General features: G+C 66.5%; 58 protein-coding genes, 1 tRNA gene and 3 pseudogenes (1 of these 62 cut by a window edge). 35 read left to right on the top strand and 27 right to left on the bottom strand.

Annotated features, from left to right (window positions below; all coding sequences use genetic code 11):
- The 8 genes from sdhA to JNJ68_RS00280 all read right to left on the bottom strand — a co-directional run.
- Window positions 1–1581 carry the 5' portion of a succinate dehydrogenase flavoprotein subunit gene (gene sdhA, locus JNJ68_RS00315; protein ID WP_294977621.1) on the bottom strand. Its footprint begins 222 nt before the window's first position, so only the first 1581 of its 1803 coding nucleotides appear in the window; its start codon is at window positions 1579–1581; the stop codon falls past the left edge of the window.
- Window positions 1582–1591: 10 nt separating this feature from the next.
- Entirely contained in the window at window positions 1592–1963 is a 372-nt protein-coding gene (locus tag JNJ68_RS00310; protein ID WP_294977619.1) for a succinate dehydrogenase, hydrophobic membrane anchor protein, read from the bottom strand.
- A 7-nt stretch (window positions 1964–1970) separates the two neighbouring features.
- Window positions 1971–2357: a succinate dehydrogenase, cytochrome b556 subunit gene (gene sdhC / locus JNJ68_RS00305; protein ID WP_294977617.1), complete on the bottom strand. Its 387-nt coding sequence runs from the start codon at window positions 2355–2357 to the stop codon at window positions 1971–1973.
- A gap of 190 nt (window positions 2358–2547) precedes the next feature.
- Window positions 2548–3189 (bottom strand): hypothetical protein, encoded by a 642-nt coding sequence (locus JNJ68_RS00300; protein ID WP_294977615.1) that lies wholly within the window; start codon window positions 3187–3189, stop codon window positions 2548–2550.
- A gap of 71 nt (window positions 3190–3260) precedes the next feature.
- Complete coding sequence (locus JNJ68_RS00295; protein WP_294977613.1) at window positions 3261–4283, bottom strand: MaoC family dehydratase; 1023 nt, start codon at window positions 4281–4283, stop codon at window positions 3261–3263.
- A complete protein-coding gene (locus JNJ68_RS00290; protein WP_294977612.1) occupies window positions 4280–4483 on the bottom strand; it encodes a DUF1737 domain-containing protein in 204 nt (67 codons plus the stop codon). The genes JNJ68_RS00295 and JNJ68_RS00290 overlap by 4 nt, the downstream gene beginning before the upstream one ends.
- Window positions 4484–4580: 97 nt before the next feature.
- Window positions 4581–5150, bottom strand: coding sequence for an NnrU family protein (locus tag JNJ68_RS00285; RefSeq protein WP_294977611.1), 570 nt, complete (start codon window positions 5148–5150; stop codon window positions 4581–4583).
- 39 nt (window positions 5151–5189) lie between these two features.
- The gene (locus JNJ68_RS00280; RefSeq protein WP_294977610.1) at window positions 5190–6050 is read right to left on the bottom strand and encodes a CoA ester lyase; all 861 of its coding nucleotides are present in this window, start codon (window positions 6048–6050) and stop codon (window positions 5190–5192) included.
- A 180-nt stretch (window positions 6051–6230) separates the two neighbouring features.
- On the opposite strand from JNJ68_RS00280, the gene JNJ68_RS00275 reads away from it, so the two are divergent.
- Complete coding sequence (locus JNJ68_RS00275) at window positions 6231–6542, top strand: hypothetical protein (protein ID WP_294977608.1); 312 nt, start codon at window positions 6231–6233, stop codon at window positions 6540–6542.
- Here the strand turns inward: JNJ68_RS00275 and JNJ68_RS00270 are convergent.
- Together JNJ68_RS00270 and JNJ68_RS00265 are read right to left on the bottom strand one after the other, a co-directional pair.
- Window positions 6494–6748 (bottom strand): Ada metal-binding domain-containing protein, encoded by a 255-nt coding sequence (locus tag JNJ68_RS00270; protein WP_363165097.1) that lies wholly within the window; start codon window positions 6746–6748, stop codon window positions 6494–6496. The genes JNJ68_RS00275 and JNJ68_RS00270 overlap by 49 nt on opposite strands.
- A 152-nt stretch (window positions 6749–6900) precedes the next feature.
- Window positions 6901–7650, bottom strand: a complete 750-nt coding sequence (locus tag JNJ68_RS00265) for a sulfite exporter TauE/SafE family protein (protein WP_294977606.1) — start codon at window positions 7648–7650, stop codon at window positions 6901–6903.
- Between the two features lie 154 nt (window positions 7651–7804).
- On the opposite strand from JNJ68_RS00265, the gene mdh reads away from it, so the two are divergent.
- From mdh to JNJ68_RS00225, 7 genes and pseudogenes are all read left to right on the top strand, one after another.
- Window positions 7805–8767 (top strand): malate dehydrogenase, encoded by a 963-nt coding sequence (mdh, locus tag JNJ68_RS00260; protein ID WP_294977605.1) that lies wholly within the window; start codon window positions 7805–7807, stop codon window positions 8765–8767.
- A 290-nt stretch (window positions 8768–9057) separates the two neighbouring features.
- A complete protein-coding gene (locus JNJ68_RS00255; RefSeq protein WP_294977603.1) occupies window positions 9058–9294 on the top strand; it encodes a modification methylase in 237 nt (78 codons plus the stop codon).
- Between the two features lie 34 nt (window positions 9295–9328).
- Window positions 9329–9736, top strand: a complete 408-nt coding sequence (locus JNJ68_RS00250; protein ID WP_294977601.1) for a type II toxin-antitoxin system PemK/MazF family toxin — start codon at window positions 9329–9331, stop codon at window positions 9734–9736.
- A gap of 199 nt (window positions 9737–9935) precedes the next feature.
- Window positions 9936–10655, top strand: a pseudogene (locus JNJ68_RS00240) (DNA methyltransferase); the annotation flags it as partial.
- A gap of 356 nt (window positions 10656–11011) precedes the next feature.
- The gene (locus JNJ68_RS00235) at window positions 11012–11176 is read left to right on the top strand and encodes a hypothetical protein (RefSeq protein ID WP_294977600.1); all 165 of its coding nucleotides are present in this window, start codon (window positions 11012–11014) and stop codon (window positions 11174–11176) included.
- Between the two features lie 107 nt (window positions 11177–11283).
- The gene (locus JNJ68_RS00230) at window positions 11284–11820 is read left to right on the top strand and encodes a class I SAM-dependent methyltransferase (RefSeq protein WP_294977599.1); all 537 of its coding nucleotides are present in this window, start codon (window positions 11284–11286) and stop codon (window positions 11818–11820) included.
- Window positions 11821–11887: 67 nt separating this feature from the next.
- Complete coding sequence (locus tag JNJ68_RS00225) at window positions 11888–13069, top strand: hypothetical protein (protein WP_294977597.1); 1182 nt, start codon at window positions 11888–11890, stop codon at window positions 13067–13069.
- A gap of 82 nt (window positions 13070–13151) precedes the next feature.
- On the opposite strand, the gene JNJ68_RS00220 is transcribed toward JNJ68_RS00225, so the two are convergent.
- Complete coding sequence (locus tag JNJ68_RS00220; protein WP_294977595.1) at window positions 13152–14477, bottom strand: aminotransferase class III-fold pyridoxal phosphate-dependent enzyme; 1326 nt, start codon at window positions 14475–14477, stop codon at window positions 13152–13154.
- A 269-nt stretch (window positions 14478–14746) separates the two neighbouring features.
- Here JNJ68_RS00220 and sucC point away from each other — a divergent pair, with 269 nt between their 5' ends.
- The 13 genes and pseudogenes from sucC to lpdA all read left to right on the top strand — a co-directional run bounded on the left by sucC (window position 14747) and on the right by lpdA (window position 27508).
- Window positions 14747–15940 (top strand): ADP-forming succinate--CoA ligase subunit beta, encoded by a 1194-nt coding sequence (gene sucC, locus JNJ68_RS00215; RefSeq protein ID WP_294977593.1) that lies wholly within the window; start codon window positions 14747–14749, stop codon window positions 15938–15940.
- Window positions 15937–16512, top strand: a complete 576-nt coding sequence (locus JNJ68_RS00210) for a hypothetical protein (protein WP_294977592.1) — start codon at window positions 15937–15939, stop codon at window positions 16510–16512. Before sucC ends, JNJ68_RS00210 begins: the two co-directional genes overlap by 4 nt.
- A 52-nt stretch (window positions 16513–16564) precedes the next feature.
- Window positions 16565–17449 (top strand): succinate--CoA ligase subunit alpha, encoded by an 885-nt coding sequence (sucD, locus tag JNJ68_RS00205; protein ID WP_294977590.1) that lies wholly within the window; start codon window positions 16565–16567, stop codon window positions 17447–17449.
- 3 nt (window positions 17450–17452) lie between these two features.
- Window positions 17453–17818, top strand: a complete 366-nt coding sequence (locus JNJ68_RS00200) for a hypothetical protein (protein WP_294977588.1) — start codon at window positions 17453–17455, stop codon at window positions 17816–17818.
- Between the two features lie 38 nt (window positions 17819–17856).
- Window positions 17857–18939 carry a glycosyltransferase family 2 protein gene (locus JNJ68_RS00195; RefSeq protein WP_294977587.1) on the top strand — a complete coding sequence of 361 codons (1083 nt, stop codon included), beginning with the start codon at window positions 17857–17859 and terminating at the stop codon, window positions 18937–18939.
- 49 nt (window positions 18940–18988) lie between these two features.
- Window positions 18989–21958, top strand: coding sequence for a 2-oxoglutarate dehydrogenase E1 component (locus JNJ68_RS00190; RefSeq protein ID WP_294977586.1), 2970 nt, complete (start codon window positions 18989–18991; stop codon window positions 21956–21958).
- Between the two features lie 12 nt (window positions 21959–21970).
- Window positions 21971–23245: pseudogene (odhB, locus tag JNJ68_RS00185) on the top strand (2-oxoglutarate dehydrogenase complex dihydrolipoyllysine-residue succinyltransferase); the annotation flags it as partial.
- Window positions 23246–23323: 78 nt separating this feature from the next.
- Window positions 23324–23731: a hypothetical protein gene (locus tag JNJ68_RS00180; RefSeq protein WP_294977584.1), complete on the top strand. Its 408-nt coding sequence runs from the start codon at window positions 23324–23326 to the stop codon at window positions 23729–23731.
- 187 nt (window positions 23732–23918) lie between these two features.
- The gene (locus JNJ68_RS00175; protein WP_294977582.1) at window positions 23919–24158 is read left to right on the top strand and encodes a hypothetical protein; all 240 of its coding nucleotides are present in this window, start codon (window positions 23919–23921) and stop codon (window positions 24156–24158) included.
- A 113-nt stretch (window positions 24159–24271) separates the two neighbouring features.
- On the top strand, window positions 24272–24706 hold the full coding sequence (locus tag JNJ68_RS00170) for a hypothetical protein (protein WP_294977580.1): 435 nt from the start codon (window positions 24272–24274) through the stop codon (window positions 24704–24706).
- On the top strand, window positions 24703–25644 hold the full coding sequence (locus JNJ68_RS00165; protein WP_294977579.1) for a glycosyltransferase family 2 protein: 942 nt from the start codon (window positions 24703–24705) through the stop codon (window positions 25642–25644). Before JNJ68_RS00170 ends, JNJ68_RS00165 begins: the two co-directional genes overlap by 4 nt.
- Entirely contained in the window at window positions 25641–26036 is a 396-nt protein-coding gene (locus JNJ68_RS00160) for an MAPEG family protein (RefSeq protein WP_294977577.1), read from the top strand. Before JNJ68_RS00165 ends, JNJ68_RS00160 begins: the two co-directional genes overlap by 4 nt.
- 83 nt (window positions 26037–26119) lie before the next feature.
- Entirely contained in the window at window positions 26120–27508 is a 1389-nt protein-coding gene (lpdA, locus tag JNJ68_RS00155) for a dihydrolipoyl dehydrogenase (protein WP_294977576.1), read from the top strand.
- 79 nt (window positions 27509–27587) lie between these two features.
- Here the strand turns inward: lpdA and JNJ68_RS00150 are convergent, their stop codons facing one another.
- From JNJ68_RS00150 to JNJ68_RS00140, 3 genes are all read right to left on the bottom strand, one after another.
- A complete protein-coding gene (locus JNJ68_RS00150) occupies window positions 27588–28310 on the bottom strand; it encodes a serine/threonine protein phosphatase (RefSeq protein ID WP_294977574.1) in 723 nt (240 codons plus the stop codon).
- Between the two features lie 195 nt (window positions 28311–28505).
- Window positions 28506–29444: a hydroxymethylbilane synthase gene (hemC, locus tag JNJ68_RS00145; protein ID WP_294977572.1), complete on the bottom strand. Its 939-nt coding sequence runs from the start codon at window positions 29442–29444 to the stop codon at window positions 28506–28508.
- A gap of 66 nt (window positions 29445–29510) precedes the next feature.
- Window positions 29511–30230, bottom strand: coding sequence for a transporter substrate-binding domain-containing protein (locus JNJ68_RS00140; RefSeq protein ID WP_294977571.1), 720 nt, complete (start codon window positions 30228–30230; stop codon window positions 29511–29513).
- Between the two features lie 105 nt (window positions 30231–30335).
- Between JNJ68_RS00140 and hemE the strand changes: the two genes are divergently transcribed.
- The 4 genes from hemE (at window position 30336) to JNJ68_RS00120 (ending at window position 33906) form a co-directional block, all read left to right on the top strand.
- Complete coding sequence (gene hemE / locus JNJ68_RS00135) at window positions 30336–31364, top strand: uroporphyrinogen decarboxylase (RefSeq protein WP_294977570.1); 1029 nt, start codon at window positions 30336–30338, stop codon at window positions 31362–31364.
- 169 nt (window positions 31365–31533) lie between these two features.
- Window positions 31534–32232 (top strand): DUF484 family protein, encoded by a 699-nt coding sequence (locus tag JNJ68_RS00130; RefSeq protein ID WP_294977568.1) that lies wholly within the window; start codon window positions 31534–31536, stop codon window positions 32230–32232.
- Window positions 32220–33152 carry a tyrosine recombinase XerC gene (locus tag JNJ68_RS00125; protein ID WP_294977566.1) on the top strand — a complete coding sequence of 311 codons (933 nt, stop codon included), beginning with the start codon at window positions 32220–32222 and terminating at the stop codon, window positions 33150–33152. The genes JNJ68_RS00130 and JNJ68_RS00125 overlap by 13 nt, the downstream gene beginning before the upstream one ends.
- A gap of 49 nt (window positions 33153–33201) precedes the next feature.
- Window positions 33202–33906 (top strand): CDP-alcohol phosphatidyltransferase family protein, encoded by a 705-nt coding sequence (locus JNJ68_RS00120; RefSeq protein WP_294977564.1) that lies wholly within the window; start codon window positions 33202–33204, stop codon window positions 33904–33906.
- Between the two features lie 55 nt (window positions 33907–33961).
- Here the strand turns inward: JNJ68_RS00120 and JNJ68_RS00115 are convergent, their stop codons facing one another.
- From JNJ68_RS00115 to JNJ68_RS00100, 4 genes are all read right to left on the bottom strand, one after another.
- Window positions 33962–34798, bottom strand: coding sequence for a DMT family transporter (locus JNJ68_RS00115; RefSeq protein WP_294977562.1), 837 nt, complete (start codon window positions 34796–34798; stop codon window positions 33962–33964).
- A 96-nt stretch (window positions 34799–34894) separates the two neighbouring features.
- Entirely contained in the window at window positions 34895–35389 is a 495-nt protein-coding gene (locus tag JNJ68_RS00110) for an ABZJ_00895 family protein (protein ID WP_294977561.1), read from the bottom strand.
- 73 nt (window positions 35390–35462) lie between these two features.
- Complete coding sequence (locus JNJ68_RS00105; RefSeq protein WP_294977797.1) at window positions 35463–35906, bottom strand: methylated-DNA--[protein]-cysteine S-methyltransferase; 444 nt, start codon at window positions 35904–35906, stop codon at window positions 35463–35465.
- On the bottom strand, window positions 35906–36781 hold the full coding sequence (locus tag JNJ68_RS00100) for a LysR family transcriptional regulator (RefSeq protein ID WP_294977559.1): 876 nt from the start codon (window positions 36779–36781) through the stop codon (window positions 35906–35908). The genes JNJ68_RS00105 and JNJ68_RS00100 overlap by 1 nt, the downstream gene beginning before the upstream one ends.
- A gap of 99 nt (window positions 36782–36880) precedes the next feature.
- Here JNJ68_RS00100 and JNJ68_RS00095 point away from each other — a divergent pair, with 99 nt between their 5' ends.
- Window positions 36881–37096 (top strand): DUF1127 domain-containing protein, encoded by a 216-nt coding sequence (locus JNJ68_RS00095; RefSeq protein WP_294977557.1) that lies wholly within the window; start codon window positions 36881–36883, stop codon window positions 37094–37096.
- 42 nt (window positions 37097–37138) lie between these two features.
- Here JNJ68_RS00095 and ileS read toward each other — a convergent pair whose 3' ends face one another.
- From ileS to argB, 4 genes are all read right to left on the bottom strand, one after another.
- Window positions 37139–40099 (bottom strand): isoleucine--tRNA ligase, encoded by a 2961-nt coding sequence (gene ileS / locus JNJ68_RS00090; RefSeq protein ID WP_294977555.1) that lies wholly within the window; start codon window positions 40097–40099, stop codon window positions 37139–37141.
- A gap of 355 nt (window positions 40100–40454) precedes the next feature.
- Window positions 40455–40958: a histidine phosphatase family protein gene (locus JNJ68_RS00085; RefSeq protein ID WP_294977554.1), complete on the bottom strand. Its 504-nt coding sequence runs from the start codon at window positions 40956–40958 to the stop codon at window positions 40455–40457.
- On the bottom strand, window positions 40955–41626 hold the full coding sequence (locus JNJ68_RS00080; RefSeq protein ID WP_294977553.1) for a ferredoxin: 672 nt from the start codon (window positions 41624–41626) through the stop codon (window positions 40955–40957). Before JNJ68_RS00080 ends, JNJ68_RS00085 begins: the two co-directional genes overlap by 4 nt.
- Before the next feature lie 126 nt (window positions 41627–41752).
- Window positions 41753–42652, bottom strand: a complete 900-nt coding sequence (argB, locus tag JNJ68_RS00075; protein ID WP_294977551.1) for an acetylglutamate kinase — start codon at window positions 42650–42652, stop codon at window positions 41753–41755.
- A gap of 103 nt (window positions 42653–42755) precedes the next feature.
- Between argB and JNJ68_RS00070 the strand changes: the two genes are divergently transcribed.
- Window positions 42756–43487 (top strand): SDR family oxidoreductase, encoded by a 732-nt coding sequence (locus JNJ68_RS00070; RefSeq protein WP_294977550.1) that lies wholly within the window; start codon window positions 42756–42758, stop codon window positions 43485–43487.
- Here the strand turns inward: JNJ68_RS00070 and JNJ68_RS00065 are convergent.
- A complete protein-coding gene (locus tag JNJ68_RS00065; protein ID WP_294977548.1) occupies window positions 43484–45151 on the bottom strand; it encodes a pentapeptide repeat-containing protein in 1668 nt (555 codons plus the stop codon). The genes JNJ68_RS00070 and JNJ68_RS00065 overlap by 4 nt on opposite strands.
- 99 nt (window positions 45152–45250) lie before the next feature.
- Here JNJ68_RS00065 and ttcA point away from each other — a divergent pair, with 99 nt between their 5' ends.
- The 5 genes from ttcA to yihA all read left to right on the top strand — a co-directional run bounded on the left by ttcA (window position 45251) and on the right by yihA (window position 51130).
- Entirely contained in the window at window positions 45251–46123 is an 873-nt protein-coding gene (gene ttcA / locus JNJ68_RS00060) for a tRNA 2-thiocytidine(32) synthetase TtcA (protein ID WP_294977547.1), read from the top strand.
- A 76-nt stretch (window positions 46124–46199) separates the two neighbouring features.
- The gene (locus JNJ68_RS00055) at window positions 46200–47681 is read left to right on the top strand and encodes a bifunctional diguanylate cyclase/phosphodiesterase (RefSeq protein WP_294977545.1); all 1482 of its coding nucleotides are present in this window, start codon (window positions 46200–46202) and stop codon (window positions 47679–47681) included.
- Between the two features lie 208 nt (window positions 47682–47889).
- Complete coding sequence (gene yidC, locus JNJ68_RS00050) at window positions 47890–49740, top strand: membrane protein insertase YidC (protein ID WP_294977543.1); 1851 nt, start codon at window positions 47890–47892, stop codon at window positions 49738–49740.
- The gene (locus JNJ68_RS00045; protein WP_294977541.1) at window positions 49737–50483 is read left to right on the top strand and encodes an MOSC domain-containing protein; all 747 of its coding nucleotides are present in this window, start codon (window positions 49737–49739) and stop codon (window positions 50481–50483) included. Before yidC ends, JNJ68_RS00045 begins: the two co-directional genes overlap by 4 nt.
- A complete protein-coding gene (gene yihA, locus JNJ68_RS00040) occupies window positions 50480–51130 on the top strand; it encodes a ribosome biogenesis GTP-binding protein YihA/YsxC (protein ID WP_294977540.1) in 651 nt (216 codons plus the stop codon). Before JNJ68_RS00045 ends, yihA begins: the two co-directional genes overlap by 4 nt.
- Window position 51131: 1 nt before the next feature.
- On the opposite strand, the gene yidD is transcribed toward yihA, so the two are convergent.
- Genes yidD through rpmH form a run of 3 tightly spaced genes read right to left on the bottom strand, consistent with a single transcriptional unit; the run spans window position 51132 to window position 51951 of the window.
- Window positions 51132–51380, bottom strand: coding sequence for a membrane protein insertion efficiency factor YidD (gene yidD / locus JNJ68_RS00035; protein WP_294977537.1), 249 nt, complete (start codon window positions 51378–51380; stop codon window positions 51132–51134).
- Complete coding sequence (gene rnpA, locus JNJ68_RS00030; protein ID WP_294977536.1) at window positions 51377–51784, bottom strand: ribonuclease P protein component; 408 nt, start codon at window positions 51782–51784, stop codon at window positions 51377–51379. The genes yidD and rnpA overlap by 4 nt, the downstream gene beginning before the upstream one ends.
- 32 nt (window positions 51785–51816) lie before the next feature.
- Window positions 51817–51951 carry a 50S ribosomal protein L34 gene (gene rpmH, locus JNJ68_RS00025; RefSeq protein ID WP_103259146.1) on the bottom strand — a complete coding sequence of 45 codons (135 nt, stop codon included), beginning with the start codon at window positions 51949–51951 and terminating at the stop codon, window positions 51817–51819.
- 359 nt (window positions 51952–52310) lie between these two features.
- Between rpmH and JNJ68_RS00020 the strand changes: the two genes are divergently transcribed.
- From JNJ68_RS00020 to JNJ68_RS00010, 3 genes and pseudogenes are all read left to right on the top strand, one after another.
- Window positions 52311–53651, top strand: a complete 1341-nt coding sequence (locus JNJ68_RS00020; RefSeq protein ID WP_294977796.1) for a HAMP domain-containing sensor histidine kinase — start codon at window positions 52311–52313, stop codon at window positions 53649–53651.
- A gap of 49 nt (window positions 53652–53700) precedes the next feature.
- Window positions 53701–53777 (top strand) — tRNA-Arg (locus JNJ68_RS00015).
- A 355-nt stretch (window positions 53778–54132) separates the two neighbouring features.
- Window positions 54133–54360, top strand: a pseudogene (locus tag JNJ68_RS00010) (integrase core domain-containing protein); the annotation flags it as partial.
- A gap of 13 nt (window positions 54361–54373) precedes the next feature.
- Here JNJ68_RS00010 and JNJ68_RS00005 read toward each other — a convergent pair.
- The coding region (locus JNJ68_RS00005) for an MOFRL family protein (RefSeq protein WP_294977794.1) at window positions 54374–54514 on the bottom strand (141 nt) is incomplete at its 5' end.

Here is a 54514-nt window from a genome sequence, read left to right as displayed (position 1 = left end):
CGCCAGCGCGTTCGGCATCAGGTTGGTCAGTTCCAGCGTCTCCATCAGGTCGCTGTTCCAGACCAGGCTCCGGTCCGTGACCTTCAGGTCGCCCATCTTGCCCGCGATCGCCGTCATCTTCTTCTCGCCCGCCGCCAGCGTCTCCTCGGCCCGGAACACCGCCGCATCGGCCTGCATGGTGCGCTGCATCTCCAGCCGCAACTCTGCCGTCGGAATCGTGCCGCTGGCGTTCCGCAGCGCATCGAACCGATCCAGCGCCTTGTCGACCTCGGCCTTGTTGGTCGCCGGAACCGGGGCCGCCCGATCCACCACCTGCCCGGCGCGGATCGCCGCCGCCCGGCCGAAGACCACCAGGTCGATGAGGGAATTCGATCCCAGCCGGTTCGCGCCATGTACCGAGGCGCAGCCCGACTCGCCCACCGCCATCAGGCCCGGAAACACGGCATCAGGGTTCGCATGGGTCGGGTTCAGCACCTCGCCCCAGAAATTCGTCGGCACCCCGCCCATGTTGTAGTGTACCGTCGGCAGCACCGGGATCGGCTCCTTGTGCAGGTCGACACCGGCGAAGATGCGGGCGCTTTCGGTGATCCCCGGCAGCCGCGCCTCCAGCGTTTCGCGCGGCAGGTGGTTCAGGTGCAGGTGGATGTGGTCCTTGTGCGCCCCCACCCCGCGCCCCTCGCGGATTTCCAGCGTCATGCAGCGGCTGACATAGTCGCGCGGCGCCAGGTCCTTGTAATGCGGCGCATAGCGCTCCATGAACCGCTCGCCCGCGCTGTTGGTCAGATAGCCCCCCTCGCCGCGCGCCCCTTCGGTGATCAGGCAGCCCGAGCCGTAGATGCCGGTCGGGTGGAACTGCACGAACTCCATGTCCTGCAGCGGCAGGCCCGCCCGGGCCACCATCCCGCCGCCGTCCCCGGTGCAAGTGTGCGCCGAGGTTGCGCTGAAATAGGCCCGCCCATAGCCCCCGGTCGCCAGCACCACCATCTTGGCGTTGAAGACATGGATCGTGCCGTCATCCAGCTTCCAGGTGACGACGCCCGTGCAGGCGCCGTCGGTGATGATCAGGTCCAGTGCGAAATATTCGATGTAGAATTCCGCGTTGTTCTTCAGGCTCTGCCCATAGAGCGTATGCAGGATCGCATGCCCCGTCCGGTCCGCCGCAGCGCAGGTGCGCTGCACCGGCGGGCCATTGCCGAATTCTGTCGTATGTCCGCCAAAGGGACGCTGATAGATCTTGCCCTCTTCCGTGCGGGAAAACGGCACCCCGTAATGCTCCAGCTCGTAGACCGCCTTGGGGGCCTCCCGCGCGAGGTATTCCATCGCATCGGTGTCGCCCAGCCAGTCGCTGCCCTTCACCGTGTCGTACATATGCCACTGCCAGTGGTCCGGCCCCATGTTGCCAAGCGACGCGGCAATCCCGCCCTGCGCCGCCACGGTATGCGACCGGGTCGGGAACACCTTGGTCACGCAGGCCGTCCGCAGGCCCTGCTCGGCCATCCCCAGCGTCGCGCGCAGACCGGCACCCCCGGCCCCCACCACGACCACGTCGTACTCATGCGTCTCATACGGATAGGCGGTCATCATCTGTCCTTCAAAGCGCAATGCGGGCCAGGGCGAACAGCCCCGTGGCCGCGATCACCCAGGAAAGCGAGATCACGAAGATGACCAGCATCTTGCGCGCCGTGCCCCGGGCATAATCCTCGATCATCGTGGTCGCCCCCATCGCGAAATGGCGCATCCCCACGACCAGCACCAGCGCCGTCAGGATGGCCGGGAACGGGTGCGAGAAGGTCTCCAGCACCGCCTCGCGCGACCGGCCCAGCGCTCGCCCGAAGATGTAAAGCCAGACCGGCACCAGGAAGGCCAGGCCTGCGGCCGAAACCATCATCGACCACTGGTGTTCGGTCCCGGCATGACCGGCCCCCTTGCCTTCGGCACGCTTGCGGGGCGTCAGATAGCGCATGGCAGCCTCACTGAACCAGAAGAATTGTGATCACAGTCAGCACGACCGATCCGATGATGCAGACCCAGCCCAGCTTTTCCGCCGTCGGAATGTCCAACCCGCGCCCCGCATCGTAGATGAGATGCCGCAGCCCGGCGAGGTAGTGATACCACACCGCCCAGAGCGAGCCGGTGAAGACCAGATCCCCGAACCAGCTCGTCGCCACCGCATCAGCCGTTGCGAAATACTCGTCCGACGTCGCCGCCGCCAAAAGCCACCAGACCCCCAGCACCACACCCGCGACCAGCGCATGTCCGGTGATCCGCGTCAGGATCGAGGTCAGCATCGGCACTTGCCAGCGATAGATTTGCAGATGCGGAGACAGCGGTCGCTCGATGGGCTTTGCGTCTGCCATGATCGGTCCTCACGTCTGGCGGCGCAGGTCCATCGGGCCAGCGCCAGGCTGTCGTTCGGTTACCTGAATAGCGCGGAATTCGCCCGTGTCACGCGGGGATTGCCGCAATTGCAGCATGTTGCCGCTATCGGAGGCGATTTTCTTGGGTTTGTGATCACGATTTTTGGACCCGTGATCACAGTAAGACCCCCTATCGGCTGAACACTGTCGTGTCCCAGGTCAGACTCAGCCCGATGTAACTGCCCGCATACTCCGACCCGTCATAGTACCGCAGGTCGACGGCAGTTTCGTCGGTCAGGGCCCAGGTCGCGCCAAGGTCCCATTCCGTTTCCGATCCAGCGTCCGCCACCTCATAGACCCCGTAGTTCGCCGAAACCTCCAGCCTGTCGGTCGCCGCGAAGGCCGCGCCGACATAGGCATTGCCCAGCGCATTCTCCGGATCATAGGCCAGGTCCAGGGTCGTCCAGATTCTGTCCCCCAGCGGCGCCCCCAGGCTGACCGTCACCTCGCCGCAGCAGTCCCCGCCATCGTTCGGATAGATATAGCGGATATAATACAGGTCATAGCTGACGCCGCTGGCCAACTCGCCCCGATAACCCAGGTACAGGTCCACCTCGTTCGCCACGTCGTCATTGGCAACCTGCCCCCAGATCCCGGCATAGAAGCCACGGTTCTCCAGTTCCAGATAGGCGCTCAGATAGCTGTTGGTCCCGGTATTCGGCCCGTCCTCGTCAAAGGCGAACTCCAGCTCCCCACCGCCATAGACCGCCAGATCCTGTGCGGCGGCGCCGCCAGCGGCCAGCGTCAGCGCGGCAAATGCAATCCGAAACATTCTGCTCTCCCTCCTGTCCCCGAGGGAAGCATGGCACAGTCGCCATTGACCGGATAGTCAGAACTTGCGGGTCAGACCGGCACCAGCGCCCAGTAATCCAGGTCCAGCAGCACCTCGGGCAGGTATTTCCCATCCGCCCCGCGCAAGTCCCCGGACCTGCCCTTCGTCGCCACCAGCCGCAGCCGAAGCGCCCCGACCGAGGGCACCCCGGTCTCCGCCTTGTCAAGCACCTCCGACCAGGCCCGCACCGTATCGCCCGCGAAGCACGGATTGGCATGCGCCCCCGCGTTCAGCGCCACGATCATCTGCGCATTCGCGAGGCCGTTGAACGACAAGGCCCGCGCGAGGGAAATCACATGCCCGCCATAGATCAGCCGCCGCCCGTCCTCGCGCTGGCCCACGTCGAAATGCACCTTGGACGTGTTCTGCCAGAGCCTTGTCGCCAGCATGTGCTCGGCCTCCTCGATCGTCACCGCATCGACATGATCGATCACCTCGCCCACCGCGTAGTCACCCCAGCGGTGCGGCTCCCCGGCCAACCCGAAGTCATAGCGGCTGAAGTCCAGCCCCTCCGGCACGACCAGCGCCTCGGGCGCGACCGAAGCCGCCAGGTCCGGCACATGAACCGGCACCTGAACCTCCCGCCGCCGTTTGCGCACCATCACCCAACGGATGTACTCCAGCACCACCTCCCCGCGCTGGTTCAGCCCACGGGTCCGCACCCAGACCACCCCCGTCGCCCCCGACGAGGTCTCCTTCAGCCCGATCACCTCGGACTCCGAACGCAGCGTATCACCCGGCCAGACCGGCTTCAGCCAGCGTCCCTCGGCATAGCCGAGGTTCGCCACCGCGTTCAGGCTGATGTCCGGCACCGTCTTGCCGAAGACCGTGTGGAACGCGATCAGGTCGTCCAGCGGCGAGCCCGCCAACCCTACCGACCGCGCGAACTCGTCCGAGGAATAGACCGCCCCCCGCGCCGGATAGAGCGCATGATAAAGCGCCCGCTCCCCCTGTCCCACCGTGCGCGGCACTGCATGGCGGATCACCTCGCCCAGCCGATAGTCCTCGAAGAAACGCCCGGGATTGGTCTTCATTGCTCGCCCAGCTTCACGTCCGGGTGGTACTCGCCCGGAGCTTCCTTCACCACCGCCTGCCCGCAGCGCATCACCCCATTGGCCGCATCGAACGCATAGGTCGGGCCGCCATGCAGCTCCCATCCCTTGTTCAAGGCCACCGTCACCTTGTGGCAGAAGACTGCTGTGTCATCCGCGCTCAGAAACCGATAGAGCTTCATTCCCTCACCCAAATCCCGACAATTCGACTAAAATTGTCTTTCATACTGGAGCAAATATCCCACGGGGGTGTGGGGGTGTGAAACCCCCACTCCAAGGTCAGCCCCAGGGCGGCACCCCAAGCCAGTTGTGGATCATCATCACCACACCCATCACCACGACAGCCCCCACCACCGCCGCGATCTCCTTGGCCAAAGGCGCCGGTTCCGGCAACGGCCCGCGCGGCTCGGCCCGGTTGATCAGGATCACCGTCACCACCGCCCAGGCCAGAAGACCGCCGAACAGCAGGATCGCCGCGAGATCGCCATTGACCAGCAGATGCGCCACCGCCCAGGTCTTCACAGCCGTCAGCTGCGGATGCCGGATCACCCGGGTGATCCGGGTTTTCAGCCCGGATGCCGCATACAGGTAGAAAGCAAGGAACATCAGCAGGTTGTTCACATGGATCAGGAAGCGCGGCGGCGACCAGACCTCGACGAACTCTGCCCCCTGAACCCCCAGCCATTCGCTGCCCCGGAAGCCGACCACCATCAGCACCACGCCCGCCAGCGACAGCGCCGTGACCAGCCCCTTGCCCGCCTCGCCCCAGCGTTCGCGTGAAGCCGGGGCGACCCGTTTCCACAGATGCGCGCCCCACCACAGCGCCAGTCCCAGGATGATCAGTGTCATGCGAAGCCTCCAGCCGGTTCATCGGGGCGCACCCTGCCCCTAAACCGCCCCCGCTGCAATCGACCGGGCCGCAATCGCCTCGGCCTTGCCGATCAGCGCTTCCGCCGACGCCACATGCAGGTTCTCCACGATCCGCCCGTCCACCACCGCGACCCCCTCGCCCCGCGCCCGCGCCTCGGCAAAGGCCGCGATCTGGCGGCGGGCCAGCGCGACCTCCTCCTCGCTCGGCGCGAACACCTCATTGGCGATCTCCAGCTGCGCCGGATGGATCAGCGTCTTGCCGTCAAAGCCCATGTCACGGCCCTGCTCGCACTCTGCCCGCAGGCCCGCCTCGTCCTTGAAGGCGTTGAACACCCCGTCGACGATGACCTTGCCCGCCGCCCGCGCCGCCAGAACGCAGGCGCCGAGCCCCGCCAGCAGCGGCAGCCGGTCGGCCCGGAACCGCGCGCCCAGTTCCTTGGCCAGATCGTTGGTCCCCATCACCATCCCCTCCAGCCGGGGATGCGCCGCGATCGCCCCCGCGTTCAGGCATCCCTTCGCCGTCTCCAGCATCGCCCAGAGCGGCACCTTCACCGTCGCCGCAACCGCCTCCAGGTCCGCCGGAGCACTCACCTTCGGCACCAGCACCGCATCCACCCCCTGATGGTTGCCGAACGCCGCCAGGTCGCCCTCGACCCACTCGGTCCCAAGGCCATTCACGCGCACGATCCGTGCCCGCGCGCCATAATCCGCGCTCGCGAGCATCCGCGCCAGCAATTCCCGCGCCCGCAGCTTCTCCTCGGGCGAGACCGCATCCTCCAGGTCGAAGATGATCGCATCCGCCGCCAGTTCCCGCGCCTTCTCCAGCGCCCGCTCGCGTGAGGCCGGGATATACAGGACAGACCGATAGGGACGAGTCACGACTCACCTCCGCGCAACATTCTTGCGCTTGAAAGCACGGATCGGACACAAACGGCAAGCCCAAATTCGCCGCGCCGCAGAAATCCCTTGGCGTCCGCAGCGCAAACCGCCCGCCCCGTTAACCGCCCGTCAGCCGATCCCCGCCAGCCTTCCGGCATCCAACGCCAGGAAGGCCCGCCCATGACCCGACAGATGCTCGCCCTCTCCCTCGGCCTCGGCGCCATGCTCGCCGCCGCCCAGATCGCCCATTCCGCCCCGCAATGCGACAGCCGCGAGACCGTCACCGCCCTCCTCGCCGACCGCTACGACGAGACCCGCCGCGCCCTCGGCATCGCCGGTCAGGCCGCCGTGATGGAACTCTTCGCCGCCGAGGCGACCGGCACCTGGTCGATCACCATCACCCTGCCGGACGGTCGGATGTGCCTGATGGCGTCGGGCTCGAACTACGAGGCCGTGAGCGAGGGGCTCCCGGCCAGGGGCGACCCCGCCTGATCCGGCCTGCACCGCTTGCAAGCCCGGAACCCTGCGGCCTCGCATTCCGGAACCGAGCCGCGGAACTCCACATTCCACCGCAAAGGCGTCCGCGCCGGACAGGTCAAGCGGCAGAAGATCCCGGTCGTCTTCACACAGACGAAAACCCCGTCGAACCGACCGTCCCGGGCCACCAGACTGTCGTAAAGCGCATCCGCATCCGGCACGATCGACCTATCCTCCCAAGCAAGGGCGCACCGCCACGCCAGGCGCCTCCCTCCCCCCGCGTGGGGGAGGGCCGGGGTGGGGGGGCCGCGTCACCCTTGCACAAGGCCGGTCGCAAATCACCCGGCCCGCCGCCGATCCCGCAGATTCCGGGTCAGATCAGCCCCTTCGCCCCGTCCCAGATCAGCTTCAGCGAGATCAAGAGCAAGGCCCAGGTCACCAGCCGGAAGAACAGCCGCTCCGGCATCACATTCACCAGCCGCACCCCCGCAAAGACCGCGATCACCGCCGGCACCGACAGCACCGCCGCCATCTCCAGGTTTTCCAGCCCCAACTGGCCCAGCGCGTAATAGGGCACCAGCTTCGCCGCGTTGATGATCGCGAAGGCAATGGTCGAGGTTCCCGCGAAGACCGCCTTCGCCATCCCCAAGGGCAGGGTGTAGACCTGATAGGGCGGCGCCCCCGCATGGCTGACGAAGCTCGTGAACCCCGTCACCGCCCCCCAGAACAGCCCCGGCGCCACCTCTGCCGGGCGCGGCTCCACCACCACCGACCGCCGCAGCAGCAGGTTCAGCGCGAAGGCCACCCCGATCACCCCCACCAGAGCCGTCACCGCCGCTTCCGGCACCACCGAAGCCGTCGCCCAACCCACCCCGATCCCGGCAATCGCCCCCGGCACCACTATCGCCAGCACCCGGCGGTCATAGGCATGCCGATAGGCGTAAAGCCCGAACATGTCGGACACCACATAGACCGGCAGCAGCATCCCCGCCGCCACCACCGGGTTCATCACCAGCGCCATCACCGGCACCGCCAGCATCCCCACGATGGGAACCCCGCCCTTGCCCATCCCCACCAGCGCCGCCGCGACCAGCGCCGCCGCCCAGAATCCGATCTCTTCCATCGCGCCCTCCGCTGGCGTTACCGCTAACGCCTTCCCCGGCCCTTCGGAAGTCGCAAAATTCCGCATACAATGGTATACCAAACCTGCCCCGCCACTGGACACAGGCAAGTTTAGCGGCTACCCCTGCGCCCGATTCACCCCCAAGGAGGCTTCAATGGCCAGACCCAAGATTGCCCTGATCGGCGCCGGTCAGATCGGCGGCACGCTTGCGCACCTGATCGCGCTGAAGGAACTCGGCGACGTCGTCCTGTTCGACATCGCCGAAGGCACCCCCCAGGGCAAGGCGCTGGACATCTCGCAATCCGGCCCGGTCGAGGGCTTCGACGCCGAGGTCACGGGCACCAACGACTACGCCTTCCTGCGCCGCGCCGATGTCTGCATCGTCACCGCCGGCGTCCCCCGCAAGCCGGGGATGAGCCGCGACGATCTTCTTGCCATCAACCTCAAGGTGATGAAATCGGTCGGCGAGGCGATCAAGAAGCATTGCCCGCAGGCCTTCGTGATCTGCATCACCAACCCGCTCGATGCGATGGTCTGGGCGCTGCGCGAATTCTCCGGCCTCCCGCACAACAAGGTCATCGGCATGGCCGGGGTGCTGGACAGCGCCCGCTTCCGCCACTTCCTCAGCCTCGAATTCAACGTCTCGATGAAGGACGTCACCGCCTTCGTCCTCGGCGGCCACGGCGACACGATGGTCCCGTCCGTCCGCTACTCCACCGTCGGCGGCATTCCCCTGCCCGACCTGGTGGCAATGGGCTGGACCACGCAAGAGAAGCTGGACGCCATCGTCCAGCGCACCCGCGACGGCGGGGCCGAGATCGTCGGCCTCCTGAAGACCGGCTCCGCCTTCTACGCCCCCGCCGCTTCCGCCGTGGAGATGGCCGAGGCCTATCTCAAGGACCAGAAACGCCTCCTGCCCTGCGCCGCCCATGTCAAGGGCGCCTACGGGCTTGACGGCATGTATGTCGGCGTGCCGGTCATCATCGGCGCCGGCGGGGTCGAGCGGGTGGTCGAGGTCAAGCTCGACGCCACCGAAAAAACCATGTTCGACAAGTCCGTCGACGCCGTGAAGGGCCTCGTCGCGGCGTGCAAGGGCATCGACCCCGCGCTGGCGTAAGCGGACAACCGGTTCATCCCGGGGCGGCGTCGGCACCACCGGCGCCGCCCTTCGCATATGTAGGTCGGGGTTCACCCCGACTCTCTCTCCCCCGTCATCCCCGCGGCCCCCGTCATCCCCGCGGCCCCCGTCATCTCCGCGCCCCTTGTCATTCCCGCGAAAGCGGGGACCCATCCCTGGCCGCCAGAACCCGGCTCCCCGCTTTCGCGGCGATGGCACCGTCGCTCAAACCCCTTCACTTGCCCTTTACCCTTCCCCCCGCATAGGATTCCCTGAAACGGTGTCCGCGCATGCCCAACCGCCTGCACTACGGCGACAACCTCACCGTCCTGCGTGACTCCATCCCGACCGAGTCCGTCGACCTCATCTACCTCGACCCGCCCTTCAATTCGAACGCGGGTTACAACGTCCTCTTCAAGGCCCCCGACGGCTCCGGTAGCGCCGCCCAGATCGAGGCCTTCGACGACACCTGGCACTGGAACGACAGCGCCGTGTCCGCCTTCGCCGATCCCACGAGGAACAGTTAACGAGTTGTAAGGCATCTTTGGACCAAGATGCCTGATGACTCTCGCTTATCACCCAAGAGCTGGCCAGATCCTCATCTGCGATTTCGACGGGTTCCGCGTGCCTGAGATGGTCAAGGTGCGGCCTGTCATCGTCATTTCGCCCCGGCTGCCGCATCGCAACGACATTGTGACGGTTGTGCCCATCAGTCTGACGGCGCCAATCCACGATCTGCCGTTCAACGTTCGTCTGTCCAGAAACTATCACCCGCAAGAGCCGGACGATCTGCCATGCTGGGCAAAGTGCGACATGGTGATGAACCTTGGTACTTGGCGTTTAGACGGCTTTAAGATTGGAAGGCGTAAATGGGAAAACCCGCAAGCTACTGGCGACGATCTCAAAGCAGTGCGTCACGGTGTCCTGTGGGGTCTGGGCATGGGAAACTTGATTCCAAGCCCAGCGTGACTTATCTAATCGAAGTTCCCGGTCATCGGGCTTTAAGACCTAGATCACTAGGCAGGCTGACCATCGAGCGATGACAAGCTCAGGTCAGTCTAGATTTTGTCAACGTCCCTAGGCCTCGCTTCGGCGGGGCCTTTGACTTTCTGGCGGACCAGCATCCTTCACCGCTGTGGTTCTGTTCCGCTCCCAGGAACGCCTCGGCTACCCCACCCAGAAACCCGTCGCACTCCTCGAACGCATCCTCAACGCCTCCTCCAACCCCGGCGACGTGGTGCTCGACCCGGTCTGCGGCTGCGGCACCACCGGTCTTGCGGCCGAGAAACTCGGGCGGCAGTGGATCGGCATCGACGTCACCCATCTCGCCATCGGCCTGATCGAAAAGCGCCTGCGCGATGCCTTCCCAACCGTCCAGTTCCAGACCCACGGCGTCCCGCAGGACATCCACGCCGCCCGCGACCTCGCCGCCCGCGGCAAATACCATGAGTTCGAGAAATGGGCGCTCTCCCTCATCGCCGCCCAGCCCGGCAACTTCGGCAAGAAAGGCGCGGACCGGGGCCTCGACGGGCGGCTCTACTTCGGGGCCAAGAACACCACGCTTGGCATCGTCTCGGTCAAGGCAGGCGAGAACGTGGGCGTCAGCATGATCCGCGACCTGAAGGGCGTGCTGGACCGCGAACGCGCGGGGGTGGGCGTCTTCCTGACCCTGACCGAACCCACCAAACCCATGATCGCCGAGGCCGCGAGCGCAGGCCTACACGAGGAACCCGGCTTCGCCCCCGTCCCCCGTCTCCAGATCGTCACCGTCGAACAGGCCATGCAGCTTCGCGAACGCGCCGTCCAGCTCCCCGCCCGCCGCGACGACACCTTCAAGCGCGCCGCCCGCGAAGAGGACACCACCCGGCAAACCACCCTCGACCTGTAGGTCGGGGTTCACCCCGACTCCCCAGCCCCCGTAGGTCGGGGCGTGCCCCGGCTCTCCGCGCGCGCCTTGGGTCGCGGTTCACCCCGACTCCCGCGACCCCTGTCATACCCGCGAAAGCGGGGACCCATCTTCAGGCCGCAGACACTCCGGTCCCCTGCCTGGGCCACGGATCGGGCGGGAGCCCCCCGAACCCCCCATTCCGCAAACCTTAACACCACCCTAACAGAAAATCCCAACCCATTGAAATTCCTCACATCCCGGATTCTGTCCACTGTGGACACCTCCCGACCCCCCTTGCCCCCGCTCCCCGAATCCGGCATCCCCAAGAGCCACAGCATTCCCCCGGAGGCCCCCCGATGGACTACTCGAAATCCGGCAACCCCAAGGGCTCCCGCAGCACGCTGCGCGGCCCCGACCACGGCCAGAAGGGTGCCCCCAAGTCGGTGAAGCCCCCCCGCGAGACGAAGGAAGAACTCCTCGCCCGCATGAAGGCCGCCGCCAAGAAGGACCCGAAAAGCTGAGGCTCGCCTCCCCCTACCTCGCCCCCGGCTTCTATTCCGATGCCATCGCGAAGGGCCGCCACCGCGACATCGTCGGCGGCCGCTGGGACGAGACGGGCCGCGTCCAGATGCAGGCCCTCCTCGCTGCCGGGATGACGCCGGAGGACCACCTCCTCGACATCGGCTGCGGCTCCCTCCGGCTCGGCCACAAGGCGGTTCCCTACCTTGACCCCGGCCACTACTGGGGCACCGACGCCTCCCTCGCCCTGATGCGGCACGGACGGCGCACCGAACTCCCCGACCCCGACCGGCTTTCCGAAGACCACCTCATCGAGGACAGCACCTTCGCCTTCCCCGGCATCCCCGACACGATCACCCTCGCCCTCGCCTTCGGTGTCTTCACCCACCTCCCGCACGCAGCCTTGCAAGCCGCCCTCCAGAACCTCCGCCGCTTCCCCAACCTCCGCGCGGCCCTCTTCACCGTCTTCCTCTCCGACGCCCAAGGCCCGACCCGCCAGCCCGACGGCGTCGTCACCCACCCCGACCGCCCGCCCTACCACGTCCCCGAAGCCGCAATCCGGGACACCATCACCCAGGCAGGCTTCACCCCCACCCGCCTCCCCATGCTCCTCCCTCGCGGCCAGGTCCTCTGGACCGCCACCTGAGGGCTTCCCGACCTTGCGCCGCAGCGGGTGCACCGCCAAACTCCGTCCAAACAACCCGGAGACCCCCATGCGCAGCCTCGCCCTCGCCCTCCTTCTCGCCGCCCCCGCGACCGCCGAAACGATCTCCGAAGAAATCGCCCGCACCGGCCTCGGCCCCACCGAAGCCCGCCTCGCCGCCCTCCCCTCTCCCTCCAACGAAGACCTGTTCGCCCTCGCAGGCCTGCGCTTCCTCGGCGGCATCGAGCAGGCTCTGCAACTCCGCTGGCAGACCGGGGTCAAGGCCGACTGGTCCGAACTCCCCATCCTCCGACTTCCCATCCCGGAGAACCCGAACGCCATCCCCTTCCAGGCCGCCGACTTCACCGCCCTGATCAAGAACCTCGACGCCGACATGGACGCGTCACGCGAGGCGCTGACGAAACTCGGCGACAGGCCCTTCGCACTGCCGATCCGCGTCGCGGACCTCTGGTTCGACATCAATGCGAACGGCAGCCGCGAACCCGGCGAGGGGCTGGCCGAAGTCACCGGCATGGCGCTCGGCGGCGGGCGGATGTTCGGCGTGGCCGTCGAGGACCCGGTGATCACCTTCGACACTGCCGACGCCGCCTGGCTGTCGGCTTACACCCATTTCCTCTCCGGCTTCGCCTCCACGGCCCTCGCCTACGACCCCGAACCCGCGATCCAGCGCGTGCTGGACAGTTCCAATGCGATCTATGCCCTCTGGGGCGACACTCCGCCCCATAACGCGATGGACATGATGTTCGGTCGCCAGGTCGACCGTGTCGCAATGGTCCTGCACGCGCTCTCCAACACGCCCGACAAGACGCTGGCGCAGGACGCCTACACCCATTTCCTGGCGATGATCACCGAGAACCGCCGCTTCTGGTCCCTCGTCGCGCTGGAGACCGACACCACCGGCGAATGGGTGCCGAACGACAAGCAGGTTTCTGGCCTCGGCCTGACCATGCCCCCCGGCACCGGCGCGCGCTGGCAGGCCGTCCTTGCCGACGCCGAGAAGCTTCTGAAGGGCGAGGTCCTGATCCCGCACTGGCGCTTCGGGGCCGAGGCCGGGATCAACCTGAAGAAGGCCTTCGACAACCCGCCTCCGGTCGACCTGATCACCTGGATTCAGGGTGAAGGCCTCTTGCCCTATGCCGAGAAGGGACCGCAGATGAGCATGCAATCCTGGCGCGACTTCGAGGATTTCGTGCAGGGCGACGCGATGCTGTTCGCGGTGTTCCTGAACTGACCCACCAAGCGCCGATTTCTTCGAAGAAATCGGACCGGAGCCCTCAAAGGCTCCCGTCTGGACTTTTCGAAAACTTCGGCGCTCAGCCCAACCCCGCCAGCACTGTCTCCAGCGTCGCGACCAGCTTGTCGGCGATCTCGTCCAACTCCCCGTCCGTCGCGTTGAATGGGGGCGCGAGGATCACCGTATCCCCCGCCGCCCCGTCCACATGCCCGCCGGAGGGATAGCAGATCAGCCCGCGTCGCAGACCTTCCGCCCGGATGCGCCCGTTCACGCCCAGCGCGGCCGCGAAGGGCGCCTTCGTCTCCGGGTCCGCCACCAGTTCCACCCCGATGAAATAGCCCCGGCCCCGCACATCGCCCACCTGCGGCAGATGCGCCATCCGCGCCCGCAGGTCCGACCGCCAGCGCGGACCCTTGTCGCGGATGCGGGCCAGCAGCCCCTCTTCCGCGACGATCTTTTGCACCGCCACCCCGGCGGCCAGACAGGCCGTGTGCCCGGTATAGGTATGCCCGGTCAGCGGCCCGCCGTGGCCCGCCGCCATCACCTCCGCGATCTCCTGCGTGTAGACCGCTGCCCCCAAAGGCAGATACCCCCCCGAAAGCGACTTCGCCACGGTGATGATGTCCGCCGCGATCCCATCCTCTTCCGAGGCCCGCCAGACCCCGGTCCGGCCCGATCCGCACATCACCTCGTCGCAGATCACCAGCACGCCGTGGCGGCGGCAGACCTCGGCCACGGCCTTCGCATAACCCTCGGGTGCAGGCAAAGCCCCGCCCGCCGCGCCGACCACCGGCTCGAAGATGAACCCGGCCACCGTCTCCGGCCCGAGCCGCAGGATTTCCGCCTCCAGCTCCGCCGCCAGATGCGCGACCAGCCCGGCCTGCGTCACACCCTCCGGCAGCCGGTAGGCATTCGCCGCACTCACTCGCCCGACCGCAGGCAAGGCCCCGGCAAAGGCGCGCTGGCGGTCCTCGAAGCCCGACAGCGCCGTCGCCATCAGTGTGTTGCCATGCCATGACCGCTTGCGCGCGATGAACTTCACCCGCTTCGGATCACCCTTGTCGAAATGATACTGCAACGCGATCTTCACCGCGCTTTCCACAGCCTCGGACCCGCTGGTCGTATAGACCATGTCGGCCAGCCCGGTAGCCTTGCAGATGATCTCGCTCATCTCCTCCAGGGGATCGGTGGTGAACAGATAGCGGTAGCCATAGGCCACCTGCTCCATCTGCCGGGCCACCGCCGCGTTCACCCGCGCATCGCCATGGCCGATGGAGAACACCGCCGGGCCGCCCGACCCGTCGATATACTGTCGCCCGTCCGCATCCCACAGATACACCCCCCGCCCGTAGCTGATCTTCGGCAGGGTTCCTTGGGTGATGTCGTTGGCGCTTGGGCGCGGCATGTCGGGCCTCCTTCTCTTCCGGCCACAGCCTTCGCAAGCGCCCCGGAGCTTGTCAATCGCGCCACGCGTCCGGTGATTCGCATCCTGATCTGGCGTTACCGCCACCATGTGATCACGATTTTCCGCCGTGTGATCACACGCTTCGCAACCGTGATCACATAGATCATTTTCCCGGCATTTCGCCCGCATTTCAGCCATTTGCCGTTTGGAACCGCAGCCAACCCGTGCCAGAACGCCCCTGACCAATCCCGGCCGCGAAGGGGCGCTCCATGAACATCCACGAATACCAGGCGAAAGAGCTTCTGCGCAGCTACGGCATCCCGGTCTCGGACGGCCGCGTTGTGCTGAAGGCCGAGGATGCCAAGACCGCCGCCGGCGAGCTTGACGGGCCGCTCTGGGTGGTGAAGTCGCAAATCCATGCCGGCGGGCGTGGCAAGGGCCATTTCAAGGAACCCGAGGCCGGGGAGAAGGGCGGCGTCCGCCTGGCCCGCAGCGTCGGCGAGGCCGCCGAATTCGCCCGGCAGATGCTGGGCCGCACGCTTGTCACCATCCAGACCGGGCCTGCGGGCAAGCAGGTCAACCGCATCTACATCGAGGACGGCTCGGACATCGAGAAGGAATTCTACCTCGCCTTCCTGATCGACCGGCAAACCTCGCGCATCTCCATCGTCGCCTCCACCGAGGGCGGCATGTCGATCGAGGACGTGGCGCATGACACGCCCGAGAAGATCCACACCTTCACCATCGACCCCGCCACCGGGTTGCAGGACTTCCACGGCCGCCGCGTCGCCTTTGCCCTCGGCCTCACCGGCGGGCAGGTCAAGCAATGCGTGGGGATCGTGAAAAAGCTCTACCAGCTGTTCCTAGACAAGGACATGGACATGCTGGAGATCAACCCCTTCTGCGTCCTCAAGGACGGCAGCCTCAAGCTCCTCGACGCCAAGATGGGCTTCGACGGCAACGCCATCTACCGCCACCCCGACATCGCCGCGCTCCGCGACGAGACCGAGGAGGATCCGAAGGAACTCGCCGCGTCGAAGTTCGACCTGAACTACATCGCGCTGGACGGTGAGATCGGCTGCATGGTGAACGGCGCAGGGTTGGCGATGGCCACGATGGACATCATCAAGCTTTACGGCGCCGAACCCGCCAACTTCCTTGACGTCGGCGGTGGCGCCACCAAGGAAAAGGTGACCGAGGCCTTCAAGATCATCACCAGTGACCCGAACGTGAAGGGCATCCTGGTCAACATCTTCGGCGGCATCATGCGCTGCGACATCATCGCCGAGGGCGTGATCGCCGCGGTGAAGGAAGTCGGCCTCAAGGTCCCGCTGGTGGTGCGGCTGGAGGGGACGAACGTGGAGCTGGGCAAGGACATCATCCGCAAGTCCGGCCTGAACGTCATTGCGGCGGACGACCTGAAGGACGGGGCCGAGAAGATCGTCAAGGCGGTGCGGGGATGAAGCGAACCATTTACCTCGTCTTGGCCTTGGCTGGATGTGTCGCGGACGCTTCTGCAACTTCACCCGACAGTCGTTCCTACGTAAAATACCTGAACGCGTTCGCATCTGTGTGTTTGGCGGAAGACTTGACGGAAAACAAAGCAAAGGCTGCTGCCCGCGCAAGCGGAGTCAGTTTTGACGGCATGTTTGGATATAAGACGAACGATGCTGTATCGACTGGCATCATATTGACCGGATATAGAGCCGGAGGTTTTGATCGGGACAAGGCATACACGTCCTACACGTGCGCTGCTCGCTTTCGTGGGACATGGGCGGACGAGATTTTCCCGGATGTTCAAGAAAAGCTTGCGTCGGCTGGCTTTGCTTCCATCTCGCGCTTCAACCGTAAGGCTTATTCACCTGCACAAGCCTATGATGGCGGGGAAATAGTCACCATAGCGGGAGGAGTGTCCCGCGGCGGCAAATCTTTCGCGGTAAGCATCACTCAGTCGCCACCTGGTTCTGACACCAGTGCGAGGACCTCATATATCTCCAATACGACGATAACAATCTCATCGGCTCCCGCCAATTGATTTCGCATTGTGTCGCTCACTGAAACTGACAAAACAGATCGGAAGGCAGAAGATGTCCGTCCTCGTCAACAAATCCACCCGCGTCATCTGCCAGGGCTTCACCGGCTCGCAGGGCACTTTCCACTCCGAACAGGCCATCGCCTACGGGACGCAAATGGTCGGCGGTGTGACCCCCGGCAAGGGCGGGACCGAGCACCTCGGCCTCCCCGTCTTCGACTCGGTCCATGACGCCGTCGCGAAAACCGGCGCCGATGCGACGGCGATCTACGTCCCCCCACCCTTCGCCGCCGACTCGATCCTCGAGGCCATCGACGCCGAGATCCCGCTGATCGTCTGCATCACCGAAGGCATCCCGGTCCTCGACATGATGAAGGTCAAGCGCGCGCTCATCAACTCGAAGTCGCGGCTGATCGGCCCGAACTGTCCCGGCGTGCTGACCCCCGGCGAATGCAAGATCGGCATCATGCCGGGCTCGATCTTCTCCAAAGGCTCGGTCGGTGTTGTCTCGCGCTCGGGCACACTTACCTATGAAGCTGTGAAACAGACCACCGACGTGGGCCTTGGCCAGACCACCGCCGTCGGCATCGGCGGCGACCCGATCAAGGGCACCGAACATATCGACGTGCTGGAGATGTTCCTGGCCGACCCGGATACCCACTCCATCATCATGATCGGCGAGATCGGCGGCAGCGCCGAGGAAGACGCCGCCCAGTTCCTTGCTGACGAGAAGAAGAAGGGCCGCTGGAAGCCCACCGCCGGTTTCATCGCCGGCCGCACCGCCCCCCCCGGCCGCCGGATGGGCCACGCCGGCGCCATCGTCGCGGGCGGCAAGGGCGATGCGGGAAGCAAAATCGAGGCGATGAAACGCGCCGGGATCGTGGTGGCCGACAGCCCGGCGGGCCTGGGCGAGGCGGTGCTGAAGGCGATCAAGGGGTAGTCGATGCCAAAATTGCTGCCAATGGATGGCACGGTGCGGCGACGCTTGGGGCTGATCATCCCTGTGGCTCTGGCGCTCCATGCAGCACCTGGGTCAGCTCAGCAGAGTGAGAGCATCGAGCCGACCACCGGCTTACCATGGCGCGTCATCTACGAGATCAGGACCGAGCCGTACAACGGAAGCAACAGGCACCGCATTGAATATTATGAGAACCGCGTTGAAGTCGCCGATCTGAACGCGGCGGCGGACCGGATTTGCGCGCACAACGATCCAGCCCGCAGGGCCGTCATATCGCTCCAGCAACAAAGGGACCGCAGCAGCAGCCAGCGGTACCTTTTCACCCGTTACTTGTATGTGAGCTGCCAGTAATGAGAGAGGGCCGCACAGTCGCTAATCCGTCAGACTCGGTGCCTCTCAACGCGGCCGCTTTGACCTGGGCGCTCTGCACGCCGACGCTGAACCGGGTCGACGTGCTCCTTCTTGCGCTTGGCTGCGCGCTTGCCCAGACGCGGCCCCCGTCCGAGATCATCATCGTCGACGCGGGCGATGGCTGGGAGGCTGACCGCGCCCGCGTCGAAGCCCTCCTGGCGGGCCACCCGGCGGTACGCCTTGCCTATCTGCATTCGCCGGTCCGATCGATCACCCACCAGCGCAACCTGGCGACGCAGGCGGCGACGGCGGATATCCTGTTCTGCCTCGACGACGACACGCTGATGTTCCCCGACTGCGCCGAGACGATCCTTCAGGTCTACGAGGCCGACAGCGCCGGGGCCATCGCCGGGGTGACGGCGAACAACGATCCTGTCTCGCCCCTGGCCGCCCCGCAGATCGAGCGCAAGCTCTCCGGCATCCAGGACAAGGCCAAGCGCAGCGGCACCCGCAACCGGATCACCCGCTGGATCTGGCGCGAGATCTTCCTCATGGACACGCTGCGGCTTTTCGTGCCCTACGATTCCCGCCGCCAGACCACCTCCGCCGAAGATGTCGCCCGGCTGGGCCAGCCCGACCTCTATCCCGCGCTGACGATGATCGGCTTTGCGATGACCGTGCGGCGCAGCGTCGCGCTGGCCGAACCCTTCGATCCCTGGCTCCTGTCCTACTCCCCCTGCGAGGACACCGACGCCACCTACCGCTTTTCGCGGCATGGCCTGCTGGTCCTGGCCGGGAAGGCGCGGCTGCACCACTATGAGGTCGCTGCCGCCCGGCTTAACCGCCATCGCGTCGCGGCGCTGTTCCTTCTGAACGTGGCCTTCTTCACCCGGCAGCATTCCGACGACCTGCCGCGCCACCGGCGGCGCTATTTCTCGCTGGCCCGGCGCCGGATTCTGGCCGAGGCCCTGAAGGACGGACTTGGCCTGCGCTTCCGCTTTCCGCAGGTGCGCGGCACGGTTTACGCCCTGCGCCGCGCCCCCGCGATCTTCGATCATTCCGACACCCGGCTGGGCGAGGACTACCAGGCCATGCAGCGCGAGGTGCTGACATGGTCCTGACCTCCCCAACCCCGCCATTCACCTTCCTCCCCGTTCGAAAGGGCTACCGATGACCGATCAATCCCCGAACGCCCAGCTCCACGCCGCCTCGTTCCTCGACGGCGCGAATGCCGACTACGTCGACCAGCTTCAGGCCCGTTACGCCACCGATCCCAATTCGGTCGACGCCGCCTGGGCCGAGTTCTTCCGCGCCCTCGGCGACAGCGAGCTTGACGCCAAGCGCGCCGCCGCCGGGCCGTCCTGGGCCCGCGCCGACTGGCCGCTGCTGCCCGCCGACGACCTCACCGCCGCGCTGACCGGCGAATGGGCCGCCCCGCCCCCGGCACGCGAGGCGAAGGCTGCGGGCGAGAAGATCGTCGCCAAGGCCGCCGAGGCGGGCGTCACCCTCTCCAACGACCAGATCCAGCGCGCTGTCCTCGACTCGATCCGCGCCCTGATGATCATCCGCGCCTACCGCATCCGCGGCCACCTCGCCGCCGATCTAGACCCGCTGGGGATGACCGACCGCGGCAACCACCCCGAGCTTGACCCGGCCTCCTATGGCTTCACCGAAGCCGACATGGACCGCCCGATCTTCATCGACAACGTCCTTGGCCTCACCCATGCCTCGATGCGCGAGATCATCGACATCCTGAAGCGCACCTACTGCGGCACCTTCGCGCTGCAATACATGCACATCTCCGACCCCGAACAGGCCTCGTGGCTGAAGGAGCGGATCGAAGGCTACGGCAAGGAGATCGCCTTCACCCGCGAGGGCCGCAAGGCGATCCTGAACAAGCTGGTCGAGGCCGAGGGCTACGAGAAGTTCCTCCATGTCAAATACATGGGCACCAAGCGCTTCGGCCTTGACGGTGGCGAAAGCCTGATCCCGGCGATGGAGCAGATCATCAAGCGCGGCGGGGCGCTTGGGGTCAAGGAAGTGATCATCGGGATGCCGCACCGGGGCCGGTTGTCCGTGCTGGCCAATGTGATGATGAAACCCTATCGGGCGATCTTCCACGAATTCCAGGGCGGCTCCTACAAGCCCGAGGACGTGGATGGCTCCGGCGACGTTAAGTATCACCTCGGCGCCTCGTCGGACCGTGAGTTCGACGGCAACAAGGTTCACCTCTCGCTCACCGCCAACCCCTCGCACCTGGAAGCGGTGAACCCGGTGGTGCTGGGCAAGGTCCGCGCCAAGCAGGACCAGATGAACGACGCTGCCGAGCGGACGGCGGTCCTGCCGATCCTCCTGCACGGCGACGCGGCCTTTGCCGGTCAGGGCGTGGTGGCGGAATGTCTGCAACTGTCGGGGATCAAGGGCCACCGGACGGGGGGCTGCATCCACATCATCGTCAACAACCAGATCGGCTTCACCACCGCCCCGGCCTTCAGCCGCTCCTCGCCCTATCCGACCGACATCGCGCTGATGGTCGAGGCGCCGATCTTCCACGTCAACGGCGACGACCCCGAGGCCGTGGTCCATGCCGCCAAGGTGGCGACCGAGTTCCGCCAGAAGTTCCACAAGGACGTGGTCATCGATATCTTCTGCTATCGCCGCTTCGGTCACAACGAAGGCGACGAGCCGATGTTCACCAACCCGGCGATGTACAACCGCATCCGCAAGCAGAAGACGACGCTGCAACTTTACACCGACCGGCTGGTCGCCGACGGGCTGATCCCGGAAGGCGAGATCGAGGACATGAAGGCCGCCTTCCAGGCCCGGCTCAACGAGGAATTCGAGGCTGGCAAGGCCTTCCTGCCGAACAAGGCCGACTGGCTGGATGGCCGCTGGAAGAACCTCCAGACCAAGGACCTGAACAACTACCAGCGCGGCGAGACCTGGATCAAGGCCGAGACGCTGGCCGAGATCGGCGCCGCGCTGACCCGGGTGCCGGAAGGCTTCGAGATCCACAAGACCGTCGCCCGCCAGCTGGAAGCGAAGAAAGAGATGTTCGCCACCGGCAAGGGCTTCGACTGGGCTACGGCCGAGGCGCTGGCCTTCGGCTCGCTGGAGCTGGAGGGCTTTGCCGTCCGCCTGTCCGGGCAGGACTGCACCCGCGGCACGTTCAGCCAGCGCCATTCCGGCTGGGTCGACCAGGTGACCGAGGAACGCTACTACCCGCTGAACCACATCCGCCCCGGCCAGGCGCGGTATGAGGTCATCGACTCGATGCTGTCGGAATACGCGGTCCTCGGCTTCGAATACGGCTACAGCCTTGCCGAACCGAACGCGCTGACCCTCTGGGAAGCGCAGTTCGGCGACTTCGCCAATGGCGCGCAGATCATGATCGACCAGTTCATCAACTCGGGCGAAAGCAAGTGGCTGCGGATGTCGGGCCTCGTCATGCTGCTGCCGCATGGCTATGAGGGTCAGGGGCCGGAGCATTCCTCGGCCCGCCTCGAACGCTTCCTGCAGCTCTCGGCCGAGGACAACTGGATCGTCGCCAACTGCTCGACGCCCGCCAACTACTTCCACATCCTGCGCCGCCAGCTGCATCGGACCTATAGGAAGCCGCTGGTGCTGATGACGCCGAAGTCGCTGCTGCGCCATCCGATGTGCATCAGCCGGGCCGAGGATTTCACCGACGGCTCGACCTTCCACCGCGTGCTCTGGGACGATGCGCAGAAAGGCAACTCGACGCTGAAGCTGAAACCCGACGACAAGATCAGGCGCGTCGTCCTCTGTTCCGGCAAGGTCTACTACGATCTCCTCGCCGAACGCGATGCGCAGGGGCTGGAGGACACCTACCTCCTCCGCGTGGAACAGCTTTACCCGCTGCCCACCATCTCGCTTTCGCAGGAGCTTGCGCGCTTCCCGAAGGCCGAATTCGTCTGGTGCCAGGAGGAACCCAAGAACCAGGGCGCCTGGCTGTTCATTGAACCGGACATGGAGGCGATCCTGACCAAACTGCGCGGCAAGACCACCCGCATGTCCTACGCCGGACGCAACGCCAGCGCGTCGCCCGCCACGGGCCTCGCCTCCCGCCACAAATACGAACAGCAAACCCTCGTCGCCCAGGCCCTTGGCCTCAAGTGACCCTCGAAGACCGGAGACTGCGAAATGACTGACGTGATGGTGCCCGCCCTTGGCGAATCCGTGTCCGAGGCCACCGTATCGACCTGGTTCAAGAAACCGGGCGACGCGGTGAAGCAGGACGAGATGCTGTGCGAACTGGAAACCGACAAGGTCTCGGTCGAGGTGCCCAGCCCCGTGTCGGGCGTCCTGGCCGAAATCCTCGCGCCGGAAGGCACCACCGTCGCCGCCAATGCCCGCCTCGCCATCGTGACCGAGGGTGCGGCGGCGACCAAGACCGACCCCGCGGCCCAGAAGCCGAAGACCGAGGACCCGAAGATCGAGGCTGCCGCCGCCATCGGCTCGCCCGGCGCGGGGCATGAGGAAGTCACCCCGCGCGCCGACGTGGAGAACGCGCCCTCCGCCAAGAAGGCCCTGGCCGAAGCCGGGCTTTCCGCCGACGCCGTCAAGGGCACCGGGCGCGATGGCCGGGTGATGAAGGAAGACGTCGCCCGAACCGTCGCCGGGGCCGCCGGGGCGCAAGCAGCCGCCGCCACCCCCGCGCCCGCCCCCGCCGCCGTCCCCCGCGCGCCGATCCCGGCCGAGGACGCCGCACGGGAAGAGCGCGTCAAGATGACCCGCCTGCGCGCCACCATCGCCCGCCGGCTCAAGGACGCACAGAACACCGCCGCCATGCTGACCACCTACAACGAGGTGGACATGAAGGCGATCATGGACCTGCGCAACGAATACAAGGACGCCTTCGAGAAGAAGCACGGCGTGAAACTCGGCTTCATGTCCTTCTTCGTGAAGGCCTGCTGCCACGCCCTGAAGGAAGTCCCCGAGGTCAACGCCGAGATCGACGGCGGCGACGTGGTCTACAAGAACTACGTCCACATGGGCGTGGCGGTCGGGACGCCGAGCGGCCTCGTCGTCCCGGTGGTGCGCGACGCCGACCAGATGAGCTTCGCCGCCATCGAGAAGAAGATCGCCGAACTGGGCCTCCGCGCCCGCGACGGGAAGCTGAGCATGGCCGAGATGCAGGGGGGCAGCTTCACCATCTCGAACGGCGGCGTCTATGGCTCGCTGATGTCCAGCCCCATCCTCAACCCCCCGCAGTCCGGCATCCTCGGCATGCACAAGATCCAGGACCGGCCCGTGGTGGTCGGCGGCCAGATCGTCATCCGCCCGATGATGTACCTGGCGCTGAGCTACGACCACCGGATCGTCGATGGGAAAGGGGCGGTGACGTTCCTGGTGCGGGTCAAGGAGGCGCTGGAGGACCCGAGACGGTTGTTGATGGATTTGTGAGGGGAGTCGGGGCACGCCCCGACCTACGGTGATGCGTAGGGCGGGGCGTGCCCCGCCGTAAAACTCGGGAGTGACGTTATGTGGTTTGGGGCCGAGAATGGCTGGGGATTTGCAACCTTCATATTGGTTGCTGCTTTAGCATTTTATGTCCAACGGATCGACCAGCGCGTCCGCCTCATCAAGATGCAACAGCACCGCCTTTCTCTGACGTTTCTGAACATCGAGAATGAGCTGAGCGCAATTCAGGATAGCGTTTATATCTTGGGAACCGCTCACGGTGGCGAAACCGAAGAGATGATCAAAGGTATCCGCGCAAGACGACGTAAGATATTTCGCCATACGGTAGAAAGTCTGCCAAACGTCGCACATATCCTCCGCGGATTAGAATTCCCAGACTTCGATGAAGATCCCGCTTTCTGGAACGGTGATCTCGCAAAACGCTTGGGACTTGTTGACCCAGAAGACTCTGAAACAAGCGAACCGTAGGGTGCGTTTCAGCGCACCATCCGCCGGTGCGCTGAAACGCACCCTACACCACCGCAACCCGGCCTCCCGAACCCCAGATGCCCCACCCCGCACCCACCGCCACCGCCAAAGCGCCTCCCCTCCCCCTCGTGGGGAGGGGATGGGGGTGGGGGGCACCCGGCACCCCACCCAAACAAGGAGACCCCAAATGACCCAACTTCTGATCCAGACCTCCGCCCCCGACTACGCCGCCTGGAAATCCGCCTTCGACGCCGAGGCCGAGAACATCGCCGCCGCCAGCCTCAACACCCTGCAAATCTGGAAGGGCGACGCCAACACCATCCTCGTCCTCTTCGAAGTCGCCAACCGCAAGAACGCCCAGGCCTGGCTCGACAAGCAATCCGCCTTCGGGCGAGGCTACCAGGCGCAGTTCCTGGAAACGGCATGACCCATCCTGCCCCCACCGCTGCGACAAGCGCCTCCCCTCCCCCTCGTGGGGAGGGGCCGGGGGTGGGGGGCCGTCCGCTCTCAGCATCCCGCCCCGAGCCGGGTCCTCGCCCAGTGCCAAAGGTCCCGGGTCAAGCCCGGGGCGGGGCCATCATCGCCCTCCTCGCTACCCTCCTGACAACCCCCGCCGCAGCCCAGGTCATCCCCACCGGCTCCCCCGCCGCCGATATACTGCTCTCGCAAGCCATCGCCGAGCATCGCGTCTTCCTGACCTGCTCCGCCCTCGACCCCCTCACCCACCGGCAAATCCTGACCAACTGGCAGAAGGACACCGCCGCCGCCGTGGCGATCCTCACCACCCACAACGTCCCGCCCGAAGCCATCACCGCCTTCACAACCGCCGCCGACCCTAAGGCCCTGATGCCCGCCGAAGACACCCCCTGGGCCGAAGTGAAGGGCCTCTGCGACACCCATCCCGACTGGCAGAAGACCTACTACGAATTCAACCTCACCATCCTGGAGCTGAAGCTCCCCGAGGTCTTCCCGTGACCCGCGTCGCCCTCATGTCCTGCATGCGGAACGAAGGCATCCATGTCCTCGAATGGCTCGCCTACCACCGGGTCATCGGCTTCGGCCCCGTGGTCATCTGCTCGAACGACTGCATCGACGGCTCCGACCACCTGCTCGATACCCTCGCCAACCACGGCCAGATCGACCACCTCCCGAACCCGCTCACCCCCGGCACCCCGCCGCAGGCCAGCGGCATCGCCCGCGCGCTGGCGCATCTCAAGGACAGCCCCGCCGACTGGCTCGCCCATCTCGACAGCGACGAATTCCTGAATATCGCCCCCGGAGCCGCCCCGGTGCAGGAGCTTGTCGCCCGCGCAGGCGATGCGCACACCATCGCGCTGCCCTGGCGCTTCTTCGGCGACAGCGGCCACGCCGACTGGCCGGGCGAGACGCTCCCCGCCTTCACCGCCTGCGAAGCGGCCCCCGACCCGGCCACAGTCAAGTTCAAGTCGCTCTTCCGCCACCGCGCCTTCGCCTCGGCCTCCGACCACATGCCGACCGCCCCCCGGATCGAGGCCCCCCTTGCCGTCAACGCCGCAGGCGAACCCCTCTCCTCTGCCGTCCTGCACGGCCCGCCCCGCGCCCGCTATCACCCCGTGGAAACCGCCCTCCGCGGCGGCGCCGTGGTCAACCACTACGCCACCCGCTCCACCGACGTCTTCCTTCTGAAGGCCGAGCGCGGTCGCGGCATGGGCCCGCCCTTCGACAAATATCGCCCCGGCTCGAAATGGCACCGCCTCACCAACCGGAACGAAGGTCAGGACCGCACCATCCTCCGCCGCTGGCCCGAGGTTGCCGCCGAGCTCGCCCGCCTCCGCGCCCTCCCCGGTGTCACCGCAGCCGAAACCGCCTGCCGCGCCTGGTTCGCCGCCAGCCGCATCGCCTCGATCCACCGGACCAAGGGAACCGCCGCATGACCCCGGAACTCACCGCCCTTGCCCTCGCGGGCCTCCTGCAAGCCGTGCAATTCGCGCTCTTTGCGATCCCGGCCAATGTCGAGCTGGGCACCGGCTACACCTCCAGCCCTCGCGACTATCCGCCCTCCCGGCAACTTTCCCTCCTCACCGCCCGCATGCAACGCGCGCTGAACAACCATTTCGAGGGGCTGATCCTCTTCACCCTCGCCGTCGTCGTCGTGACCCTCGGCAACCAGTCGACCGCCGTAACCCAGTATGCCGCCTGGACCTACCTCGCCGCCCGCGTGCTCTACATCCCCGCCTATGCCCTCGGCTGGCGCCCTTGGCGCTCGGCGATCTGGGCGGTAGGCTTCTTCGCAACCCTGACGATGATCGTGGCCGCCCTGATCTGACCCTTTCATCTTTGCCCGAATATCCTGCGGGGTCCGGGGGTGCAAAGCCCCCGGTTTCCCGGCCAAACCAAAGGACCGACCAAATGGCAGATTTCGACACCATCATCATCGGCGCCGGCCCCGGCGGCTATGTCGCCGCGATCCGCGCCGCGCAGCTTGGCCAGAAGGTCGCCTGCGTCGAGGGACGCGAGACGCTGGGCGGCACCTGCCTGAACGTCGGCTGCATCCCCTCGAAGGCGCTCCTCCACGCCACGCATCTGCTGCATGAAACCCATGAAAACTTCGAGAAGATGGGCCTGATGGGTGCCCATCCCAAGGTGGATTGGCAAAAGATGCAGGCCTACAAGGCCGACGTCGTCTCCGGCAACACGAAGGGAATCGAGTTCCTGTTCAAGAAGAACAAGGTCACCTGGCTGAAAGGCTGGGCGACCATCCCTGCCCCCGGTCAGGTCAAGGTCGGCGACGAAACCCATACCGCGAAGAACGTCGTCATCGCCACCGGCTCCGAATCTTCCTCGCTTCCCGGCGTGACGGTGGATGAGGAAACCGTCGTCACCTCCACCGGCGCGCTTACCCTGGCCAAGCCGCCGAAGACCATGGTCGTGATCGGCGCGGGCGTGATCGGCCTGGAGATGGGCTCGGTCTACGCCCGTCTCGGCACCGAAGTCACGGTGGTGGAGTATCTGGATGCGATCACCCCCGGCATGGATGCCGAGGTCGCCAAGAGCTTCCAGCGCATCCTCGCGAAGCAGGGTCTGAAATTCGTGCTCGGGGCCGCCGTGCAGTCGGTGACGAAGGGCAAGAAAGGCGCGACGGTCACGTACAAGCTGAAGAAGAACGACAGCGAGGCCTCGATCGACGCCGACATCGTCCTCGTCGCCACCGGCCGCAAGCCCTACACGGCAGGCCTCGGCCTCGAAGCCCTGGGGGTAGAGATGGGCCCGCGCGGCACCATCAAGACCGACGCCCACTTCCAGACCAACATCCCCGGCCTCTACGCCATCGGCGACGCCATCGCCGGGCCGATGCTGGCCCACAAGGCGGAAGACGAAGGCATGGCTGTGGCCGAAATCCTGTCCGGCAAGCATGGCCATGTGAACTACAACGTCATCCCCGGCGTGATCTACACCACACCCGAGGTCGCCAATGTCGGGAAGACCGAGGAGCAGCTGAAAGAGGAAGGCCGCGCCTACAAGGTCGGCAAGTTCCCCTTCATGGGCAACGCCCGCGCCAAGGCGGTCTTCCAGGCCGAAGGCTTCGTCAAGCTGATCGCCGACAAGGAAACCGACCGCATCCTCGGCTGCCATATCATCGGCCCGGCCGCAGGCGACCTGATCCACGAGATCTGCGTCGCGATGGAATTCGGCGCCAGCGCGCAGGACCTTGCCCTCACCTGCCACGCCCATCCGACCTGGTCGGAAGCCGTGCGCGAAGCTGCGCTCGCCTGCGGCGACGGCGCGATCCACGCCTGACAAAGCCGCTCGTCGTTGATTGCGTAACCTCCTCGCCGAATCCCGCGAGGAAGGACGACGTCACCGACGAGCAGACCGCCTACCGCCGCAACCGCCCCAAAGTCAGCCCCACCGCCTGCAACTCCCGGCTTCCCGGCCGCAGCGCCGACAGCCCCGTCGCCAGCCATCCCACCGGCGCCAGCCACCCCGCCAGCCGCCGGACCGAGGCCATCGCCCCCTCCGGCGCAGAAACCGCATAGGCCGCCAGCGCCGCATCCAGCCAGCGCGGATCACCGGGCCAGGCCGTGAAGGCCGTCTGCGCGAACATCACCACATCCGCCGCCTGCCAGAACCCGGCCCGCCGCGCCCGGCGGAACCGCTCCAGGTCGATGAACCGCGCCTCCCGTCCGTCCCAGCAGACATCCCGCACAGCGGGGCGGCCATGTGCCATCCCGGCCCAGTGCAGCCGTCCAAGGGCCCTGCCCGCAGCGGCGAAGGCGCGCAGTCGGCCTGCCTCGTCGACGTCCGACTGCCGTACCACTGTTGGAAGGGTCGGCCCGGCATCCGGCATCAGCACCCAATCCGGCCCCTCCGCCGTCACTTCCGCCACCGGCACCCCTGCCGCCGCCACCGCGCGCAGCCCCTCCCGTTCTGCCGCGAAGGCACGCGCGGGGTCGCCCTTCTGCAACCGCAGTCGCCCCGACAGCCGCTCCACCCGTTTCAGCCAGAACCGACGCCCGTCCGGTAGCACGACCGCCCGCACCCGCTGAGGCGGCTCGGCCAGGGCCGTGGTCAAAGCCTGGTCCAGTTCAGGGTCGGTCAAGCATCGGCCTCCAAAGCTGTACCGCGCAGCAGCCGGTCATGCGCCCGCCGCCAGAACACTCCACCCAGGACCCATTTGCTCTTCTCAAAATACTCCCGCCGGAGGCATGCACCCTCTCCGCCTGCGTGGCCCGCGACCGAAGCGCGCCTCCCCTCCGCCTCCGTGGGGAGGGGATGGGGGTGGGGGGCACCCGGCTCAGCCGAAGAACCCCGGCCCCGCGCGCTCCAGCAGCTCCTCCGCCAGCGCCCGCCCGATCTCCGCGCCCTCGCCCACCGGCCCCCGCCGCTCGCCCGCCACCGATTCCGAGCCATCCGGCCGCAGGATTTCCCCCCGCAGCCACAGTTCGTCCCCCTCGATCACCGCCAGCCCGGCAATCGGCGTCTGGCACGACCCGTCGAGCCGCAACAGGAAGCTCCGCTCCGCCGCCAGCCGCAAGCCCGTCTCCCGGTCATGCACCGCTGCCAGCAGCGCCGCCACCCGACCATCCGCAACCCGCCGCTCCACCCCGATGGCCCCCTGCGCCACCGCCGGCAGCATCTCCTCCGGCGCGATGGCCCCGCGCGCCACCGACAGCATCCCCAGCCGCGTCAACCCCGCCATGGCAAGGAAAGTAGCCTCGGCCACCCCCTCCTCCAGCTTTCGCATCCGCGTCTGCACATTGCCCCGGAACTCCACCAGCTTCAGGTCCGGCCGCCTTAGCGCCAGCTGCGCCCGCCGCCGCAAGGACGACGACCCGACAACCGCGCCCTCCGGCAACTCCGCAATCGACCCGTAGCGCGGCGAGACGAAAGCATCGCGCACATCCGCCCGTTTCAGATAGCAGTCCAGCACCAGCCCCTCGGGCTGCAAGGTCGGCATGTCCTTCATCGAATGCACCGCGATGTCGATGCCGCCGTCTAGGAGAGCTTCCTCGATCTCGCGGGTGAAAAGCCCTTTCCCCCCGATCTCGCGCAGGGCCTTGTCCTGCACCTGGTCGCCCAGGACCTTGATCACCACCACCTCGAAAGCCGCTTCCGGCAGGTCGAAGGCCGTCATCAGGCAGCGCCGCACCTCTTGCGCCTGCCAGAGCGCAAGCGGCGAGCCGCGGGTGCCGATCTTCAGGGGCCGGTCGGGGGTGGGAAGGTCGTGGGTCATGTCCCTTCCCTATCCGGACCCGCCGGTCCTGACAACCATACCGGGGGCGACAGATCGCCCCGCGCCTCAGCCCGCCCCCGGCCCGCCCAACAGCCGGTCGACCTCGACCGTGCCAAAGCCGTGCCGCGCCATCATCCGCCGGTGCTCTACGCTGCCGAGATAGCCCGCCAGCGCCCCATTCACCGCATCGCAAAGCGCGTCCTCCCCCAACGCGAAGGCGAAGGCCCCGAAGGCAGGGGCCGCTTCGCCCACAGGGGCCTCAACCGCTTCCAGCGCCGCCTCAGGGTTCTGCGTCAGGAACCCGGCATGGGCGCGCCAGACGCTTGCATAGGCATCCGCCTTGCCCGAAGCCACCGCCGCAGCGGCCTCGGCATAGGTCCCGAACACCAGGATCCGCCCCTCCGCCACCCCCAGGTCCAGCGCCGAGCGGTGCTGCACCTGATCGCGGATGACCGCCAGCACCGCCCCCGCCCCGGCGACCGAAGCATAGCCGGACAGCCCCAGCGGATTGCCGCGCCGAACCAGCAGCCCGTCCACCAACGCCCAGATCGGTCGGCTGAAGAGCGCCAGCTTCTGCCGGTCCTCGGTCACGAAAAGCCCGGTGGTCATCTGCCACCGCCCCCCGGCCAACCCCGGCAGCAGTTCGGCGAAGCTGGCCTCGACCGGCGCGAAACCCAGGCCCAGCCGCCCCGCCACCAGCTCCGCCAGTTCCACGTCGCAGCCCCGCACCACACCCCCAGCTTCACGAAAGCAGAACGGCGGCTCGCTCAGCCAGGCGAATTTCATCGGCGGGTTTCCAGTCATGACGGGGGGTGCGACAGTCCGGTCGGCCGCACAAGCTTGACACCCCGGACCCGCGCGGGCAAGGCAGACCGAAACCGGAGACAGCCGATGACCAAGACGATCCTGCGCGCGTTGAAGGGCGAGGTCCTGCCCACGCCCCCGATCTGGATGATGCGCCAGGCGGGCCGCTACCTGCCGGAATATCGCGAGACGCGGGCGAAGGCGGGCGATTTCCTGACACTCTGCTACACGCCGGACCTCGCCGCCGAAGTCACCTTGCAACCGATCCGCCGCTACGGCTTCGACGCGGCCATCCTCTTCGCCGACATCCTGCTGCTGCCCCAGGCCCTCGGCCCGAAGCTGTGGTTCGAGACCGGCGAGGGGCCCCGGATGGAGACCACCGACACCCCCGGCCAGGTTGCCAACCTCAAGCCCGTCGAAGCGATCCACGACACCCTCGGCCCGGTCTACGAAACCGTCCGCATCCTGTCCCGCGAACTGCCCCGGGAAACTACCCTCATCGGTTTCGCCGGCGCCCCCTGGACCGTCGCCACCTACATGATCGCCGGGCGCGGCACCCCCGACCAGGCCGCCGCCCACGGACTGAAAGCCCACGACCGCCCGACCTTCCAGGCCCTGATCGACCGCATCACCGAGGCGACCATCGAATACCTCTCCGCGCAAATCGAGGCCGGGGCCGAGGTGGTAAAGCTCTTCGACAGCTGGGCGGGAAGCCTCAAAGGCCAGGACTTCCGCGATTTCGCCGAAGCTCCTGCCGCGACCATCATCGCCGCGTTGAAAGCCCGCCACCCCGGCATCCCCGTCATCGCCTTCCCGCGCGAGGCCGGGCAGGGTTACATCGGCTTCGCCCACCGCACCGGTGCCGATTGCGTCGCCATCGACAATTCCGTCAGCCCGGAATGGGCCGCCGCCAACGTCCAGGTCGACGGCTGCGTCCAGGGCAACCTGGCGCCAGAGCACATGGTCACGGGCGGCCAGGCTCTCATCGCCGCCACCCGCCATGTGGTGAAGGCCTTCTCGAACGGCCCGCACATCTTCAACCTCGGCCACGGGATCACGCCGGATGCCCACCCCGACCACGTGCAACTGATGATCGACACGATCCGGGGGACGTGAACCCGCGCGCCGGGGCGCGTCTCGCCCGCATCACGCGCGCCCTGCACCTGGATCGCCCCACTGTTGCATCCCTGCCCGTCCGCCTCTCCGTCTTGTCGCAACCCTGTCGCCAAGGCGTTTGCCGGTCGCCTATACTCTCCGAAATCCGACCCGGGACTGGCCTGCCAAAATGATCGAACCCGACCTGCGCGACCGCATCCTTGCCCAGCCCGAGCGGCTGCTGGAAGACCGCGACGTGATGAATGCCCTTGTCGCCGCCAACGAACGCGCCATGGGGGCGAACATCGTCGACCTGCGTGGCATCGCCATGCAGCGGCTGGAGACCCGTCTCGACCGGCTGGAGGATACCCACCGCTCCGTCATTGCGGCGGCCTATGAGAACCTCGCAGGCACCAACCAGGTCCACCGCGCGATCCTGCAACTCCTTGAACCAACGAACTTCGAGGCCTTCATGAAGGCGCTCACGAACGAGGTTGCACAGACCCTTCGCGTCGACATGGTGCGCCTGGTGCTGGAAACGCTGAACGAGGATGGCAGCAGCGACCCCACCCTCCGCCGCCTTGGCGAGGTGCTCCAGGTCGCGCCGGCGGGCTTTGTCGGGAACTACCTGACCAACGGCCGCAACGGCCCTGGTCGGCCCGTCGTCCTGCGCTCGATCACCGGACTCGCCGCCACCCTTTACGGCCCCCGCGCCGAGGAGTTCCAGTCCGAGGCGCTGATGAGGCTCGACCTCGGCCCGAACCGCCTGCCCGCCGTGCTGGTCTTTGCCTCCGAAGATCCCAACCAGTTCAAGTCCACCCATGGCACCGACCTCCTCGCCTTCTTCGCCGGCGTCTTCGAACGGACGATGCGCCGGTGGCTGGGCTGAGCGATCCCTTCCTCGCGCCCGCGCTCGGGGCGGCGCTTTCCCAATGGCTTCAGCAGCTTGCGGCCCTGGAGGGTGCGGCGGAGAATACTGTCGAGGCCTACCGCCGCGATGTTGCACGCTACCTGAAATTCCTTTCCGCCCATCGCGGCGGAGCCGAGGGTCTGGCCGCCGTCGCCCGCACCACGCAGTCCGATCTCCGCGCCTGGATGGCGGCTGAACGCACCCACATCTCGCCCCGCTCCCTCGCCCGGGCCCTTTCCGCCGTCAAGGGCTTCACCGCCTGGGCCGCCGACCGGACGAAGACCGACGCCACCACTGTCCTTTCCGCCCGCGGCCCGAAGCACCGACGGAAGCTGCCCCGCCCCCTCAGCGAAGACGCCGCCGCCGCCATGCTGGACGACATCGGCAGCGACTCCCGCGAGGACTGGATCACCGCCCGCGACACCGCCATCGCCACGCTTCTTTACGGACTCGGCCTCCGCATCTCCGAAGCGCTCTCGCTCACCGGGGCCGACCATCCCCTCCCGCCCACGCTGCGCATCACCGGCAAGGGCGGCAAGACCCGCCTGGTGCCCGTCCTGCCCGCCGCCGCTGACGCCGTCGCCGCCTATGTCGCTAGCTGCCCCTTCGATCTTGCCCCTTCCGACCCCCTCTTCCGCGGCGCGCGCGGCGGCCCGGTCAATCCCCGCCTGATCCAGTCGGCCATGGAGCGCGCCCGCCTGCGCCTCGGCCTGCCGGCCACCGCCACACCACACGCGCTGCGCCACAGCTTCGCCACCCACCTCCTCTCGGCCGGTGGCGACCTTCGCGCGATCCAGGAGCTTCTGGGCCACGCCTCGCTGTCGACGACCCAAGCCTACACCGCCGTCGATGCGGCCCGGCTGATGGAGGTCTACGAAAAAGCCCATCCCCGCGCCTGAACGCGGGCAAACTGTTGCGCCCGACCGCGTTATCCGCCATCACATTCCCATGAACCCCCGCCTTAAAGCCCTCTCCGTCCATCTCCTCACCGCCTCCGGCGCCGTCCTGTCGATGTTCGCCATGCTGGCCGCGGTCGAGGGGAAATGGAGCCTGATGTTCCTCTGGCTTGTGGTCGCGCTGATTGTCGACGGAGTCGACGGCCCGCTGGCCCGCCGTTTCGACGTGCGAAAGAACTGGCCCACCTACGACGGCGTGTTGATGGACCTGATCGTCGACTACCTCACCTACGTCTTCATCCCGGCGTTCGCACTGTTCAAATCCGGCCTCCTGCCCGGCTGGACCGGCTGGCTGGCGATCATCGTGATCTGCTACGGTTCTGTCGTCTATTTCGCCGATACCCGCATGAAGACCAAGGACAAGAGCTTCGCGGGCTTCCCGGCCTGCTGGAACATGGTGGTGCTGGTCCTTTTCGCGACCGAACCAAGCCAGACGGTGATCCTGCTGATCGTGATCCTTTTGACCATCACGATGTTCACCAACCTCAAGTTCATCCATCCGGTGCGGACAAGCCGCTGGTATGAACTCTCGCTCGGCGTGATCATCCTCTGGATCGCGCTGGCCGGCTGGGCCGCCTGGTGGGATTTCAACGAGGGACCCGTCGCCAAATGGCTGCTGGTCCTGACCTCACTCTACCTCGCGCTCGCAGGGATCGCGCAGCAGATGGTCCCCGAGGGCATCCGGCGGGTGAAGTGACCAAAATCCTTAAGCAAGGATTTTGACAAGTTTCTTGCTCAAGAAACTTGGGCTCTCACAGCCGTGTCAGCATCACCCCTGCGACAATGATCACCGAGGCCAGCGCCTTCTCGCCCGTCATCCGCTCGCCGAAGACCAGCCAGCCGATCAATACCGCAAACAGGATCGAGGTCTCGCGCAGCGCCGCCACCACCGCGATCGGCGCGAAGGTCATCGCCCAGATCGACACCGCATAGGCGCCATAGCTGGCCGCCGAGGCGAAGGCACCCATCGGCCAGGCGCGCCAGTTGCGCGGGATCACGTCGATGCCACGCAGCGCCAGCATGCCCAGGGTAAAAATCGTCCCGTCCGCCACGAAGACCCAGGCGACATAGGCCGCGGGCGAGCCGGAAACCCGAGCGCCCATCCCGTCGATCAGCGTATAGGTCGCCGTCGCGCAGGCCGAGCCGATGGCGAAGGGCAGAAGCCGCCGGTCCTCGCCGGACGCGAAAACCCCCCGCGCCATCAGCAGGATTCCCGCCGCCAGCACCGCGATGGCGATGTATTCGCGGCCCGTCACCGCATCGGCCAGGAAGACCGCCCCGAACAGGGCCACGATCATCGGCGCCGCCCCGCGGGCGATGGGATAGACTCGGCTCAGATCGCCCCGGTCATAGGCATAGGTCAGGAAGAACTTGTAGGCGAAATGCGTGCAGCCCGCAGCGATCACCCAGGGAATGGCCGCCGGGTTGATCGCCTTCGACACCATCACCACCGCCAGCCCGATCGGCACCTCGACAATGGACAGGATCACCATCCCGCCGACCTTCGAGGTCCCCAGCTTGATCAGCGCATTCCAGAGCGCATGGAGAAAGGCCGCCGCAAGGACCGCCAGGAAGATGCCAAAGCTCAAGACGCACCTGTCATGGGACTGTCACGCAAAGGCGTAAGCCCCCGGCTCAATGCGCGCAAGCGGGCCGATAAGTCCAGTGGACCGCGACTGATAGGGTCAGCTGTTCTTCGCGGCGTCCTTCGCCATCCGCTTCAGCATTCCCTTGGCCCCGGCACCCGCACCGAAGTGGATCACGGCCCAGCCGATCAGAAGGCCGATGCCGAAGATGACCGGTAGCCAGGGTCTGATGTCTGCCGCCATGGTGGGGTCGCCGGTCATGACCAGCGCCAGCATATCCGTCGAGAACGGCACCCCGTACCAGGCGAACATCGCGGCGATGGTTGCCAGAGACAGCGCAATGGAAATCGCCACGCCCGTCAGTGAGAAGCGCAGCTGCTCGCCGCCCGCGAAGGCGCGGCCCGTGGCCTTGGCAAAGCTCTGGCCGCCGGTCATGGCCGCCACCATCGCGATGATCAGGCCAAAGCTCGACGGCATGTCGAAATCGGGAAAAGTCTGGCCGATGCCGTACAGGACGGCCTGCCCGGCCACGAGGACCCCTGTGAAGATCAAGAGCGGGCGCACAAGGCCCCCGGCAACGGCTTCGGTCGTCATCGAATGCACTCCTTGAAAATGGTGCCGCCAAGTCTGCGCCCGTCCAGCCGTTCAGGCAAGTCCGGTGTTCCGCCTAGATCAGCAACGCCCCTTCGTGCCGGAGAAGCGCCGCCTTCGTCTCCACCCCGCCCGGCGCCGAGAAGCCGCCGAACCAATCGGTCCCCATGACCCGATGGCAGGGAATCAGGATCGGCAGCGGGTTCGCTCCGCAAGCCTGCCCCACCGCCTGCGGCGCGGCCCCCACCAGTTTCGCGATCTGGCCATAGGTCCGCGTCTCGCCGTAAGGGATGTCCGCCATCGCCCGCCGGACGCTGGCGTTCAGCCCCGCGCCCCAGTCCATCGGCAGGTCGAACCGCTTCAGCCGCCCCGCGAAATAGGCCGCCAGCTGCGCAAGACCCTCGTCCAGAAGCGCCGTTTGCCCCGTGACCCCCGGCAGCCGCCATTCCAGCCCGACCAGCACGCCCTCGCGCTCCACCAGCGCCACCGGCCCGAAGGGGCCCACCAGCCCCGCGCGGATCACGCCGCAGCCCCCCGGCCAAGCGGCGCGAAGGCCGCCCGCAGCACCTCGGCCATCCCCTCCACCGCCGGAGAGGTCCCGCGCGGGTTCCGCCGCAGGACCACCCGTGCGTTGTCGACCATCGGAAAGCCGTCCTCCGCCGTCAGTTCCCGACACCCCGCCGGGATCGTGCTGCGTGAGAGCGGCGCGATCGCCATCCCGTTCATCACCGCCACCCGGAACCCCCCCGCCATGTCGCAGGACCATGCCGCGCGCCAGTCGATCCCCTGCCGGTCCAGCGAATGCTCGGCATAATCCCGGCTCCACTGCGAGCGGAAGTACACCGCCACCGGCACCGGGCGGCGCAGGTGCTGGGCATGGGTCAGCGACGTGACCCAGACCGTCGGGTCGATGCACAACACCTCGCCCTCCTGCACATAGGACCAGTCGTAGATCACGCCTATGTCGATCTCGTCCGCCTCCAGCGCCGCGATCTGCGCGCTGGAATGGTCCACCCGGACCGAGACCTGCACCCCCTCGTGTCGCTCGTCGAAGGCGGCCAGCGCCCGGGGCAGCACCGTGCCGGAATATTCGTCCGAAATCCCCACCCGGACCGGACCGACCAGCGGCTTCTCCCGCAGGGCGATCGCCGCCTCGTGCAAGAGCGCCACCACCCGGCGGGCATAGGGCACCAGCTGCTCCCCCCGGGGCGTCAGCACCACCCCCCGCGCCTGGCGTTCGAACAGGGGTTGCCCCAGACTTTCCTCCAGCCGTTTCACCTGAAGGCTGACCGCCGACTGCGTCCGGTGCAGCCGCCCCGCCGCCGCCGTGACCGACCCGTTGTCCGCCACCGCGAGGAAACTGCGCATCAGGTCACTGTCCAGCGGCTGCATCATCTACCCATGAGTGAAGCTTATGTTACCTATCAAACCTATTCGTTTGTGAAATGTCAAACCGGGGCTTATCTCTGGGTCTCAAGCACAAGGAGACCCATCATGTTCGCCCGCCTCTTCGCCCTTTCGCAGCTGCGCCGCTCGACCGCGTTCCTGCTGGAACGCGAGGACGATCACTTGCTGGACGACATCGGTCTCACCCGCGCCGAGCTTCAGGCCATGCGCCGGGGCGAAAGCCTCACCGACGCCCAGGCCAAAGCGCTGCGCTACCATTCGACGCCGACGCCCCGCGGTCTCCCCGTAGGCGTCTCGGCCTGACTCTTCGCCGGGGGTTAGCCACCCTCGGCGAAGTTTTTCCCCTCAACCCAGGGCGTCGTTGCAACGCTGGCAGGTGCCGGGGTGCTTGTGCGTGCCGACATCGGGCAGGATCTTCCAGCAGCGTTCGCATTTCTGGCCCTTCGCGGGTTCGAACACCACCGCCACCTGCGGCACATCAGCCAGAGCGAAAGCTCCTTCGGGCACCGGCCTGGTCGACAGCCAGACGCAGGAGGTGATGCAGACCTCCTCGAAGGTGATGGTCTCCAGCAGCGCCATCATCTCGGGCGTCACGAACACCTCCGGCGCGGCTTCCAGCGACGAACCGATCACCTTGGCCGTCCGCTGCACCTCCAGCGCCCCCGTCACCACGCGGCGCACGTCGCGGATCGTCTCCCACTTCGCCGCCAATGCCTCGTCGCGCCATTCCTCGGGCGTCTCGGGGAAGTCGACCAGATGCACCGAGCTGTCCTCACCCGGGAACCGCTCCAGCCAGACCTCCTCCATCGTGAAGACCAGCACCGGCGCCAGCCAGGTCGTCAGCCGGTGGAACAGGATATCCATCACCGTCCGGCAGGCCCGCCGGGTCAGGCTCGTGGCCGGATCGCAATACAGGCTGTCCTTGCGGATGTCGAAATAGACCGCCGACAGGTCCGTGGTGCAGAAGGTGAACAGCTTCTGGAACACCCCCTGGAAGTCGTAGGCGGCATAACCCGCGCGCACCTCGCCGTCCAGCTCGGCAAGACGATGCAGCACCCAGCGCTCTAGCTCCGGCATCTGCGCCACGTCCACCCGCTCGGCCTCGGTGAACCCCGCCAGCGCCCCCAGCATGTAGCGCATGGTGTTCCGCAGCCGCCGGTAGCTGTCGGCGACCCCTTTCAGGATCTCCTTCCCGATCCGCAGGTCCACCGTATAATCCGACTGCGCCACCCAGAGCCGCAGGATATCCGCGCCGTATTCGCCGATCACCGCCTGCGGCGCGACGGTGTTCCCCAGCGACTTGGACATCTTCATGCCCTTCTCGTCCAGCGTGAAGCCATGGGTCAGCACGCCCCGGTAAGGCGCCCGCCCCTTGGTCCCGCAGGCCTGAAGCAGCGAGGAATGGAACCAGCCGCGGTGCTGGTCGGTGCCTTCCAGATAGAGGTCCGCGATCCCGTCCGCCGCGCCATCCTCGCGGTCGCGCAGCACGAAGGCATGGGTCGAGCCGGAGTCGAACCAGACGTCCAGCACATCGTAGACCTGTTCATAATCCGACGGATTCACGATCCCATCAAGCATGCGCTCCTTGAATCCTTGCACATACCAGACATCCGCGCCCTCGGCCTCGAAAGCCGCCCTGATCCGCGCGTTCACCTCCGGGTTCTTCAGCAGGAAGTCCGCCGCATCCGGCCGCGCGCCCTTCTTCACAAAACAGGTCAGCGGCACCCCCCAGGCGCGCTGCCGCGACAGCACCCAGTCGGGCCGCGCCTCGATCATCGAATTGAGCCGGTTCCGCCCGGTGGCCGGGGTCCACTCGACCAGCTGGTTGATCGAGGTCAGCGCCCGGCGGCGGATCGTGTCGCCATAGGTCCCCAGCCCGTCGTCGAGCTTGCGGTCGATGGCCACGAACCACTGCGGCGTGTTGCGGTAGATCACCGGCGCCTTCGACCGCCAGGAATGCGGATAGGAATGCTTGAGCTTCCCCTTGGCAAACAGCGCACCAGAATAGGCCAACTGCTTGATCACGCTGACGTTGGCCGGGCCTTCCTTGCCCTCGGGCGTGATGATGTGCTGCCCGCCGAACAAGGGCAGGTCGGCCCGGTAGGACCCGTCCGCCTCGACGTTGTAGGTCATCTTCAGGTCTGGGTAGTCTGATCCCTGAAACTTGACGAACAGCTGATAGTCGTCATCCCCGTGGGAAGGAGCAGTATGCACGAACCCCGTCCCCGCATCGTCGGTAACATGCTCGCCGGGGAGCATCGGGACGTCGTAGTCCCACTCACGATTGCCGCCCTCAACGCCCCGGAATGGATGGGCGAGAAGGAACGGGAACAAATCCAGATGCCTTGCGTCGAGTGCAAAAAGCTTCTCAACGCCCTCAACCTTTGCTGATCCAAACACGGCATCAGCCAGAGCGTCCGCAACGATGACTTTCTCACCAACTATTGCAGCACTGTTCTCACCGACGGCTTTGATCTCAAAGACTGAATAATCAATCTCAGGATTGAAGGCGACAGCTCTATTCTGTGGGATAGTCCAAGGGGTTGTCGTCCAGATCACGACGCTTGCGGACATCAGCGCATCGTGATGCGACTTCGGGAACGCTGGGCCGCAATGCGCGCCCCGAACCGGAAACCGCACCCACACCTGATGGCTCGTATGGTCGTGATACTCCACCTCCGCCTCGGCCAGCGCGGTCTTCTCGACCGGCGACCACATCACCGGCTTCGACCCCTGATACAGCGAGCCGTTCATCAGGAACTTCATGAACTCGTCGGCGATCACCGCCTCGGCATGATAGTCCATCGTAAGATAGGGCCGGTCCCACTTCCCCGTGACCCCCAGCCGCTTGAACTCCTCGCGCTGTACGTCGATCCAGCCCTCGGCGAACTTGCGGCATTCCTGGCGGAAGGCCACGGTATCCACATCGTCCTTGTTCAGCCCCTTGGCGCGGTACTGCTCCTCGATCTTCCACTCGATCGGTAACCCGTGGCAGTCCCAGCCCGGCACATAGCGGGCATCGCGGCCCATCATCTGCTGGCTGCGCACCACCATGTCCTTCAAGACCTTGTTCAGCGCGTGGCCGATGTGCAGATGCCCGTTGGCATAGGGAGGCCCGTCATGCAGCACGAAGGGCACCCGCCCCGCCGCAGACGACCGCAGCCGGTCATAGACCCCGATCCGCTCCCAGCGCGCCAGCCACTCCGGCTCGCGCTGGGGCAGGCCCGCCCGCATCGGGAAGGCGGTCTCGGGCAGGAAGACGGTGTCGCGGTAGTCGACGGAAGGGGCGGCGGTATCGGCGCACATGGAGAGGGAACCTCAAAATCAGGGGCAGGTCGGCCCGGACCGGGCCAGCGGCAAGACGTCAGACCCGGCGGCTGGACCTCAGCCCGCCGGGCAAGTAATTCGCGCGCGAAGAACCCGTCCCATCTGCATGGGCGGCCTTATAGACAAAGGCCCCACAAGGGTCCAGCCCGCCCCATGCCTTTCGAGAGTATGCCAAGACGCTCCGGCGGAAATGGGGGTTAAAAGCTCCCTGTGCCCGCGCCGTCCCGCTCGATCTCGCTGCCGCCCCGGCCTGCGGGACGTTAACAAATCCTGTACGCCCGCAAGCAAGCATCTGTAATCATTTACAGATCACATTTTGTCCACCGTGGACAGATCAGGCCGCGATCTCACGCGGGACGATGAAATCGACGGCGACCCCCGATCCGAATCCCACGTCGGACCAGTCTCCGATATCGAAGTCCGCGACCAGGGTCGCCCCGGTCGGATAGCGCTGGAACTCCGCGTTCGCGGGCGGGTGCGCCACCAGCCGCGCCGCGAATTCCGCGATGCCGGGATTGTGGCCGATCATCATCACCACCTCCGCCTGCGCATGGCGAAGGACCGCCATCATCACGTCCGGCCCGGCATGGTAGAGCGCGGGCTTCAGCTCCAGCACCGGCGTCCCCGGCAGCGCGGGCGCGATCCCCGAGAAGGTCTTCCGGGTCCGCAGCGCGTCGGAACACAGCACCTCGCCCGGAATGTAGTCGCGGCTGGCGAGCCACTGCCCCAGGTCCGCCGCCGCCGCCTTGCCGCGGTCGTTCAGCGGGCGGTCATGGTCGGGAGTCATCGGGTCGTCCCAGGAGGATTTCGCGTGCCGCGTCAGGATCAACCGCTTCATCTGTGGAACTGCCCCATGTGATAGGCCGACTGTTCCGGCAGTCTTGCATAGCTTTGCGACACCGGGCAAGCGCGGCGCACGAGGCAACCGCCGGTCAGGCACTCCGCTCCCTCGGGCCGGTCGAGGAAAGCGTGGCAGGCGGGCACGTCATAGCCCGCCGCCGTGATCGCCCCCGCCGGGCAGGCGGTCAGGCAGGGGGCGTCGCAGGTCTCGCAGGACTTCGCAGCCGGTGGTGGCAGGTCCACCGCCTCCTTCAGTGCCAGCGCCCCCCGGAAGCTGACCATCAGCCCCTGCCCCGCATGGACGAGCAGCCGCACCGGGCTCTCCCAGACCCGCCCCGTCCGCAGCGCCCATTGGTAGTAGGGATGCCAAGGCGGCCCGCCGAAGGGGAAGAGCGCCTTGGCCCCAAGGTCACACGCGATCCGCCCGATCACCCGCCGAGACCAGCGGTCGACCGGATCGGGCTGTCCATCCCATTCCGGCTGCACCGTCAGATGCGCCCAGAAGCCTGGCTCCTTCGGCCCGAGCATCAGCAGGGTCCGTGTCCCCGCAGGAAAACCCGCCTCGCCCTCGGCCACGGCCACGGCGAAGCCGCCGAGCACCTCCAGCCGCTCTTCCGCCAGCCGGTCCGCCAGCGCCGGAAGCGAAAGGGTCTTCTGTCCTGCCATGTCCAACCCGGCCCTTGCCGCCCGCTGCCAGACTACCGCGTCCCCGCGGGGAATCCGGTCGTGAAACGACACGACACCGTCGGCGAGAGACCTGAGACGGAACCCGTCTCGGCGCGGCCCTGCCCTTCAGCGGCGGACATGCGGCTTGACCCGCGGCTCGGTTGATCGGATCTGGCTCCCGGCGCCGTGGTCGGTGAACAGCTCCAGGAGGCAGGCGTTCGGCACCTTTCCGTCCAGAATCGTCACCGCCCGGGTGCCCGCTTCGATCGCCATCAGCGCCGTTTCCGTCTTCGGGATCATCCCGCCAGAGATCACGCCTTCCTCCGTCATGCGGCGGATTTCCTCGGGCGTGATCTGGGTCATCACCTGGCCCGAGGCATCCTTCACCCCCGGCACGTCGGTCAGAAGCAACAGCCGATCCGCCTGCAATGCCCCCGCAATCGCCCCCGCCGCTGTGTCGCCGTTCACGTTGAAGGTCTCGTTGTCCTTCATCCCCGTCGCAACCGGGGCGACCACCGGGATGATCCCGGCGTTGTAGAGGTCGCGCAGCACCTGCACGTTCATCTCCACCGGGCGGCCGACGTAGCCCAGTTCCGGATCGTCCGCCTCGCAGACCATCAGGTCGTCGTCCTTGCCGGAAATGCCCACGGCCCTGCCACCCGCGTCCATGATCGCCTGGACGATCCGCTTGTTCACAAGGCCCGACAGGATCATCTCGACGACCTGCACCGTCGCCTTGTCCGTCACCCGCTTGCCGCGCACGAATTCCGACTTGATGCCCAGCTTCTGCAGCATCTCGTTGATCATCGGCCCGCCACCGTGGACTACCACCGGATGCACGCCCACCTGCTTCATCAGCACGATGTCACGGGCGAATTCCGCCATCGCCGCATCATCGCCCATCGCATTGCCGCCGAACTTCACGACCACCACCGCACCCTCGAAGCGCTGAAGGTAGGGAAGCGCCTCGGACAGCATCTTGGCGGTGGTCTTGGCGTCTTCCACGGTCAGGGTCTGCTGTTTCATCGGGGCCTCCTTGCTTTCGCGCCGCATACGGCTTTTCCACCCCCCTGCCAAGCCTTGCCTTCCGCCATGGGCAGCGTAGCTTGGCCGCCAAAGGAGAATGCCGATGTCCGAACAGAAGACGCTCGTGCTGACCGGCGCAAGCCGCGGGATCGGGCACGCCACCGTCAAGCGGTTTTCGGCCGAGGGCTGGCGCGTCCTGACCTGCTCGCGCCAGCCATTCGATGCGCGCTGCCCCTGGCCGGGAGGTGAGGCGAACCATATCGAGATCGACCTCGCCGACCCGAACAAGACCATCGCCGCCATCGACACGATCAAGGAAAAGGTTGGGGGCCGCGTCCATGCCCTTGTCAACAATGCCGGAATCAGCCCCAAGGGCCCTGGCGGAGGGCGGCTGAACACGCTGGACACCGACCTGCGCACCTGGGGGCATGTGTTCCATGTCAACTTCTTCTCCAGCGTCATCCTGGCCCGTGGCCTGCGCGAGGAGCTGACCGCCGCGAAGGGCAGCATCGTCAACGTGACCTCCATCGCCGGGTCGCGGGTGCATCCTTTCGCGGGCGCGGCCTATGCCACGTCGAAGGCGGCGCTGGCCGCACTGACGCGGGAAATGGCGCATGACTTCGGACCCCTGGGCGTGCGCGTCAACGCGATTGCGCCGGGAGAGGTGGAGACCTCCATCCTGTCGCCCGGCACCGAGAAGATCGTGGAAAGGCTGCCGATGCAGCGCCTGGGCCAGCCGCGCGAGGTGGCGGATGTGATCTGGTTCCTGTGCTCCGACCAGTCGAGCTACATCTCCGGCGCCGAGATCGAGGTCAACGGCGCGCAGCATGTCTAGGGACCGAACTCCGCGATCCGGGTGATGCGGAACGGGGCGGCGCCGTTGGAGCGCGCGGCGAGGTCTTCCGGTGTATAGGCATCCTGCACCACCATGATCGCGCTGAGGTCGGCGGGGTCCAGCGGGTCCAGCCGGAACAGCTCGGGCCGGAAGGTCTCGGGGGCGGCAGCCTTGGCAAGACGGGTCAGGAAATCATCGCCGAAGACCACTGCGCCAGCGAAATCGGTCCGCTTCAGCGCAACGCCGGTGAAGTCGGCGTCGAGGATCACCGTGCCGTCGAAGGTGGCAGCCGAGAGGTCGGCCCCGGCGAAGGTCACGCCATCCAGAAGCGCCCCGTCGAAGCTGGCCGCTGTCAGCGCCGCGCCCGAGAAATCGCTTGCGCTGATCGTCGCGCGGTTGAAGTCGGCGCCCGACAGCCGGGTCATCGCCAGTCCGGTCTGGGCCGGAAGCGGTGGCAGCACCTTATCCGGCGTCAGCGCGGCAAAGCGGGTGCGACTGATATGGGCGCGGCGGAAACGGGCGTTCTCCAGGATCGCCGAGCCGAAATCGCATTCCACCAGATAGCTGCCCGAGAAATTCGCATAAGACAGCCGCGCCTGCTGCGCCGTGATCAGCGACAGATCGGTGGATTTCAGCATCGCATGGTCCAGCGTCAGGCCCGCGAAGGTGAACAGCTCCAGGTTCCGCAAGCCGCTGGAGACCATGACGCGCAGAAGCTGCCCCCGTTCCGGGCTGGCGGGACGGTCGAGCAGATATGTGCCCTCGGGCCGGTCCGCCCAGCCGAAATAGGCCTCCAGCTTCGGGTAGCCCTCGCCCAGATCGGTCCGGCGGCGTTGCAGGGCCTGGCGCAAGCCGTCGGTCGCATCCTCCTCATGCAGCCCGGTGTCGAGGAAGCGGTAGGGCATCAGCGCGCGCGAAATCGAGACGATGCGCAGGAACAGGCTGCGGTCGAGGTCGGTGGCGGGGTCGAGCACGTTGAACGGGTTGGCGAGGTCCGTCCCGTGCACCCGGTCGACCACCTTGCCCAGTTCCGCCGCGATCTCGGTGATCTCCACCGCCAGCGCGGCATTGCGCGAGGCCTCGGCCAGCTGCACATCGGTCTGGATCAGCTGGGTCTGCTCCTGGATGCGCAGGTTCTGCTCGCGCAGGAGGTCGGTCTGGGCGGCGATCAGCTGGTTCTGCTTGAAGAGAAGCGCCGTGCCAGCAAGCGCCGCCATGGCCGCGATCAGCGCGGTCAGCGCGGCGATGATCCAGCGCCGGGTGGTGATCCAGGCGTAGCGGGCCAGCACCATCGCCACCAGGTCGCGGGCGGCAGTTGTGGCACCGCCGGGATCACGGTCGATGGCCCGGTCGGCGATGCGGGCCAGCGGGTCGGCGATCTGCTCCAGCGCCACCTCGGCATGGCCGAAAAGGCGGCTGAGGATCGTCCTGCGCAGTGCGAAGATCAGGATACCCAGGATCAGCACGACCAGAAGCGCGGACAGGAAGACCGACAGGATCAGCCCGGCGCTGTCCTCCAGGAACCCGGTCGCGGTGTAGGCCCCAAGGATACCCGCCGCGAGGCCGAAGGCGAAGAACAGGATGCCCATGCCGCCGGGCAGCAGGCTGCCGCGTGTCACTGACCCGCCTTTCGCAGGGTCCGGCTGGCTTTCCGGCACCGTCATTGCCCCTTCCCGCGTCCCGCGGGCCCACGTCCCACGGGATTGACGATGACAAAGCGCGCCCGTTATGGCAATCGGCTTGCCATGCCGCAGGGGACGCCCATGCTCGACGACACCGATGACATCCATCCGCTGTTCCACGGCGCGCCGAAGGGGCTGGAGTTTCGCAAGCTGAGGAAGCGCCTGGTGCAACAGGTGCGCGAGGCAGTGGACACCTATGGCATGGCGAAGCCGGGGGACCGCTGGCTGGTCTGCCTTTCGGGCGGCAAGGACAGCTATACGCTGCTGGCGATCCTGCACGAGCTTAAGTGGCGCGGGCTGCTGCCGGTGGAGCTTCTGGCCTGCAACCTTGACCAGGGCCAGCCGGGCTTTCCGGCGACCGTCCTGCCGGAGTTCCTGACCCGGATGGGGGTGGAGCACCGGATCGACTATCAGGACACCTATTCGGTGGTCATCGACAAGATCAAGCCGGGCGGGACCATGTGTTCGCTGTGTTCGCGCCTGCGACGGGGCAACCTCTACCGGATCGCGCGGGAGGAGGGCTGTTCGACCGTGGTGCTGGGCCACCACCGCGACGACATTCTTGAGACTTTCTTCATGAACCTGTTTCACGGCGGGCGCCTGGCCTCGATGCCGCCGCGGCTTCTGAACGAGGATGGCGACCTCTTCGTCGCCCGGCCGCTGGCCTTCGTCTCGGAGGAGGATTGCGGAAAGTTCGCGCAAGGCATGGGCTATCCGATCATCCCCTGCGACCTCTGTGGCAGTCAGGAAGGCTTGCAACGCGCTCAGGTGAAGAAGCTGCTGGACGAGTGGGAGGCGCGGACCCCGGGGCGGCGGCAGGTGATGTTCCGGTCCTTGATGAACGTGCGGCCCTCGCATCTGGCCGATCCGGCGCTGTTCGACTTCGCCGGGCTTGCTGCGGCGCTCGCTCCGGCAGATGGCGACAATTCTTCGCAACTTTCCGATGAGCGTTAAGGAACCGATCATGAACATCGGCCTAGCCTGACCCCGAACCGCGGGTCTGACGCCCGCACACAGGGGGACGGTCGCCATGATCTTCGCGCTTGCACGCTTGCTGGATCATTGGCGGCAGATTGCCGCAATGGTACCGGTGGTGGGCCTTGCAGCCTACTGGGCGGGGGGGGAAGTCGTCCTGACGGGGTTGGCGGCGGCACTGCCGCTGGCGGCCCTCTCCCTGGGCCGGACCCCGCGGCCAAGACTGCCCGAAGCGGTGTCGGATCGGGTCATCGCCCGGCTCGACGCCACGCTGGCCGACACCGCAGGGGGCGCGACGGGCTGCTTGGTCATCCAGTTCGACGACCCCGCCGATCTGTGCGGCCGCCTGGGACGCGCCCGCCAGTCTGAACTGCTGGCGGCCTGCATCGCCCGACTGCGCGGCGCGCTGCGTCCGGGCGACATCCTCTTCCCGCTTGAAGACGGCAGCCTTGCCATCACGCTGGCCCAGGCGCCCCGGCTGGATATTGAGATCATGGTGCGGATCGCGGCGCGACTGCATCTGGCGGTACAGCAGCCGATGACGCTGACAAGCGGGCCGGTGCAAGTGACATGCTCCATCGGCTTCTGTCATTCCCCGCAACTGCACCACCCGACAGGCCGCGCGCTTCTTGATGCTGCACAGCTTGCAGGGGACGAGGCCGCGCAGTTTCGGCCCGGCGCCATTCGCGCCTATTCGGCAGGCCTCGCCCGCGCCCGCGCCGACCGGGACGCACTCCGCGCCGGATTCGCCAGCGCGGTCGAAAAGGGCGAGATTCGCGCCTGGTTCCAGCCGCAGCTTTCCACCGACAGCGGAGAGGTGTCGGGAATCGAGGCGCTGGTGCGCTGGCACCACCCCGATCGCGGCCTCTTGGCGCCGGGGGGGTTCCTGCCCGCCCTCGAAGGCACCGACCTGTTGGAACTTCTGGGCCAGACAATGCTCACGCAGTCGCTGGCAGCGCTGGCCGAACTCGACCGCCTGGGCCTGCGGGTTCCCGCCGTCGCGGTAAACTTCTCGGCGCAGGAGTTGCGCGACCCCGAATTGCCCGAACGCCTGCGCTGGACGCTTGACCGCTTTCATCTGGCACCCTCACGGCTGACGGTCGAAGTGCTTGAATCGGTGATTGCCGGCGACGGGGACGAGGTCATCGCCGCAAACATCAGCCGAATCGCCACCATGGGGTCCGGGGTCGATCTGGACGATTTCGGGACTGGCAATGCCTCGATCACCGCGATCCGCCGCTTCGCGCTGAACCGGCTGAAGATCGACCGCAGCTTCGTGCGCGAGGTCGACCAGAGCCGCGAGCAACAGAAGCTGGTGATGGCGATCCTGTCTCTCGCCGAACGGCTCGGGCTGGAGACTCTGGCCGAGGGCGTGGAGACGCAAGGGGAACACGCCCTGCTCGCGCAACTCGGCTGCGGTCATGTGCAGGGCTACGTCATCGCCCGGCCGATGCCGATCGCGGAGCTGACCAACTGGCTTTTCGCGCACCGTGAGCAGCAGGCCAGCGCTCTGCGCATCGGCCTGACGACCCGGTAGGTCGAGCGGGCTCCGGTCTGGGGCGTCGGTGTCCCGGGGAATCGGCCTCGTGCGCCGCGTCGGGCCGGCATGACCGGTAGTGCCCGGCGGCTGGCGCTGCCCGTGAATTGATCGCCCGGCTTGGCGCGCCGGGGCGAAACCGCTTGACCTTTGCCCGCCCCTGTCGTTGAAGCACCGCTGATCCGATGGTCCGCAGGGTGGTTGGCGCATGGAAGAGCAGAACAACAAGAACCTGATCCTGGCTATGGTCCTGAGCGCCATGGTGATGATCGTCTGGTTCATCTTCTTCCCGCCGCCGGAACCGCCCGCGGAGCAGGCCACCACCGCCGCGACCGCCGATGTCGCCGCCCCGGCAACCACCCCTGCCGCCACCACTGCAGAGGGCACGACCGCTCCCGCCGCCAGCGCAGAGGTGGTCGAGGCCCCGCGGCTGAAGATCGACACTCCGACGCTCTCGGGCACCATCTCGCTGGCCGGGGCACGCATCGACGATCTGTCGCTGAAGACTTACCGCGAAACCCTGGACCCGACCTCGCCCGAAGTGCGCCTGCTGTCGCCGGTCGGGCAGGAGCATCCCTATTACGCCTTGATGGGCTGGGCCCCCGGCACCGGGACCACTGCGGGCGACCTGCCCGACGCCCGCACGGAATGGGCACTTGCAAGCGGCGACCAGCTTGCCCCCGGCAAGCCCGTCATCCTGACCTGGGCCAACGGCAAGGGCCTGAGATTCCGCCGCGAAATCTCGGTCGACGAGAAGTTTCTTTTCACCGTGACCGACAGCGTGAAGAATGACGGCGCCGCCCCCGCCTCGCTTTATCCCTATGGCGTGATCGCCCGGCACGGCCTGCCGCCGATGCAGAGCATATTTGTCGTCCACGAAGGCATGGTGCGCAGCGCCGACGGCAAGCTGGAAGAGACCCGCTACAAGGACATCGTCAAGCTGGACGAAGTGCCCGCCGAGCAGGCCGCCGCCGAACTGGTCAGTGCCGAGGGCGCGGGCTGGATCGGCTTCACCGACCACTACTGGATGACCGCACTGGTTCCCGAACAGGGCAAGCCCTTCACCGAGGTGACCAAGCATGTCGCCTCTGCCGACATCTACCAGACCGAGATCCGCCAGCCGGTGCAGACCCTCGCCCCGGGGGCCGAGATCACCAACCGGATCCAGCTCTTCGCCGGCGCGAAGGAATGGGCGACGATCCGCGCCTATGACAACGACGGTACGATCCCCGGCTTCATCGATTCGATCGACTGGGGCTGGTTCTTCTTCCTGACGAAGCCGATCTTCGCGGTCCTGCACTGGCTGCACGGGATCATCGGCAACATGGGGCTGTCGATCATCGGGCTGACCTTCTTCCTCAAGTTCCTGGTCCTGCCGCTGGCCTACAAGTCCTATGTCTCGATGGCGCGGATGAAGGAATTGCAGCCGGAGATGGAGGCGCTGAAAGAGCGCGCGGGCGAGGACAAGCAGAAGCTGCAACGCGAGATGATGCAGCTCTACAAGGACAAGAAGGTGAATCCCGCTGCGGGCTGCCTGCCGATCCTGATCCAGATCCCGATCTTCTTCAGCCTCTACAAGGTGATCTTCGTCACCATCGAGTTGCGTCACGCGCCGTTCTTCGGCTGGCTGAAGGACCTCTCGGCGCCCGATCCGTCCTCGCTTTACAACTTCTTCGGCCTCCTGCCCTGGGATGCGCCGGTGCAGGGCAGCCTTCTGCACCTGATCTTCATCGGGGTGCTGCCGATCCTGCTCGGCATCACCATGTGGCTGCAACAGAAGCTGAACCCGGCGCCGACCGACCCGGTCCAGGCCTCGATCTTCGCCTGGATGCCCTGGGTCTTCATGTTCATGCTGGGGGGGTTCGCCTCGGGCCTTGTGGTCTACTGGATCACCAACAACACGATCACTTTCGTTCAGCAGTACCTGATCATGTGGAGCCACGGGAAACGGCCCGACATCTTTGGCAACATCAGGTCGGCGAAGGCCGCGAAGGTAGAGGCGAAGGCTGCCTCAGCGAACTCTACATCCCCGCCAACGAAGAAATCCGGCAAGAAATGACCATCCGGCTGGCCCATATCTGCCGGCACCCGATCAAGGCTTACGGACGCGAGACACTCGCGTCCGTTCGTCTTTCGGCAGGTGAGGGCCTGCCCTTCGACCGGGAATGGGCCGTCGCGCATGAGGTGGCAAAGCTCGCCTCTGGCTGGAACGCCTGCATGAACTTCACGCGCGGCGCCAAGGCTCCGGCGCTGATGGCAGTGACGGCCAGGCTGGACGAAGCGGAGCGGCGCGTGACGCTTGCGCATCCCACTGCGGGCGAGATCACCGTCGCCCCGGACGATGCCGCCGACCAGGCGCGGCTCGTCGCCTGGGCCGAGTCGCTGATCCCGGCCGGACGCGCCCGTCCGGCAACGGTCTTCCGTGCCGGGGTCGCGCTGACCGACAGCGACTTTCCCTCGGTCTCGGTGCTGTCGCTCGCCTCGCTTGCCGAGTTGTCCGGGCGGATGGGATTGGACCTTTCGATCCACCGCTGGCGCGCGAATCTCTGGCTGGAGGGCTCAGAGCCCTGGGCGGAATGGGGCTGGATCGGCCAGCGGTTCCGCCTGGGCGATGCGGTGCTGGAGGTGGTCGAACGGATCACCCGCTGCGCAGCAACCACCGTCGACCCCGGGACCGGCGTGGTGCGGGGCGACACGCTCGCCGCGCTGGAAACCGGCTATGGTCACAAGGATTTCGGCGTCTACGCCCGGGTTATCGAGGGCGGCGTGATCGCCTTGGGACAGGACTGGAGAGCGGCATGACGATGACCTTCACCCAGGCCCCCGAGCCCGAGGAAGACGCCCGCGAAGCCGGGCGGCTGTTGTTCGCTGGCCCTGTGACCTTCGTGAAGGGCGTGGTCGCGATGCCCGGCTTGCCGCCTGCCGACCGGCTGGAGGTCTGCTTTGCCGGCCGGTCGAACGTAGGAAAATCCAGCCTCATCAATGCACTGACAGGCCGGAAGACGCTTGCTCGGGCCTCGAACACGCCGGGCCGGACACAAGAGATCAACTACTTCGCCTTGGGCGAGGAACGCTATCTGGTGGACCTGCCCGGCTATGGCTATGCCGAGGCCCCAGTGGCGGTGGTCGCGAAGTGGCAGGCGCTGTTGAAGCAGTATCTCTCAGGCCGGGCCACCCTGCGGCGGGCTTTCGTGCTGGTCGATGCCCGGCACGGGGTGAAGGCGGTGGACGAGGAGATTCTGAAGCTGCTCGACCGCAGCGCCGTAACCTTCCAGGCGGTCCTGACGAAGGTCGACAAGATCAACCGCACCGAACGCGCCGCGGTGATCGAACAGGTCAAGGGCGCCCTGGCCAAGCATCCGGCGGCCTACCCCGAGATCGTGGTGACAAGCTCCGAGAAGGGCGAAGGGATCGAAACGCTCCGGGCGCTGATCGCGACGATGGAATGATCTATCGACCCGCATCGTGGTCGGGGTCCGCCCCCGGCACCGGGTCATAGCCCTGCCCACCCCAGGGATGACAGCGGCAGATACGGTGCGCGGCGAGGTAGCCGCCCTTCAACGCGCCATGCCGCTCCAGCGCCTCCAGCGCATAGGCCGAGCAGGTGGGCTGATACCGGCAGCCGTGCCCGACCCAGGGCGACAGGAAAAGCCGGTAGGCCCGCACGGGAACAGCCACCAGATGAGCAAGCGGCGTCATGGCCTTGCCCGGTGCACGGAATGCAGGGCTTTCCGCAGATCAGCGCATAACTCGTCATAGGGCCGGGTCACGGTTGCCTCGGGCCGGGCGACGAGGACATAGTCCCAGCCGGGCGTGGCAGCGGGAGCGAGGATCTCACGCGCCAAGGCCCGCAGGCGGCGCTTGGCCCTGTTGCGCAGGACGGCGTTGCCGATCTTCTTCGACGCAGTGAAGCCAATGCGCGCCACCGCATCACCATCGGCGCGGTCGCGGGCCTGCAAAAGGAACCCGTCCGTGCCCTGCCGACGCGCAGAGGCAGCCTTCAGGAAATCCGCACGCTTCGTCAGCATGCAAAGCGAAACCGCCGGAGAGCCAGCAGGCGCTTCGGCAGCGATGCCTTGGCCCTGGATCTCCGGCGGTGTCATTCGCGAACCCTGACGCCCTGACGGGCGGTAGATCAGGCGGTCAGCTTGTGACGGCCCTTGGCGCGGCGGGCGGCCAGGACCAGACGGCCGTTCTTGGTGGCCATGCGCGCCCGGAAGCCGTGGCGGCGCTTGCGAACCAGGTTCGACGGTTGAAAGGTGCGCTTCATCGCGGCTCTCCATTCGACGTGGCCCGAACCCCGCATGGATTCGAGGGCCGGTAACTTGAAGTCCGTCCTTTACGGGCGGTCGCGCCCCAAGTCAACGTCGCCCGTGCGGATTTCCGGCAACAATTCCGCTGTCTGCCAAAGCTCCCGTTCCGATGAGGCGGCGGACTCCGGGAGAGGTTTCCAAACGCGCCGCGGGCGCCTATTTTAGCCGCAAGTTGTTTCACGATCCACCGTTGCCGCACTTGGCGCAACGCTGGATGCCCTGAAGCCGGACAAGGAAGGTTCGGGTGACCGAAAGACGCAGGAGCTTTCTCAAGACGCTTTCGGGACGCTTCCTGATCCTGACCGTGATCTTCGTCATGCTGGCCGAGGTGCTGATCTTCGTGCCCTCCATCGCACGCTTCCGGGCCGATTTCATGCTGACCCGATTGAAACAGGCTCAGATCGCTGCGTTGACCCAACTCGCGGCCGAAGACATGGTGTCACCCGATCTGGAGAGGGAGCTTCTGGCCAATGCCGAGGTCTACAACGTTGTCCTGCGCCGCAACGAGGTCCGGCAGCTGGTCCTGTCCTCGCCCATCCCCGGAGAAATTCACGAGACCTATGACCTGCGTATGGCCGGCCCCTGGGAGTTGATCCGGGACGCCTTCGCCTGCCTTGTCGACCCGACGGATCGGGTGGTGCGCGTCATCGGCTATCCGGTCCAGGACGCTGGCACGCTGATCGAGGTCACGATGGACACCAAGCCGATGCGCGAGGCGATGCTGGACTACGGGTTGCGCATCCTGGCGCTGTCGGCGCTGATCTCGGTCGTCACCGCGTTCCTCTTGTTCCTCGCCGTGCGGCGGCTCATCGTCCTGCCGATCCGCCGGGTGGTGCGGCACATGCAGACCTATGCCGAGGCGCCCGAGGATGCTCGGCGGGTGATCGAACCCACGGCGGACGTCGAGGAACTGCGGATCGCCGAGGAAGCCTTGCAGTCGATGCAGACCCAGCTGACCGGCAACCTGAGGCAGAAGGAGAGGCTGGCCCAGCTTGGCAGCGCGGTGGCGAAGATCAGCCACGACCTGCGCAACATCCTGACCACCGCCCAGCTTTTCGCCGACCGGCTGGAGGGCAGCGCCGATCCTACCGTGGCGCGTGCGGCACCGAAGCTCATCGGCTCGATCAGCCGGGCGGTATCCTTGTGCGAATCGACCTTGGCCTTCGGCAAGGCCGAGGAACCGCCACCCCAGCTCCGCCGGGTGAATCTGGCGCAACTGGTCGGCGAGGTCGCCGAGGGCGAGGGCCTGGGGACCGAGACAACGATCACCTGTCTGATCGACGTGCCCCCCGGCCTGATGATCCGTGCCGATGGCGAGCAGCTTTACCGAGTGCTCTCGAACCTGATCCGCAACGCGCGGCAGGCGATCGAGCCGACCGGACAGCCAGGGACTATCGAAGTGTCGGGCGGCGAGGACGAACATGAATGGTGGGTTCGAGTGGGCGATACCGGCCCCGGCCTGCCGCAGAAAGCACGCGAGCACCTGTTCGCGGCCTTCCAGGGTGGCGCGCGCAAAGGCGGCACCGGCCTCGGCCTCGCCATCGCCGCCGAACTGGTGCGCGGTCACGGCGGGCGGCTGGAACTTGCGCGCAGTGACGCCGAGGGCACGGAATTTGCGATCCACCTGCCGAAGGGTACAACTGACACCGCCGGATGATTTCGCCCTTGCATTGCCCTCCCGGCAAGGCTACATCGCCCGGCATTGCGGACCCGTAGCTCAGCTGGATAGAGCATCAGACTACGAATCTGAGGGTCGGGCGTTCGAATCGCTCCGGGTCCGCCAGAAAATACAAGGGCTTAGGCGAGATTGCCTAAGCCTTTTGTTTTTGCTGGCTACCACCGGGCTACCATGATCGCATATTTCGTGCGCATTCCGGTCGGATCGCGACCTGCCGGGTGCTGGGCACGACGGGCCAAGAGAACTACATCCCCGCGCGCCGGGAAAGCGCGGGGGGAACCCTCTGGCGAAAAATTTGACCATTCCCCTCTGCGCGAAAAGGAAGGGGGCGGGATAGGCAGGCCGTGGGCAGCGCTAGCTGTTTGATCCCAGGGTTTGATGGTGCGATCCTTTCGGCGGGATGGAAGGAAGCACTATGGGACAAGTTCGTCACGGCAGACCAAACCCGATCACTCGTAGAACCAACGGCCAGGTCGAGCGGATGAACCGCACGATCAAGGACGCGACCATCAAGCGCTTCCACTAAGACAGCCGCGATCAGCCACGAACCCACCTCGCGGACTTCCTGGCAGCCTACAACTTCGCCCGGCGGCTCAAGACCCTCGGCGGCCTCACACCCTACGAATGCATCTGCAAGGTCTGGACCTCAGAGCCGGATCACCACCAGATGCCGGGACTGAACACCTAGCGCTGGCCTCATGTCACCCTGGTGGCAGGATGAGGATTGCGCGGAAGTCGTTGACGTTGGTGAGGGTGGGGCCGGTGACGACCTGCGCGGCCGCGCGGGCGAAGAAGCCGTGGGCGTCGTTGCGGGCCAGCGCCTCGGCGGCGCCGGGGGTGGC

The organism is Tabrizicola sp. (genome assembly GCF_016793705.1).
Taxonomy (GTDB): Bacteria; Pseudomonadota; Alphaproteobacteria; order Rhodobacterales; family Rhodobacteraceae; genus Tabrizicola.
The sequence above is the reverse complement of the archived record's forward strand: the minus strand, read 5'-3'. Positions and strand labels throughout refer to the sequence as shown.

Excerpts from the sequence above, each read along its gene's own strand:
- JNJ68_RS00080 (WP_294977553.1), bottom strand. The coding sequence starts at position 41,626 with ATGGCAGGACAGAAGACCCTTTCGCTTCCGGCGCTGGCGGACCGGCTG.
- JNJ68_RS00065 (WP_294977548.1), bottom strand. The coding sequence starts at position 45,151 with ATGACGGTGCCGGAAAGCCAGCCGGACCCTGCGAAAGGCGGGTCAGTG.
- ttcA (WP_294977547.1), top strand. The coding sequence starts at position 45,251 with ATGCTCGACGACACCGATGACATCCATCCGCTGTTCCACGGCGCGCCG.
- JNJ68_RS00265 (WP_294977606.1), bottom strand. The coding sequence starts at position 7,650 with ATGGAAGAGATCGGATTCTGGGCGGCGGCGCTGGTCGCGGCGGCGCTG.
- rnpA (WP_294977536.1), bottom strand. The coding sequence starts at position 51,784 with ATGACACCGCCGGAGATCCAGGGCCAAGGCATCGCTGCCGAAGCGCCT.
- JNJ68_RS00140 (WP_294977571.1), bottom strand. The coding sequence starts at position 30,230 with ATGAAATTCGCCTGGCTGAGCGAGCCGCCGTTCTGCTTTCGTGAAGCT.
- JNJ68_RS00160 (WP_294977577.1), top strand. The coding sequence starts at position 25,641 with ATGACCCCGGAACTCACCGCCCTTGCCCTCGCGGGCCTCCTGCAAGCC.
- JNJ68_RS00285 (WP_294977611.1), bottom strand. The coding sequence starts at position 5,150 with ATGACACTGATCATCCTGGGACTGGCGCTGTGGTGGGGCGCGCATCTG.
- JNJ68_RS00210 (WP_294977592.1), top strand. The coding sequence starts at position 15,937 with ATGAAGCGAACCATTTACCTCGTCTTGGCCTTGGCTGGATGTGTCGCG.
- JNJ68_RS00110 (WP_294977561.1), bottom strand. The coding sequence starts at position 35,389 with ATGACGACCGAAGCCGTTGCCGGGGGCCTTGTGCGCCCGCTCTTGATC.
- JNJ68_RS00290 (WP_294977612.1), bottom strand. The coding sequence starts at position 4,483 with ATGAAGCTCTATCGGTTTCTGAGCGCGGATGACACAGCAGTCTTCTGC.
- JNJ68_RS00020 (WP_294977796.1), top strand. The coding sequence starts at position 52,311 with ATGCTGGCCGAGGTGCTGATCTTCGTGCCCTCCATCGCACGCTTCCGG.
- JNJ68_RS00055 (WP_294977545.1), top strand. The coding sequence starts at position 46,200 with ATGATCTTCGCGCTTGCACGCTTGCTGGATCATTGGCGGCAGATTGCC.
- rpmH (WP_103259146.1), bottom strand. The coding sequence starts at position 51,951 with ATGAAGCGCACCTTTCAACCGTCGAACCTGGTTCGCAAGCGCCGCCAC.
- JNJ68_RS00275 (WP_294977608.1), top strand. The coding sequence starts at position 6,231 with ATGACCCGACAGATGCTCGCCCTCTCCCTCGGCCTCGGCGCCATGCTC.
- JNJ68_RS00100 (WP_294977559.1), bottom strand. The coding sequence starts at position 36,781 with ATGATGCAGCCGCTGGACAGTGACCTGATGCGCAGTTTCCTCGCGGTG.
- JNJ68_RS00250 (WP_294977601.1), top strand. The coding sequence starts at position 9,329 with ATGACTCTCGCTTATCACCCAAGAGCTGGCCAGATCCTCATCTGCGAT.
- mdh (WP_294977605.1), top strand. The coding sequence starts at position 7,805 with ATGGCCAGACCCAAGATTGCCCTGATCGGCGCCGGTCAGATCGGCGGC.
- JNJ68_RS00190 (WP_294977586.1), top strand. The coding sequence starts at position 18,989 with ATGACCGATCAATCCCCGAACGCCCAGCTCCACGCCGCCTCGTTCCTC.
- JNJ68_RS00085 (WP_294977554.1), bottom strand. The coding sequence starts at position 40,958 with ATGAAGCGGTTGATCCTGACGCGGCACGCGAAATCCTCCTGGGACGAC.
- JNJ68_RS00235 (WP_294977600.1), top strand. The coding sequence starts at position 11,012 with ATGGACTACTCGAAATCCGGCAACCCCAAGGGCTCCCGCAGCACGCTG.
- sdhC (WP_294977617.1), bottom strand. The coding sequence starts at position 2,357 with ATGGCAGACGCAAAGCCCATCGAGCGACCGCTGTCTCCGCATCTGCAA.
- hemC (WP_294977572.1), bottom strand. The coding sequence starts at position 29,444 with ATGACCCACGACCTTCCCACCCCCGACCGGCCCCTGAAGATCGGCACC.
- argB (WP_294977551.1), bottom strand. The coding sequence starts at position 42,652 with ATGAAACAGCAGACCCTGACCGTGGAAGACGCCAAGACCACCGCCAAG.
- JNJ68_RS00255 (WP_294977603.1), top strand. The coding sequence starts at position 9,058 with ATGCCCAACCGCCTGCACTACGGCGACAACCTCACCGTCCTGCGTGAC.
- sucC (WP_294977593.1), top strand. The coding sequence starts at position 14,747 with ATGAACATCCACGAATACCAGGCGAAAGAGCTTCTGCGCAGCTACGGC.
- ileS (WP_294977555.1), bottom strand. The coding sequence starts at position 40,099 with ATGTGCGCCGATACCGCCGCCCCTTCCGTCGACTACCGCGACACCGTC.
- JNJ68_RS00130 (WP_294977568.1), top strand. The coding sequence starts at position 31,534 with ATGATCGAACCCGACCTGCGCGACCGCATCCTTGCCCAGCCCGAGCGG.
- JNJ68_RS00300 (WP_294977615.1), bottom strand. The coding sequence starts at position 3,189 with ATGTTTCGGATTGCATTTGCCGCGCTGACGCTGGCCGCTGGCGGCGCC.
- sucD (WP_294977590.1), top strand. The coding sequence starts at position 16,565 with ATGTCCGTCCTCGTCAACAAATCCACCCGCGTCATCTGCCAGGGCTTC.
- JNJ68_RS00295 (WP_294977613.1), bottom strand. The coding sequence starts at position 4,283 with ATGAAGACCAATCCCGGGCGTTTCTTCGAGGACTATCGGCTGGGCGAG.
- JNJ68_RS00310 (WP_294977619.1), bottom strand. The coding sequence starts at position 1,963 with ATGCGCTATCTGACGCCCCGCAAGCGTGCCGAAGGCAAGGGGGCCGGT.
- JNJ68_RS00200 (WP_294977588.1), top strand. The coding sequence starts at position 17,453 with ATGCCAAAATTGCTGCCAATGGATGGCACGGTGCGGCGACGCTTGGGG.
- JNJ68_RS00095 (WP_294977557.1), top strand. The coding sequence starts at position 36,881 with ATGTTCGCCCGCCTCTTCGCCCTTTCGCAGCTGCGCCGCTCGACCGCG.
- JNJ68_RS00120 (WP_294977564.1), top strand. The coding sequence starts at position 33,202 with ATGAACCCCCGCCTTAAAGCCCTCTCCGTCCATCTCCTCACCGCCTCC.
- lpdA (WP_294977576.1), top strand. The coding sequence starts at position 26,120 with ATGGCAGATTTCGACACCATCATCATCGGCGCCGGCCCCGGCGGCTAT.
- JNJ68_RS00180 (WP_294977584.1), top strand. The coding sequence starts at position 23,324 with ATGTGGTTTGGGGCCGAGAATGGCTGGGGATTTGCAACCTTCATATTG.
- yihA (WP_294977540.1), top strand. The coding sequence starts at position 50,480 with ATGACGATGACCTTCACCCAGGCCCCCGAGCCCGAGGAAGACGCCCGC.
- JNJ68_RS00220 (WP_294977595.1), bottom strand. The coding sequence starts at position 14,477 with ATGCCGCGCCCAAGCGCCAACGACATCACCCAAGGAACCCTGCCGAAG.
- yidC (WP_294977543.1), top strand. The coding sequence starts at position 47,890 with ATGGAAGAGCAGAACAACAAGAACCTGATCCTGGCTATGGTCCTGAGC.
- yidD (WP_294977537.1), bottom strand. The coding sequence starts at position 51,380 with ATGACGCCGCTTGCTCATCTGGTGGCTGTTCCCGTGCGGGCCTACCGG.
- JNJ68_RS00230 (WP_294977599.1), top strand. The coding sequence starts at position 11,284 with ATGCAGGCCCTCCTCGCTGCCGGGATGACGCCGGAGGACCACCTCCTC.
- JNJ68_RS00225 (WP_294977597.1), top strand. The coding sequence starts at position 11,888 with ATGCGCAGCCTCGCCCTCGCCCTCCTTCTCGCCGCCCCCGCGACCGCC.
- JNJ68_RS00070 (WP_294977550.1), top strand. The coding sequence starts at position 42,756 with ATGTCCGAACAGAAGACGCTCGTGCTGACCGGCGCAAGCCGCGGGATC.
- JNJ68_RS00175 (WP_294977582.1), top strand. The coding sequence starts at position 23,919 with ATGACCCAACTTCTGATCCAGACCTCCGCCCCCGACTACGCCGCCTGG.
- hemE (WP_294977570.1), top strand. The coding sequence starts at position 30,336 with ATGACCAAGACGATCCTGCGCGCGTTGAAGGGCGAGGTCCTGCCCACG.
- JNJ68_RS00045 (WP_294977541.1), top strand. The coding sequence starts at position 49,737 with ATGACCATCCGGCTGGCCCATATCTGCCGGCACCCGATCAAGGCTTAC.